Genomic DNA, 57671 nt, shown 5'->3' on the forward strand with positions numbered 1-57671 from the left:
AATTCCTAAAATTTTGATAAAATCCTTTTGTGGCAGATAAAAGAATTTCAAGCGCGGGCGGCAGGATACCCTCAAGAAACATTGGAGGCGTCGCCGCTGTCCCTGCAAATATCGTCGGGCCTTTGAGGCGGTTCTGGGATTTTACGAAAAAGACCGCAAAGAGTTTCGCAAAAAATCTTAACAACACAGAACAAAAAGAAGACGAATTCACAAAAGCAGTCGAAAAAGACTCCCGCGGATGGTAAATAATGAGCCTAAAAGAACAAATTGAAGACAGGATAGTCAGGGTCATACGCGAAAGGTTCCTAAAATACGCGGATGAGGTTGTCGTAAAGTACAAGGAACAGATAGACAAGACGGTGAATTGGTATATTTCAACGCTTCCCTCGCATATAAGAAAGTCCGAATCGGACGACCTGGCGCAGGAAGCAAGGATTGCATTTATCGACGCCCTAAAGACATGGGACCCGCGCAAAGGCGAGCTTTGGCCGTATGTCTCGATCAGGCTTAAAGGCTCCATGCAGGATTACTTGAGAAAAAAGAAAATGGACCAGGTTTCTGGAATGTACGAGTGGATAAATTCCGCTGCCCATGTTTATATGGCATTCAACAGGGAGGCGGTCGTTTCCGACCAGGTTGACGATATCATACATGTGGATGTCGCGCTAAAAGAGCTGGACAAAAAAGAATCCCAAGTTGTCGAAGAATATTACAAAAAAGACAAGACATTCAAAGAGATTGGCGAAGAGATAGGGCTTTCGGAATCGCAGGTTTCCCGCATCTGCAACGAAGCCACCCGCAAGATGAAAAAGGCCATCAAATCCTCTGAACCGAAATAATCCCTAGAAATTATCGCCAAGTTCCATAACGGCTTTGTCCGCGGCCATTTTGCTTGCGGCAACATATTGGCCTAATGGAATAATTTGCGCGTTTGCCTTGCTGCCGGGCATCATTGAAGAAAAAATATCCGAGGGATTGTTTTTATTCTTATCGTCGTCAGATGAAGAAATGAAATTGTTTAGTATCTGGTTGAAATTCTGCTGCATGCTTAGCAAGAATTCATCTGGATTTAAGCCGCCTTCGCTCGTCGCGCCTGCCTGGCCGGAGGATTTGTTTTTTAACGCGTTAATTTGAGCAGTAAGCGCATAAGCATCTGAAAATCCACTTGGAATGTTCACCATAAATCATCCCTCCTCAATATTGTGGTTTGAGTTTAGCATAAAAATAGACTGCGCGCTACTGGGATTCCCGATGTCGTATTATGGATTATTCAGAATATCATGTGGCCCTGCATTCCTTATTCTTATCAAACCTGCTTTAAGTTCCATGGTTATACGATAGCCCCCATTAAGTCTTGCCTCATAGATATGTGGTCTTCTGCGCATTTTTTTCAGGTTCAACGAATGACTATGTGGGTTCTCACAAATCTTCTTAATCTGCTCATTAAATGCTTCCTGTTTATGTTTAGGGAGTTTTGGGTATATTTTCTTCCGAAATGTTTCTGGAATATCTATGAAAAAAGGAGGATTCATCCACGCAGAAAAGCAATAGCATCTTGTGAGTTAGAAAATCTTTTAAATTCTCCTTTTTTGTAATCTTCATCAATTGCTTGCTCATCCTTCTGCCAGTCATCAGCCCAAAAATAAGACTGATCAACATCTAAAATAGGCGTCCGTACCATTTCTACTTCTATCACTTTAAAGCCGCCAGTATATAACCCTGACAAATCATTCAAAGAAGAAATAGTCTTTTTTTCTTCTAAAGAAAGATGTTTAAACGTATCAAAGTTATTTTCAACTACTTGTGGTGTCATTTTTTACCTTCTTCAATCAATTTTTTTATCTTTTCAGTGTGTTCTTTAATTGACTTGCCTAAAACATTGACAAGCGAGGCCGCAATACCTGGATTTAAAACTACCGAGACCACCTTTTCAGCATCTTTTGGTTCACGGTGTTCTTTTGTCAACATTTCGAAATCAAGGACAACTTCTGTGGGAGTAGTTGTAATGCTTACCAAATTTGAATAATACCTTTTAACATCACCCATATATGCTCCTAAGTATAAATTCCTCATTCGTTAATGTCAAGCTATTAATCTTGTCAATAATATATCGATCAGAAATACAAATGATTTCACTACTCGCTAAAGTCCTGAAGCCATTCAGATATATAGTTTATAAACTTCATATTATTTCAAAAGTTCTTCCATTTGAATCTTGAGTGCTTTTGCAATAGCGCTAATGGTTAACAACCGAAATCTTCAGTTAACACCATTTCGGTAAAAACAATGCGCGCTACAGGGTTCGAACCTGTGACCCCTTGCCTGTCAAGCAAGTACTCTAACCAGCTGAGCTAAGCGCGCTCGCCATATAATAATTTTCAAAGGCGCGGGGCGGATTTGAACCGCCGCATAACTGTTTTGCAGACAGCTCCCTTACCACTTGGGTACCGCGCCGTACAAAAAGCGGGAGACGGGGTTCGAACCCGCGACCTTCTGCTTGGGAAGCAGAAGCTCTACCAACTGAGCTACTCCCGCATAAAAATATATACATCATCAAAAAGCTCTACCAATCCCGATGTTCCGCCAAAGGCGGAAATCGGGATCCCGACCACATCTAATAGTAAACATTTTCAATATCAGCTCATCTTTGTGCGTCGGGACTGAGCTACTCCCGTTTACGTCCTTCGGACTCCAGCGGGCAAGCCCGCATAAGCCTTAAGATTTTAAAATTATATCACAAAAATGATATAATCAAAATTATGATTATAGTGATCGGCGGAGGCATTGTTGGCACAGGAATTGCTTATTTCCTCGCAAAATCAGGTTTAAAAGATATTTTACTCATCGAAAAAGAGAAATTCCTTGGCACTCAAGTAACCCAATTCTGCTCAGGCGGCGTCAGACACCAATTCACAACAGAAATTAACTGCAAATTCTCCATTCAATCAATGCCTATTTTGAATATCCTAGCCCATGAGATAGATTATAAAAAATATGGATACTTGATACTCGATATATGCAAAGGCATTACCGAGCCAAGAGTCAAAATGCAGAACAAGCTAGGGATCGATACCGAAATTCTTTCAAAAGAAGAGATCAAGAAGAGATTTCCATTTCTAAACGATGATGGCATTATTTCAGGAAGCTTCTTTAAAGAAGACGGCGTCGCCGACCCTGCATCCCTCCTAGCCTACTACGAAAAAGGATCAAAAAAGATGGGCGTGAAATATCTCATGGACACGGAAGTGAAAAGAGTAACGCGTGACGCGCAACGCGGAACGGGTGTTATTACAAATTCAGAGGAGATCGCAGCCGATTGGGTCATTATAGCGGCAGGTATCGGATCGAAGGATCTTGGGAAAACTGTCGGGCTTGATATTCCGATCGTACATAGAAGAAAATATATCCTAGTCATCGAAAGCTTTAAATACGACTACCCTCTTGTCATGGAGATCCCGACCGGCTGGTATATCAAAAAAGAAGGCGATGATGCATTGGTTGGCATGTCGGGAAAAGTAGAAGACAAGGATTTTGACAAACAACCGGAAGCGGAAGATGGAACAATTGAGGCAACCATTAACAGAATTCCAGAGCTTGAAAAATCTGGGATCAAGAAAGTATTAACGAGCTTAAGCGACGAAACACCGGATAAGCATGCAATTATCGATATCCCAATCCCGGGATTAATTATAGCAACAGGGTTTTCGGGGCATGGGTTCATGCACTCGCCTGCTACAGGCCAAATTGTCGCGCAAATAATCAAAGGCGAAAAGACATCTATTGATATTTCGGAACTTAAACTCAAGCGCGCGCATATTAAAGAGACGATCGCAATCTAGCCAAAATCATGTTAAAATATCAACAATGATCCAAGAAGACGCCATAATTCTAGACCACAAGCAAGTTGCCCCGCTATTCTTTAAATTAACCCTACAATCAAAATATATTTCGTCACACGCAGTTCCCGGCCAATTTGTTGAAGTAAAAGTATCAGAAGAAACAAATCCTCTGCTTAGAAGGCCATTCTCAATTCATCGCATTGACCCCGCAAAGCAGATAATAGATATCTTGTATGAAATAAAGGGCATCGGCACAAAAGCGCTCAAAGAATTAAAGATCGGGCAAGTATTGAATATATTAGGGCCTTTGGGGAATGGGTTTACTATAAATAAAGAAAAAAAGATAGCGATCCTCGGCGGCGGCGGGATGGGCGTCGCTCCCCTACTTGCTCTTGCAGACGCGTTACGCGCCGTGCCTGCCGGCAGGCAGGTCTCGTATCCCGCATTACGCACGATCGTATTCATCGGCGCCCGCAACGCGGAATTAGTAACTTGCGAGAACGATTTCAAAAAGCTTGATGCAGAAGTTTTTATTACAACAGATGATGGCTCTTCGGGGCGCAAAGGATTTGTTTCCGATTCCCTATTAGATATTCTTGCAAAAGAGCTAACAGCTTCCAGCTTACACCAAACGGCTATTTATTCTTGTGGACCGTTCCCAATGCTCAGATCGATCGCACAAATAGCTCACGAGAAACAAATAGACTGCCAAGTATCAATGGAGGCTTTTATGGCGTGCGGTATCGGCGTATGTTATGGATGCGCGATAGAAACCCAAAATGGGTATAAAATGGTATGCAAAGACGGACCCATATTTAACACAAAGGATATAAAATGGAATTAGCGGGAATTAAACTTAATAATCCGGTAATGGTCGCGTCAGGAACTTTTGGGAACGGAAAAGAATATGCCGACCTCATAGACATAGAAAAGCTTGGTGCAATTATAACCAAGTCGATAAGCCTGAACCCAAGAGAAGGCAATCCCCCTCCCCGCATTTGTGAAACACCGTCGGGAATGCTCAATTCGATCGGGCTTCAAAACGACGGGCTTAAAGTATTTATCGATGAACATTTAAAATTCCTTTCAAAATATAAAGTTCCGGTCATTGTAAACATAGCAGGCGAAACAGATCAAGAATGTGTTGAACTAGCAAAAGCCCTTTCAAAAGAACCGACAGTCAAAGGCTTGGAACTAAATATTTCATGCCCCAATGTCAAACAAGGCGGTATGCAATTCGGATGTTCGCCAACTGGGACCGAAGAGATAGTTAAAGCCGTGCGTAAGGCAACGGATCTGCCGCTAATAGTAAAATTATCGCCAAATGTAACAGATATCGTTCAGATAGCAGAAGCGGCAGTATCTGCAGGAGCTGACGCCCTATCGCTAATAAATACACTTCTCGGAATGGCAGTAGATGTAAAGGAAAGAAAATTTAAGATCGCAAGGAAAGTTGGAGGGTTATCAGGCCCTGCAATCCGCCCGGTCGCCGTCAGAATGGTTTATCAGGTTGCATCAGCGGTCAAAGTCCCCGTGATCGGAATTGGCGGTATATTAACATTAGATGATGCTTTAGAATTCTTCATGGTCGGAGCTTCGGCAGTTCAGGTTGGAACAGGGAACTTTGTAGATAGTAAAACAGCCCTTAATATCATCGAAGGCTTAAAATCTTATGACCTCAACGACATCAAGGGCTGCCTGCTTTAACCCCCTCTTCCGCTTCGCTCCATCTCCCCCTTATCAAGGGGGAGATTATAGAGGGGGTGAAATTACATCTTGAACAGGTCGTCCGATATATCTTCGTTAACTTTGATATCCTTGAAACTCATTTCTGTCGCGATCTTTTTACCGAAAAGATTTACTTCCATGCCCATTTTTGATACAACATCTATCCCGGCGACTTTTGAATAGGTAAGCTGTGTCCCGCTTATCACTTTGCCGTCGGTCCCGATGACCACCAATTTTGTCGGCAAATACGCATCCTTTTTGACGACAACTTCAACTTTCGAAACAAGAGGATTTTCTTTCTTGGGGATCGCTGTGATCACATATGAATCCGATTGCTCTTTGATGGAGAGATTATTTTTTTCCAGCCCTGCCAGAACATCCAATGGATTTTTCCCGATATCTTCTCTTCCCGATTTTTTCCTAAGATCGTCTATTTTATCTACTTTTGTCTGTCCATGGGCCGTAAGTTTAATCCTATTCCCGTTAACAATCGTTACTTTATCCTTATCCGACTCAATCCTCATTTTATCTTTCCCTTTGAACATCATTTTAGCCAACTGCGAGGATTTTTTTGACTTTTCGCCAAGCATCTTGACCGAAATCGTAGCCGAAAACGTTTTTATTTTTTCATAATTGGCCTTTGCTTTTGAAAGCACGTCATTCGCGCTAATTGCGAAAGCACCTGTTGAAAACGCGAACAACAGGACGAAACCCAATAATACCGATAACTTTTTACCCATAATTCAACTCCTTATTTTATTTCGAACAATTTATCCGACAAACCTTCGTTCACCTTAACATTGTCAAATCTCATCTCGATCTCCATCTTGCCTCCCGGGACCACAATCGATGATGTGTTTTTTGATATGACCCAGATATCTTTGACTTTCGTATAATCGATATCGGATGCGCTCACCAATTTGTCCGATGTGTTGTATATCTCGATCTTGACCGGAAGATTCCTCGACCCGTCGATATAGAACTTCATCATTCCCATAAATTTGTTCTTTTCCTTTGGGACTCCGGTTATGATGTAAGATTTTGATATAACTCCCTTTTCTTCCAATTTGAGGTCAAAATAATCAAGAACTTTTGTTTGGTCGATCGGGCTCGAACCAACACTTGATTGCCCCAATTTACCCTTTAATTTCTTGAGGTCTTGGACGAACTTTTGGCCAGTTGCGGGGTTTAGCACCTCCATTTTATCTTTGTTGGTTATCGTTACCTGGTTCAAAGGAGATGTCATTTCCATCCTGCTCGCATCAGAGCCTTTTACCATGATGGAACCCTTCTGCTCCATTGCTTTTTTATCTTTCATATCGGATTTAATGACCGTCGTTATATCGGCGGACATGTCTTCTATTTTATTCTGGTTCGCCCTAACCTTATTCAACAAGTCTTCGATTTTTTGGTCCATGGCGAACGATGAAACAGAGAACGCTAAAAAGAATACAAATCCTAAAATAAATTTCTTATTCATGGTTTCTCCTTTCCTCATCCACTCGACCCCCTCTCATTCTCCCCCTTACTAAGGGGGAGATGTCCCGAATGGACAGTGGGGGTCAATGGCTAATGGGTGGTGAGGTTATTATCACATATTGGGCCTTAGTTTTCAATGCAACATACGCAAACTTAAGCTTTTTGACCTCGTCTTCCGGAACATAAGCTGCCGAGCCTTTTTGGGATAAAAACTTCCTCAACTCCTTTTCATCCTGTATATCCAGAGAAACCGTAGGGTACGATTGCCTGTTCAGGTAGAAAACTAAGCTTGGAGGAAGCCAGGTCCTGTAAAAAGCTATATGCATCTTTCCTCTTAGCGCTAGAGCTAAAGTTGGCGTTGGCTTATGATCCTCGGCATACGGCATTAGCCAAACAATTATCCCGATAAAAAGGATCACAATTGAAATTGCAAACCCGGCTATTGTCCAATTCGGCTGGGGTTTGAAGAACGAGAACAGAAAAGACAAAAAGAAACCTGCAAGGGTTATCAACAATAATATTTGCAAATAAATGACGGCTTGCGTGTATTGCGGCGGGACAGGTATGCGCATATTCATATAAATTGTCGTCGCAAGAATTAAGATCGGGAATATTACCGCAGAATAAAATGAAAGTTTGTCTTCTTTCGAAAATATTTTATCAAGACAACTTCCTGTCATTATAGCCATTGCAGGGAAAGCCGGAAGAAAATATCCTGGGACTTTTGTGGAGGCTGTCGAGAACAGAGCGAGCATCACCAGGAATAGGCTCAACAGAAGCGCGTGCGGCTTTTTGAAAAGCGATACAAAGAAAAACCCGCTCCAAGGGAGAAAGCCAACCAACGCTACTATTATATAGTAATACACCGGCCCGGGATGCTGCTGAAGCGGCGACATATAGATAGTGAAAAGAAATTGCCCAAAGATTATTTTTAAAAAGTAACTGCCATGACGGATCGTCTCGATAATAAACCAAGGCGACGCAACCAATAAATACAGCAAGAGCCCCTTAACTATAGCAAGTTCTTTGAGGAAAGAAAATTTCTTGTCGATTGCCAAATATATTATTATAGAAGCCAACGGGACCAAAATACCCAAAGGCCCTTTTGTCATTGTGGCCATTCCCATCGCAAGCCACATCAAATAGAACCATTTTTTTTCGGCGGGAGCTTGATATCCTTTGTAGAAAAACAATAGCGCCATAGTAACAAAGAAACAAAGCACCATATCCACTAGCCCCATTTTAGATAGAACTATATAGAGAGGACTTGTTGCGATAATAATGGCTGAAAGAAGCCCTGCCCTTTCATTAAATAGCGTTTTTGCAAAAGCATATGTGAGATATACGCCTAGAATTCCGAATATTGCCGCCCAAAACCTTACTGCAAATTCCGTGAATCCAAATATACGGAAAGCGATGGTTGTGAGCCAGGCATACAAAGGAGGTTTATGGAAATATACAGCAGAATTGAGATGCGGAGTTAGATAATCCCCTGATTTTACCATTTCAAAGGAAGCGGCAGCCATCTGGCCCTCATCCTGGTCCCAGATCGAAGATGCTCCAAGTTGGAAAAAGTAAATAACAGCCGATATAACAAGGACAATAACAAAGGCCCAATTGAGTTTTTTCAACATCAGGGTAATTTTAGCATAAAATCAGGTAACCAAGCACAATAAATTCTTCAATCTCGCGACCGGCAGCCCAACTACATTATCGTAATTCCCTTCTATCCTTTCAATAAAAGGATCTTCTATTTCTTGGATGCCGTAACCGCCGGCTTTATCCAACGGGCTTCCAGACTTTACATAATCCAATATAGCTTTTTCTTTAAGTTTTCTGACTCTGATCTTTGTAATATCATAGTCGGAATATATTTTCCCATCCTTCGGGTTATACACCGCTATGCCCGTTATAACTTTGTGGGTTGAGCCCGATAGTGCTTTAAGCATGGCTACCGCATGTTTATTATCTTTTGGCTTGCCTAGGATCTTTTCACCCAATACAACGATAGTATCCGCGCCTATAACTATTGAATCGGTATTTCTTGAAGCTACATCTTTCGCTTTAGTAATGGCGGCCTTTATCGCGAACCGTAACGGAGTTGAAGCTTTTATTTTTGATTCGTCAATCCGGCTGACCGATATTTTGAAGTTTTTAACTATTTTCTTTAACAGCTCTTTGCGCCTGGGAGATGCGGACGCAAGAATAATTTTATCCTTCGACATGTTCAATACAAGCGGATAGTAATGCGGGCGTCATCATCCAAAGAATCGTCCAACCCGTTTCTATCTTTTCAAGGCAGATCACCCCGCCCTGGCTAAAATTCACAAAATTAAAATTCTCGTTCTTACTTAATAGATATGTCGCAAGATGTTCGAGAAAAGGCAGATGGCCAACAATTACTATATCTTCATGGATCGCGGTTATTTCACCGGCGATATTGCGGACAGTATCATTGGGTAATAAATTATCGCGCTCGATCAGCTTTTTATGCGGAACTCCCTCGGCAATTATTTTTGCAGTCTGTTTCGCCCTAAGCTTTGTGCTGTGCCAGATCTCATTGACTTTGACCTCGGCAGCATTTAAGAAGGCGGTTATCTCTGAGATATCAAGAATGCCTTTTTCGGTTAACGGCCTTGATGTATCCATTGTTTCGGGAACCGCTTCACCATGTCTAATTAAATAAAGGCTCATTTCGCTCCTAATTTTAAGATATCCATAAAATATTTGGACAATCCGAAACCCAGGAACACAAATAAGATCCCGACTAAATTGTTGAAAAGAACATTTAAGATCGCTAAATTCATTTTACCGTCCCTGATCAGATTAAATGTTTCAAGCCCAAATGTTGAAAAAGTTGTATATGTTCCTACGACCCCGACCAGAAGAAAAATGTTCATTTCGGGTGAAACGGCTGTTTTCTCGAATATTTCGGCAAGAAACCCAATCGTTAAACATCCGGATAGATTAATAAAAAGGGTTCCCCACGGGAACACGGGACCGAACGCATCTCGAAAAAGAGCCGATAGCACATACCTTAGAATAGCGCCAAGCGCTCCGCCGACAGCAACATAAGAGAGTTTAATCATCATTATTTCTTATGGATCTTCAGCCTATAATGCTTTTTCAGATGAAGTTTTCCTTTAAATTTTTTATGTTTCGCTTCGGCGGCAATTATAAACGCATTTCCGAAGAACATAACCATGACCAACAAAGCCAATATCCTTTTCATAGAAACCTCCTTAAGGTCTTTGCAATTCAAGATAGATAATTTTTAATATTGCGACAATAGGCGCCGCAAAGAACAAACCCCATAGTCCGAAAAGTTCCCCCAATATCAACACAGACATAACAACCGTCAACGGATGCAGGTTGAGTTTATCGCCAAGTACTTTCGGGATAAAGATGGCAATCATTAAGATATTAAGCGCTACAAAAAATATAAGAACATACAAGGCCAAGACGGGGGAACCGATAAGCGCGACAATTATCGCTGGAGCGGCGCCTATGAACGGTCCGATGTTTGGGATCACTTGCGAAATCGCCGCGATCAAACCTAGGATCAAAAAGAAATTTACACCCATAAAACAAAGCGCAAGTCCCGTTGCAACCCCTACCACCGCGCAAAGGATAAGCTGGCCTGTCACATAATTTTTTAGGACATCGTCTATCTGCCTTAATATCTTGAGAGCGGCTTCCCTATGGTCTTCCGGTATGAACTTCACGATTCCTTTTGCAAGGTCTTTTTCGTCTTTCAATAAAAAGAAAATAATTATCGGCATGATTATTATATAAATAAACCTTGAAAATAATGCGATGAGGCTATTAGCCGATCGCTCCAAGAACAATGTGAAATAGGAAAATGTCCCTTGGAGCGCGTTTGAAAGCGCCAAATTGACCTCTTGAGGCATTCTAACGCCACGATACCACCTCTGGATATCGGATGCCGCGGATTTTGCCTGCGCGATATATTTGGGGGCGTTCGAAACAAATATCCCCGACTCTTCGATAAACGGCGGGAGAATGAACTGAAGGAGGACGCCGACAATTATAATAAATAGCATAAATGAGATGAATATTGAAATTATCCGGTTAAGCCCCAACCCTTTTGGCCTCTTATGCGATAAAAAATTAACGATCGGGTCCAAAAGATAGAAAATCGCTATCGAAATAATGATCGGAAAAAGGACATTTCTTATAAAAAACAAGAAAACGCAGAATAAAACAAGGAAAACGATCCTAGTGATTTGATTTTTACTCATGGGAGAATTATACATTATTCAATGAAAGAAGAAAAGGCAATTAGAAAAGCTTCGCCTGTTCCGCGCATCCGAGCCTCTTGTCGCGTAGCCGAGCCTCTTAGGCTCGGCCGTATCGACTATGATTGCAGAGGCTAAGAGCCCCTGCTACGCGTTTTTGAACACTTTGCCTTTTCCCGATTAAATATCTAATTCCAATGCTTCGTCTTTTTCTTTAAAAGCTTTCTCTCTAGGATTTGTCTTGTACAAATAAAAGAACATTTTTACGGTCGTATCGATCACGACGAAGAAAACAAGCGCCATCATGATGAACGAAAGAAGCGCGTTCAGGTTCCCGTTGAATGAATGTTGTGGAATATAATTGTCCAAAATATTTATTACGCCGGCTGAAATTGTCGTCGCCAGCATAAAAAGCATCGGAAAAAAAGTTATCAAGCCGTACCATTTATTCTTGATTATTATCGTTGTTCCTATTGCCAAAGCGGTCGTTGCAAGAAGCTGGTTTGCCACGCCAAACATAGGCCAGATGATAGAGATATCGCCGTTAAACACCAAATATCCCCAAGAAAGCACAACGATAGCGCTCGTAAATATGATGCCGGGAATTCCCGAAAATATTTGCGCCATAGCCTATCATCCTGATATCTTTTTCGTTAGAGACCATCTTTGGCGTTGTTCCCGAAGATATAAGCGCATGGAATCCGGATATCGCGCCGAGAAAGTCATATATAGGAAGCATAATAGAAAGCTGATGTTTTGAAAAAGTGAACATCGGGGCTAATCCCGAATTTTGTACAAAATACCCGAAGAACACGCCTGATAAAAGCAACAAAGCACCAATTAAGTGCGCCGGGAAGAAATCCGAATTGCGCCGCAAGAACAGGACCGATCAATGGCCCGGCGCCGGCGATCGCCGCGAAATGATGCCCAAAAAGGATCCATTTGTTGGTCGGATGATAATCATGCCCGTCGTTTAATTTTTCCGCTGGGGTCTTATTGGTTTGGGAAAGAACTAATACTTTCGCGGCAAGAAATGCGGAATAATACCTATACGCCAGAACAAAAACACATAAAGCGATAATCAATAGACTAAAGAATTAATTGTATCCCTCCAGTTAGGATCCTGCGACTAAATTCACCCTTCGCAGTAGCACTGCTACGGAGAACGGGCGTCGCGGATCCTAAAGTCTAAAAACTATTTCTTGCAATTCTTTGATCAACTCATTCCAATATCGCTTAGTGCCTGCTTCAGGAAAATGCGTTTTAAAATCGGATTCCGGGCTTTGCACCGCAAGCCAAGACGCGAAATGGATAATCCTCATCCCTCTTAAAAGAGGAACAAGCTCTAAAGATCGTCTATCGAAATGCCTAAAGGTTTCATATCCTTTAGTGAACCATTCCAATTCATTATCGCATTTTTCGGGCACATCGGGCAATAACATCCAAACATCTTGTATCGCAGGACCAAAGCTCATATCGTCAAAATCGACAATGAATATGCCCTCCCCCGGCCTGAAGATCAAATTCCCGCGATGGAGATCCCCGTGCAACAAAATAAATCCTTCTTCGGAAAATTTTGGATCTGCGATCGAAATAAATTGTTCAACGACATCAACAAATGCCTTTTGAAAATCGGGAAGTAAAAAATCGGTTTTTAACATCGAATCCAAATGATGTCTCGTTGCGGTTGATGGTCGCCAAGTAATGCGGCTGCTCGATTTATGCATCTCGCCTATTAAATGGATCCTTGCTATTGACCGTCCAAGCTCTTCCCAAACCTCTTTATCGAACTCATCAAGAGCGCGGCCGCCTTTTTTGGGGAAGACAGCATAAGGTATCGAATCGAATACGAAAAGGGTTTTGTTATTAATGATCTGCGGTGGAATAACAGGGATCTCTTTTGCCGATAGTTCTAAGAGGAACTTATGCTCTTCTTCGATCATGTTATATGCCCATCGCCCCTGGCGATAGAACTTTACGATGAATCTTTCTTGGGAGTCATACTTTTCAAGTTCATAAACACGATTGATATAGCTGTTGCGCTGTCGAAGGAGGTTGCTTAATTTTATCCCAAGAGTTTTTTCGACCTCGGTTAAAATGGTGTCGTGGTTAAGAGACTGCCAGACTGATGTTCCCATAGACCAATAATAACAGATTTATTATATTTATTGAAATTGGACAAATATTATTGCGATATTTGCATATGGATATAGGATATCTACGTGGAGTAATTACCCGCACTGGCATGCGGCCGGCACGGATGCGCACTATTCCACAGCACACTTATGGCGGGAGAAATTCACAGGCACATAATATGCTTCTTCAAGATTATATTCGTGAAGGCCATGGGAGAAAGAGAATATTGGATATTGGCATCGGCGCGTCTAATTTCACTCCAGAACTTCGAGCAGTTACAACAAGAGAACTTGCCCAAAAATTCTTGCCATACCCCGATGTGGAAATAATAGGTATAGACCGGGATCTCGGCCTCCTAGAAGTTATGCTATCGAATGGATCCAAAGATTTCCAACCAAGAGGTTTGCCGCCTTTTGTAATGCCGAATCTAAGATATATAGAAGCTGACGCGGCTCAAAACTTGGGAGTGGAGCCTAATTCAGCTGATACCGCGCTATGCTTCAATGTATTCCAACATCTTTCTACAGGTGAAATCGCAGGACTAACCCAACAAGTTTTTTTAGCCTTAAAAATTGGCGGAAAGTTCTATTTTTCCCGCGTGCCGCTTGAGGCATTTCCAGCCTCGCCATCTTGTTTAATTAAAACTGAAAATGACACCTTAACGAGATGGCTTGAAATAATTGTCCCGTCCATCGAATTGAATGCATATCTTTCTTTGGCGCGTTTGTTCTAGGGGGATATTATATTTTATTCTCGCGCTTTTCTCTCTTTAAAGCTCTTTTTTCTTTAAGGGACATTTTTGCGACTTTCTTAATATTTTTGCTGCTGCCTTGTTCTTTGTTTGCCATTGTTGCACCTCCCGAACTATTCATTTTCCGAAGCCACGAACGAAGTGAGGGCGTAGGAGAATGGCTCGTCCAATTCCTTCCCGAACCACCTGTCTGCCGAAGCTTCAGCGAAGGCATATCCCTCTGATTATACCCAACACAATTCATGGGTGCAAGAAGAAGGATTTGGGTAGAATGTAGGCCTAAGAAAAACCGCTCTTTGCCTCCCCCACACCCCCGGCGAAGAGCGGTTTTTATTCTCCTTTCGGTCACTATATTCACTGAACTTTCTAAGAACTATATTAAAGTAGTGAAATTATTGAAGAAAACGCGCGATATATATGTGGGACCGATGATGAGGGTTAATTAATCAGAGGTCTCAATAGTAATAACTAGATATCTTAAAAAGGCAAGCCAAAAAGCTGGTCGAAGTCTAGTGATAAAGTAAAAAAGGAGGGAAAATAATGGTAGCGAGAATAGGTAGTGTGCATCCATCAAATGGTGTGGGCGGAGGGGGAACAGTAAGAACAGCAGAGGCTGGTTGGAGGCGGGCATTTCGTCTTAGGACTGACTTGCAGGACCAAGGATCGCGGGAAAGATTGACGGCAGCTTTAAAACCGGCTTTTACCGCAGCAATAGAGGCCTTTAGGCGTCTCCCTTTAGCCACTAGAATTTCATTTGCTGCAGTATCCCATGATGAAGCATATTTTAAGCCGAGCGTTCTGTCTCAGCTTGGGGCAGATGGGATATATGTTGCTCCCGCGGTTGAAACTGCAGGGAGAGAGATCAAATTCCTTCTGACCAAAGATAATGCCGAACAACTAAAAGCTTGCCTGACAAAAGAGGGTCAGGAGCAAATTGATAATATGGTGAACAGGCAATTTGTCGGCAAAGCCTTTGTCACCCCGACCCAGATCATTCCCGGGAAAGTTGCGGATTTCTTTGCTTTCTTTGGGAAAACCGATTCCGCAGTTATTGCTAAGGTTGAAGACCTGGCAGCTAAAGGTAAGGCCACCAAGATCCTCAACAACCTCTACATGTCTTCTCGTGTGATGGCGGCTTATATTGATCGTTTTTATGCCGATCCTGAAAAAAACGCGGGAATGAGGGAAATGACCGTAAAACTGCAGGAAGAGGGTGTGGCTGATTCAGTGCTGGTGATAGCGGCACTGGATTTGGGCTTAATTTCGCAGGACACGAGGTATGTCAGTATGCACGAGGCCTGGGCCACCCATAATGGCTGGGATTCTCAAGCCGCGATAAATTTTGCCGATCTGCCACGGGATTCCCAATCAAAAGATGAAACCATCTTGGATACCCATATGGGCATACGCGGGCAACTTTTGCCGTTGATTGATGCGGTTAAGGTGGTAATAACAGAAGAAGCTTAATAGTTACTATTCAAATTTAGGGGGATCATTTTCTTGATCCCCTTATTTTTTAATTTGGATTCGATTTATTTTTCAGAAAAAGGGTGAAATTAAGGTTAGCGGGCGCATTCATTGCCCCCCCCCCCCACTATAATTGCGCCCGCTATAAATATTATAAATGGCAAGAAATATCGGCATTTTTAGTGAAATCTTTCAAAATAAATGCGGATAATAATTTGAGAGAACATAGCATAGCCCGAAGCCTATATTAAGACAAAAAAATAAGGAAAAGGATCATGGTTAATCAAATTAATAATAACGACCGGCCAGTAATGATAGCCCAAGAAGGGTTGCCTGGAGCAAATCAGCGATCCTTAACAATCAGCGAACGATTAAATTTAATTGAGAATGATCTGTTAAAATCTTACGAATCTTCCCCGACTGAAGCTGAAGCTCTTTTAAATAAATCAGCTAAAGCGGCAATGCAAGTTCTTATGATTTTCTATAATAAGGAAACCGAAGATATCCCTGCTCAAGCATTAAAAGCAGTCATTTTATTGGTAAAATGTTTGAATGCTCTTGCCCAATTAACCGATGCTTCGCAAGACAGAGAATCCGCGTTGGCCGTTATTCTAACCATAATTAATGGCGACTACGATCGATCGCAAATAAAAACCACTGATTCCTCGGCTATTTTGATTATTACCCTTTTTCGAATTCTTCAATTCACGAAAGCCCATAGAAATAATCTTATTGGCTCTGATTTTTTCAAATCCATGGGTAAATATCAGCTCTGGTTAGAGCAAATTGACTCTTTAACCGGGCTCAAAAAGAATGCTGCGGCCGAAATTCTTTATTCCACGATCCAAAAGGAAACTGGCGAAATAAAGCTTGATGAATTTCAAAGTAAATTAATGGCGTGCATTCATTCAAAAATGGGATCCCATTATTTATGGGAAAAGAAAGATGACAACAAGGCCGAAATAGCTTTTAAAAAATCATTTAAGCTCACAGGCCCTTTTAAGCGCGATTCTTGGATGGCAGGAGTGGATCGAGAGAACCATTTTGGCCTGGCTCAAATTTATTTGAATAAGGGCCAAGATGGTCTTGCTTTAAAAGAATATCAACTAATTATTGATTCGATCTCTAGCGCCCATTCTTCCAATTAGGGAATACGCGTTCATCTTGCGAAAGTTTATTTCGAGTTGATAAAATTTTATGCGGCCAAGGGAAAACCCTTCAAAGAAATATCCGATAATTACAAAAAAGCGATGCAAGCTCTCCAGTTAAGCGGGAATACTGCTCAAGCCCGCATCTTAAGGGCTCAAATATTTTTTGAAATTGGAAATCATTTCAACTATCTCAAGCAAGAACCGGAGAGAGCGATTTTCTTTTACCAACAAGGGCTAACATCCCTAGATGGTTTAAAAGATGAATTCAGCAAGAAGCTGGCAATTTGGTTCAAGATAGGAATTGCTCGTGGCCAATTATCCCAAGGAAAATTTGAGAAGGGCAAAACATCACTCGACAATATTAAAAAAGAAGCCGGCGCAACCGAACTCTCTTCCACAGAAATTTCCGATCAGATTGATGATCTCTATGTTCAAGTGAGAGATACGGAAAATTCAAGCCAACTTAGTTTTGAAAATCGATTCGTTCGGGCACAATATCTAAATTATCCGGTTAATCGCGGCTATGAGCAAATCTTTGGATTTAAGCTCAATCGAATTCCTTATTTTGAACTTTTCGGCGAATATACTCACAGCGCTTTATCACGAACTGTAAATGTCGATAAATATCAAGGCGAAGATTTGCCAGGAATGGAAAGCTCTGCAGGACATTTTATTAATTTAGGTGCTAAATTTTCCGTCGGCTCAAGTGGATTTAATTTCCACATAAGCCCGGCTTTATTAGCTAACATTTTCTCCTGTAACCAATGGGATTATTCGTTCAGCAAAGATCATTCCTCTCTTTACAACCGCCGCTCTCAAGCTTTCAGTTTTGTTTCTATTAACATAGGAGGGGAAAGCGGCTTGAGTTATACCTGGCAAGTTGGAAAAGGAAGCGGTTTCTCACTAGGAGTAAATGGAGGAGTTCATGGCCTTTCTAGAAATGATCCAAATGCTTTAGTAGAAGGCAACCGATTATCGCTTGCGTCACGTTTAAAAACTGCTGGGACTGAGGCTAATCGAACCGCCCTACAGACCCAGATCAAGGATCTTGATTCAATCAGTTCTAAACCGCTTTTTTCTTGGTTCGTTCAGCCGAATTTGGGTTTTTCCTTTGCTCCAGTTCATGCCAATAATTTTTCCTTAAGTAATATATCCCTTAATATCGGGGGGGAAGTGGGGAATGACCCTATTGGGGGCACAGTCCAAGGCTTCTGGCCTGAATACAAAGACGATAATGGAAAGAGAACTGCAATCGATTTTTCGCGCCATGCTTTCACTTTTAATCTCTCCTCAACCTTAAACTTTGGAGAAACCAGGGGGATTAGAATTCCGATTTCTTTATATGGCGAGATAGGGAATTACAGATTTCTGGGGGCGCAGGCAGGTTTACAGTTTTTTCTTGGGCCAATTGACCTGAAGCTATTATACAAATTCGGCAAATACTCTGATTCTGTAGTTAATGCTGATAATCACTCAGCGGTATTAGAATTTAACTTTTAATTTAATTCGGACACCTAATTCTTGCTTCGTTTCCCCGGCCGATAAACCACCAGTGGATTTGTTTTATAAATGGATATTCCGAAACCAACCGATAAGTTTCCCGAATAAAGCCAATTTTTTCGCCCTCCGACCAATCAATCAGTTTATTATTGACATAGTCGTAATTGCCGATGGAATATTCAAAAAAAGCAAACGGTTTATTCCCGCCTACAGCTGTCCAAAGTTTATTCGCATCATCAAACGCCGCCTTGGGACCTTTGTCCTTAGTTGGATAGTAATTCATGCCGATGATATCGCATTGCCGCAAGCCTTCGATATAGTCCGCTCCGGTTTTACATTGCTTATTTAGGTGTCGATCGTCAAATCCGGCAGCCAGAGCAATCCCAAGCAAAATATTTTTCGCCCCGGCCTTATCACAGCTTTTCTTAATAATCTTCATCTGCCGGTTAAATATTCCTGGATCAATGAAACAATCTCGGGTCGCCCCGTCCTCCCATGCCGGCCAATCACCCTGAATATCCCAGGCCAATATCAATATCGCTTGTTTGATTTTCATTTTTTTTAAGTCATTATTGAATTTGCGGAAAAATTTCTCTATCCCATCAGGTTTAACGGTCTCAAAATTATGGAGAAAGAGTCCGATTGTGGGTGCCAATTTAAGATCGGCTATTTCTTTGGTAACCCTCAACAGTTCCGGATAATCAATTGAATATTTACCTCGATGTTTTTCGTCAACATAGCAGGGTTTAACCAGTTTGCCTTTCTTGTTAATCGTCGCATAAAATTCAGGATGGGCCGTTTTAAGCTTAAGTCCCCAGGCTAAAAAATCCGCTGGTCTTCCCGGAGAACCGGAACCATTCCAATAAGTGGTATCCTAACTTCCGACAATGAAATCAGCGGGCATATTTACGGTTTCCTTAGACAAAACGCTCCAAGCATCAGAAGTTGCGGAAGAAGCTAAAGCCGGAATAGCTAAAAAATATATGACAATCGACCAGAGAATAAAATAATACATTCTTTTCATTTTGTTAATTTTATCATAATTAAACAAACTTTAAAAAAGGTTTCTCAGATTAAAAGCGATATTTCTTAAAAAGTTTTTAAACCCAACAAACCGGTGAATTCCCCAGAGGATGCTAAAAAGCTGGTACTCTGGATAAAAATCCATATAAAACCCGGATGAAATATTTTCGGTCATTTTCACTCCCATAAATGCCATTAAGGCCAAGGTTCCGACAATCTCAAAATTTCCAAAGTCACCCACTGCTGCATGCTTTTTTCTTGGCGTTGCTTTATACAGCTGATCAGATTCTCTTTTAAATAAGACTTTTGCTGAGTGAAAAAGACCTCTTAAATAGTAGAAATTCATGAAAAAACTTATCGACAATCCATCAATCAGGTTCTTGAAGGAATATTTTGTTGAAGAAGTAATAACATGAAAATATGTTGTTAAATAAAGAAAAAATGGAATCGTTTCAATCTCGAAATATTCATGATGAAGGGGCGATTCCAAAAGAAAGGTTGCCGTAACCGCGACCGGCAGAATATTTAATCCCAATACATAATTAAATCTTAATGCGACTTCTTTCGCGTCTATAGCTGAATAAACCCCATTTGCAATATCCCGATACAATATTCTTGCGATTCTTAATCCTCCCGAAGCCCACCGGGTTCTCTGAACCTCCAGAGCTTTCATGTTCATCGGACTAAAGGTTTGGCATTGATCTTCCGGTGAAGTAATAATTTCGTAGCCGTTTCTCCTTAGTTTGAGACTGTTTTCCACGTCTTCAATAAGGGTTTCAGCTAGAAAATCACCTTTCTTTTTCATCGCTTCATAGCGCCAAGTCCCGTTGAATCCAAGCCAAAAACCGCTGGAATAAGCCGTCATACCGATTGAGACTGGCAGGAACCAGAACGAATGGATTGCAGACGCAGACGCAATATTGGTTGGCTCCGGCGATGGCAGTAAATACGGCGACTGAATTAGGCCTACAGATTGATTTTCCTCTTTTTCCATATAGACTATTTTTCTTACTAAATAATCCGGTTTTGCAATTGTATCGGAATCAAAAGTTGAGACATATTGCGGCGCCGGGGTATGCTCCCCAATTGGTGAGGACACCAGAATTGTTCTCCCTTCTTCGTCTGTTGCCATTGCCCATGTTCCACCCAAAAGCGAAGTATAGGCGGTAAGATTCCTAGCTTTTGTTTTTTCCTGTTCCAGATTTGCGTATTTTGTCCTAAGAAAGATGTCCAAATCGGCATTAAATATTCGGGAGCACTCAAGATACATTTCTTCAATCTCTGAATTACTGTTTACCCCGCGCATTGCCATGTAACACTCCTGTGCCCTGGAAGCATAATATTCGGACTGCCTTTGGAAAGTATGTTCAATCAAGTACTGATCAGTCGGATAAGATGAAGTAGAATTCTGAATTTCTATAGCTTTTCTCGAAAACCATTTGCTAACTGATAGGTAAACGGCGCTCAGCACCCGGAATTCTTCGCCCAGATCAACATGATCAAATGTTTTTCTTCGATTAAAGCCATCGACCGCTTTCATTGTTTCATCATGGCAAACGGCTAATTCTCTTTTTATTTCTCTAATCAGTTCTAATGTTTGTTCTGTGTTATCCAGAACCTCGGGATTACTTCTGTGGACATCGTTTCCCAGAAGAAGCACAACTTTTTTATTTCCGTAAGTCTGTAAGCAATGACTGTAAAGAGAGCGTCTTAATAATTCAGGGTCTTCCATATGAGAAGGTATTATCGTCAGTGACATTGGTTGGTTTTCAGCAGATTTCAACCTATGCACTTCAGTCGCGGTAGCTTCGGTAAAATTACTTTCCAAAGCATAACTTTTTAGTCTTGAAGTGTGGAAAACGAAAATTTGCGATAAAAAATAAAAGTTTGGCATACACCATGCCATTTCCAACAATGACCGCAGGAGACTAACATCCCCGAAGTTACTAACCATTTCAAACGCGATAAAAGCATTGCTGAAAAGAGACGCTGTCGCAGTTGCCCAAAAAAGTCCGCGAGCCCGAAAGTATTCCTTGCCTAAATAGGGATTTTTCTCTTTTATTTTACCATCTAATACTGCGCTTATTTCACCTAAGTTTTTCGAGGCAACTTTTATACCTTCCCTGGGAATAAACTCCATCACCGGCAATGGACCACAATCTATTATGCCTTTATCTACGGCTATGCCATTGGGCATAATGGTAATCGGCTTATCTGAATACCTTGCGACTTCAAAGACATTATGTGCCAACCGCGAAGTGCCTACCAATCTTGGATTTCCGCCCAAGCAGGCTCTCATAATATTTACCGCTCCAACCGCGGTATTTGTCAGCCTAGAAACGACCGTGTTTCGGCTGAAACCTGATGTTGCGATATTATGATAAGTCCCGCTTACATTTGATAATCCATTAAACATGATTTTCCCTCATCTTAATCTCACTTGCGGTTCTAGTATTTCCAACGACCGATCGGCTATGATTTGAAAAACATGATCAACAGACTTAAGCTGAGTATGTCTTTGACTTTTTGGAACTACTAAGTATGTTGGATCAAGTAGGCTGATTAGGTCCCCGTAGGATTTTTCGAATTGGATCACTGGAACACTTTGCGTTGTTCCATCACCAAGAGATTCCTGAACATACTTCAAAACAACGTTGATTGGTATTTTTTCAGCCAAAGCTGCCACTGCTTCATTTATTCTAGTTTGTTCAGTTTGATTGCTATGCGAGGCAGAAACCATCTCTGATTCAGTGATTCCAACTAAACTTAAAAGCACCCTAATTTCCATCCAGGTGGTAATTGGATTGAAGTACGGATTTTGGAGTGGAATGGCCCTTTCTCGAAAACTGAAGTCTTCCAAAATAGCAACCATGTCATGTATTCTATAAGGGCCGCCTCCGCGATCAAAAAGCCTGGGAACAACTTCAGCGGTACTTCCCCGGTCATATTGAGCGTGGAGAGCTAGGATTGCCGGATCAATAGTGGCTAATAGATTATCATTGCAAGAAACCATCATTCTTCCCACCCCGCGCTCAATCAATCTGCCTAAAGTGAAATTGGATATAATTGAAAGGAACGAAAAGAGATGACCAGGTGAAGCCAGCTCAACAGATTTTTCCACTCCTTGCGATAAATAAATACTTCCTTCTCCTTGTTCCTTTGACTGACCCTTTAAAGCTTCTCTTTTCCTTCTGATAGCTTCCTCTCCCAGCACAGAAATATTTCCTTCTCTGAGATATTCAAACCAGTAATCCAGATCTCCGACTGTTGGGACAAGCTTGTGAGTAACCGCATGGGTGCAACAATAAACGTCTTTCGGTGGAAATCCAAAATAACCTTCTCTTTGTAGTATTTTTTCAGTTCTTTCGTGAGTAAAAAAGCCATTCAAAAAAATGGGTAGAATAAGGCTCCCGTAAGCTTCCCGCGCATAAGCCGCATTTCCCAATTTTAATTCAATTGGAGACCGATATTTGCCATGCAGATCAAACAAAGGACTAAACCCTTTTGCTACATTACCGCCGAAACGCGAGCTTTCACCACCGTTGAGAATAACAAAAGCAAGGGGATTCCTTAAAAGAGCAAGTCCTGCCATGAATTGAGCTGCATATTCCTCCGACCCAATTAATGGAGCAAGCTTAACTTGTCCCCCCTCATCTGGGTCAACTGCTTGCACTTCTGCCGACTCAATTCTGACATTTGTTTTTAGTGATAATTCTCTGGCTTGATACATCCTTTGGAGTTGTCTAAATGTGGCCTCGTCATATCCATATCTAACTTTTAGGTCTTCTACCATTTGAGCACCAGAATCTTCTGAAAGAGGAAGGGCAACGACCTTGTGCCATGAACCAACTATTCTTTCAACATCTACTCTGTTATGAACTTGGACTTGCGCGCCCTCTTTATTAACCGTGAAGCAATAAACCCGAGGACCGGAAGGGAAGGACATTTGACCCGATAGATCATGTTGAGCTTGTTCAGATATCCCCAAAAAAGATTCCTCAAACTCCGCTTTCCTTTTCGGATTAACAAAAAAAATTCCTCCCGCTCCAGCCCTTCCGCCAGTCGAATCATATCCCCAGAGATCTACCCTAAATATTGCTTTTAGCCGCTGATAAACTAATTGGTGATACGCGTTATTTGAGAGAGGGCTGATTATTGTGCGGTCAACAAAATCGGCCGCTTCCAATTCACCAAGTTTTTCCGCGTCTCCTTTTAATAAGGCCAAATATATCTCATCAAATCTTGCTTCTGTTCTTAATCGGGCATCCCATGCCGGTTCAGCCCTTAAGAAATATTGCTCCGAAATCAACCTCAACACCGGACCGACATCTACCCCTGTTCCGCCGTTTACCAAAACCAAGGAATCTATAATTCTTTTAATAACACTATCTTCTAAATTAAGCGGTTCATACCTTGGCAGTAAGGATCCTTTACTGTCAGGGTCAAGTATTGGATCCGCCGATTGTCCAAGAATTCGTTTGAAGCCCCCCCACATTCCTCCGTAATCTTGCCATCCGCCTCCGCTGCCACCCACCCATTCCGCATAAATGCAGCGGGAAGCCGCTTCCACTTTTTCTTTTTCACTGACCGTTGGAATACCCGGATCGCTTTGTCCTGAAAAGCGGAGGAGTCCAATAATTAGCGCCGCCAATAAATTAGTGCTAACCGCGAGTCCGGATCCCCGAGGAATATCTGTGACTGATGAAACAACTTCAAACCCCTTATAACTAACGTTTTGCGACATAAACGTTTTAAGCAAAGTAAGAAGCGGCACCTCGCTTTCCTTGTTTTTTAGCGCGGGCGGAACAATTCCACTGGCAACAATTGCCGCTTTCAATAATGACAGCTCATCGTTTTGCATATCAAACAAATCGTTTAAATCTGTTACCAATTTTGTCCGTCCAAGGTCAAGAGAAGTAATACGAATTCCTTCTTCTTTAATTGGTTTCACTATTACTTTGATTGGTGGTGCGCTTGATACGCTATTGTCACTACGCATATTTATAGAAATATTAATACACCGGGCTTTCGAAGGCCGATCCATTGCCAGGAAAAATATGTCCGAACCGACAGAGCTAGTGAGTTCGATTCTAACGGGCATGTTAATTTCTTCCGCATGCTCAGCATAAAAATCTGGGTTGCGCAAACGATATCTTCCCAATTCTTGAAAATCACGGAATTGGGGCGTTCTAGCTGCGATACTTTTTAATACCAGATCTTTCGCTAGTTGATATGCAATCCCGAAATAAGCCATACCAACTGCTCTTAGCGTTGCTTCCGGATATTGGCTTGAAAGAATTTCGTTTTTTTCGTGCCAATTGATAATTACACGAAAGTTTCGCTGCTCAATTGCTTTAGATATTTCGAACGGAACCGTTCCGACGCTTAATAATCCAGATTGATCCGGCAAGTAATGATCAAACAATCTCCCCAATAACATTGCCGCGCGAATTCGATGGAAATTATTATCAGTTGTTCTGAAGAAGCCCGAAAGATCTCTCGCTTGATCCATAAGCTCTGGCCGATTTAATCTCTTAAATAATCTTTGTTCTGTGGTATCTGCCAATCCGGACGCTCCTCTAACAACCGCAACCGAATTAATCGCTCCTCTGCGGTAAGCAATATCAGCCGGTGCGACACCCACTCCTCCATGCAGCCTGGCCAGCTCGTTTACTACTAAAGAAATTCTACTCGGCATTCGCTTCTTCCCCTTGTGCTAATGCAGTCAAAATTAAGCTAAGTGCAATTCTTTGACCGTCTTCCGCTCTGGTATAACTCCTAAAGCATCCTTCATCGGGAACAAGGAAAGCAAGTTCTTTCATTGGTTCTCTTCCAATAACTCCTCCATCGCCAAAACCCAGCAGCCCAATTCGTCTCGCTTGTGGAAAACTTCGGAACGCGTGTGCGATGTTTTCAGAATTTCCGCTCGCGCTCATACCAAAGAGAACATCTCCCTTGGCAACCCCCAGTTTAGAGAGCATGTTCGCAAATCCTTCTTTTTTGTATCTGCCCTGACTGATGCTGAGCGTGATTGCTTCTACGAATGCAGTTAGATCAACGATATTCCGATATGCTTTTGGCCGATCCCGAAAAGCATGCCTAAGACCTTCGGTTAAATAGGAAGAAAACGTGGTGCAAGCGCCGTTTCCAAAAGAAAACAACGAATGGCCGGAAAATACTTGTGCCCTAATTAGGGAAGCTATTTGAGACAATATATCCAAACTAAACTGATCCTGCTCAAGCGACCGAAGCAACAATTCCCAGTACCCAGATAACGATCTGGCACCCAAATCATGGAAAGTTGAATCTAATTCAAAAGCCTGATTCACCCCTAAGTAATGCATAATCACTTGAGCCACATCCCTGGCAGTCGATGAACTTTCAGAATCAATACGGACAAAACAATGCGTCCGTTCAATCGGTTGCGCGCTCCTACCAATAAGCAGATTTATTCCATTGTGATCATAATTGTACGCAAAAGCTTCTTCCAATACCGGGTTAGGACCATCCAAGTGGAATCCAACGAGCAAATCATGATTTCCAAAACCCCTGAGATGCAAAAATCGGGACAAAAGATCTTCGCTCGGATAATCATTTCCAAATGCCGTAATCGTCGAGCTTCCTAGGCTGACTATTTTGAGTTGTGCGGATTTTATCCAATCAACTTGCGCGTGAGAAGCTAGTGAAAAATCGGCTCCCGTTCCGAAAACAACGACATCATTCCCTTGTCTCCTTGAAGTTCTCATTAAACTTGAACAAGCATGCACGTCTTGTTTGCCCGCAAGTACCACTCTTCCCGCGGTCTGGGTAACAGACTTTAGATACCTGTCCATTTTCCCAACCATCATTCCATTCATTCTAACCGCCTCCTTGAGCAAGTGAAAACATCAAACTTATTTCTCCAAGAGAAATTACTGAAAAATCCGGAATATATTTCACGTATTTGAATGGAGTTGTGTCTAACCTTGTTTGCTCCAACATTGTTCCGACTACGATACACTTAAGGCCGGCTCGGTTTTGTGCTTCAATTCCAATTAATGAATCTTCAAATCCGAAACAATCGTATGAAAAAAGCCCGATTGCGCCGCAAGCTTTTGCATATATTTCCGGATCCGGCTTAGGTTTAGCCACCTGCGAAACATCAATTACCGCGGTAAAGCCTGCGCGGATGCCTAATGACCCTAACACAAATTCTGCTTCATTTTTCGAAGAAGATGTAGCTAATGCGATCGGCACTCCGCTACTTCTGATTGATTCAAAAAAATTATGAAATCCGGGAACAACAATTTTTAATATTTGAGATCGAAGTAGTTCTTCATAAATTCGATTTTTTTCCTGGCAGATTGCCGCCATTTTGTGATCAGGTATCTGGGATTGAAAAAGGAGCCTGGCCGAATCAGGACTGGCTGTACCGAAAACATCCCGCGTATAATCTAATTGCCAATTCCATTGTAATGAATGGACAGTTGCAATTCCTCTCCATGCGGCTTCATGAACCGGACAGGTGTGGATGATTACTCCGTCCATATCAAAGACAATGCCGAAACGATGGCCTGCTCTGCTTACTAAATGATTTTTTTAGGATGTGGCATCCTTCCCGATTTTGTTAAAACGATAGAAGATAAAAATTAAAAATCGCTCTTCGCAGGGGGTGTGGGGGAGGCGAAGAGCGATTTTCGGAAGCCCTACATTCTACCGAGATTCTTCTTCTTGCACCCATGAATAGTGTTGGGTATAATCAGAGGAATGGTTCGGGAAGGAATTGGACGAGCCATTTTAATTGCGCAGCGAACCATCGCTGGCGGGGTTGGGCGGCTTGTCGCTGCGCAATTAAAATGGAGAGGGAAGGATTTGAACCTTCGAACCCGTTAGGGACCTGATTTACAGTCAGGGGCATTTGGCCACTTTGCTACCTCTCCTCGCTATGCTCGGAATGACCAAATCCCAATTTCCAAATCCCAACAATGAATTAATTATATCTATAATTATCGCGAAGCGAAACAATGTTGGTCATTGGTCATTGGTCATTGATGATTATACCAGAGATTTCCGCTGGCGCACAACCTCGTACATCGCGATAGCAGAGGAGACTGAAACATTCAACGACCCGATCTTGCCATGCATCGGGATCTTGACCAAGAAATCACAATTCTCTTTGACTAATCTTGAAAGCCCGTTCCCTTCACTGCCTAGAACTAAACCAACTGCCGTTTTGAAATCGGCTTTTGTGATCTCTGTCGTTGCCTCTCCGTCCAACCCGAACATCCAAACCCTGTTGTCTTTCAGATTTTTCATGGCATCATTCAAATTTGTAACCCTCGCGATCGGAACATGCTCGACCGCGCCCGCGGATGTCTTCGCAACCGTTTCGTTTGGAGATGCCGCCCGATGTTTTGAGATAACAACACCATGCGCACCCGCCGCGTCAACTGTCCTTAATATAGCGCCCAAATTCTGTGGATCCTCTACCCCATCAAGTAAAACAATAAAAGGAAGTTCATTTTTTGATTTGGCAATTTCAAGTAGATCTTCGACTTCGACGAATTTTGCGGCAGAAACAAAAGCGACAACACCTTGATGCTTGGTATCTTTTGCACCTCTATCTAAAACGCTTCTGTCAACAAATTCGTAAAGAACACCTTTGCTTTTTGCGAGGTCAATTATTTCTTCGGTTCCGTGTGAAGTCTTTGAAAGCAGTATTTTATTGATCGATCGCCCTGACTTTAACGCCTCAAGCACGGGATTGCGGCCCGCGATGAAATCGGCCATTACAAAATTTCGCCTAAAGCTTTTTCGAAAATAAATAGCGCATGGTCGATCTCGTCTTTCTTGATGATAAGCGGCGGGATAAAACGAATTACAGTTCCATCCCCACCCGTCGATATGAGAATTAGTCCTTCCCTTAAACAAATGTTCAATATTTTTTTGACAATCTCATTGTCTTGAAAATCAACGCCTATCATAAGCCCCATTCCACGGACTTCCTTTATCCTTGAATAACTCTTCTGCATGGCTTTTAGCCGTTTTATAATATATTTCCCGAGCTTATCGGCCTTCGCAACTAGCCCTTTTTCTTGAATAACCGTTAATGTAGCAATAGCAGCGGCACAGCTTACGGGATTCCCTCCGAATGTCGAACCATGCGCTCCAGGCGTCCACTTTGCCATAATTTCTTTTTTTGCGGCACAAACTCCAAGCGGAAATCCGGATGCAATGCCTTTGGCCAATGCCATAATATCAGGGGCCACTTCAAAATAATTCGCGGCAAACCAATGCCCTGTCCGCCCAATTCCAGTTTGAACTTCATCAAAGATCAATAAACAATTATATTTATTGCATAAAGCCCGCAATCCCTTCATAAATTGTTTTTCTACGACAATATATCCGCCTTCGCCCAAGATCGGTTCAATTATTACTCCTCCGATCTGGTGGTTTTTCATGATCTCTTCAACAGCGTTCAGGTCAAAAGCGGAAATATAAACCTCCGGAAGCAATGGCTCGTAGCCCTCGCGATATTTTATTTTAGAAGTTGTAACAGATAATGCGCCAAGCGTCCTCCCATGGAAAGCGCCTTGAAAAGCAATGATGCCCTGCTTTTTCGCTGCGTATTTTGCGAGTTTGATAGCAGCCTCCACGGCTTCAGATCCGCTTTGGCAGCAAAATATTTGCGAATCGGTTATCGGCAATATTTTCCGTAACTCTTCGCCCAATTTAATGTATGGCTCATACAGGGCAACGCCGATGCAAATATGGATCAGTTTTTTTGTCTGTTCAACTGCCGCTCGAACAACTTTTGGGTGGCAGTGTCCGGTCGAACAAGTTGCGATACCCGATGAAAAATCGAGATATTCTTTGCCATTCATATCGTAAAGATTACAGCCCTTGCCGGATACGATCTCCAGATCTTCAAAATATCGCCCTAAGACTGGTGAAACATACTCTTTGAAACCATCTAGCAATGTCATAAAAAATATTATACATCAAGTTGAAGCACTGTTAAATAGCTGATAAAATGACCAATAACCAATGACAAATACCCTCACCCATCTTTTCCATTTTTGGACGCATAAATCCATTCCACCCTCTCCCTATGGGAGAGGGGTTAGCTACTTTAAGTTTTCACGGCTGAAAAAACCGGGTGAGGGAAGAAATAACTGGGTGAGAGTTGTTGCTATTTTCGGATTTTGGATTTTGTTTTTGGGATTTTCTGCATCATACGCAGAGTACGTTCCAGGCGAGATAATTGTTAAATTCAAAAGCGCTTCGGCATCAAAGGCGATTTCGATCAAATCATCGGCTGTTTCAGAAAAACTGGCAAAGATAAAAGCGATCAGGATCGAAAGGGCCTTTCCCAGAGAAAGACAGCCGCGCGCGCCCATTAAAATGATGTCTGGAAAACAAGTTAGGATCCCGGACTTGACTTTGATCAACAGGATCTTTATCCCAAAAGATGCGGATATTTCTACAGCGATCAAAGAATTAAGAGCCTTGCCCGAAATCGAATACGCTGAACCAAACTATATTTATCATGCTTTTTTAACTCCTAACGACCAGTATTTTTCGCTCCAGTACGGATTGGCAAAAATAAGCTGTGAAGCCGGATGGGACGCAACCACAGGCACATCGGAAGTTATAGTCGGCATTGTAGACACAGGCGTTAATTACAACCATGCCGATCTTGCGGGAAAAATAATATTAGGGTACGATTACTCAAATTCCGACAGTGACCCCATGGATGATAACGGCCACGGCACCCATTTGGCTGGGATCATTGGCGCATCAACGAATAATTCGGTCGGCATCGCAGGAGTTAATTGGAATGTAAAAATATTGGCGGTGAAATCTTTGGATTCCGGGGGATCTGGAACATCGCTTGGCGTCGCCCGCGGCATTAACTATGCGGCCAATAATTCAGCGGAAGTCGTTAATATGAGCTTTGGCCAGCCTGTCGACGACGCAACTATCAAAGACTCGATAATCTCGGCGTACGGGAAAGGATGCGTACTTGTTGCCGCCGCCGGGAATGATGACGTGAACACTCCCGAATATCCCGCGGCCTATAATGATTATGTGATCGCAGTTGGATCAACTGACCAAAATGACGCAAAATCCGAATGGGGAACAAATCCTAATACTGGCGCTCTTCAAGGATCAAACTACGGGACATGGGTTGATGTTTGTGCTCCAGGCACACTTATCTGGAGCACTTGGCATACGGGATCATATCTGCAAAAGAACGGCACTTCGATGGCAACCCCGCATGTAGCGGCGCTCGCTTCCCTAATATTATCGCAAGACCAGACGTTCACCCAATCTGAAGTGAGAAGCAGGATCGAAAATTCCTGCGATAATATTGATTCGGCTAATCCAAGCTACGTCGGCCTTTTGGGCCGCGGAAGGATAAACGTCGCTAAAGCTTTGGGGCTTCCGATCGCGAAAATAACATCTCCTTCCAGCGCATCTTATGTCAGCGGCACGATAGAGGTCAGCGGAAGCGCCACAAGCGCCATCCTCTTGAATTATGAGGTGCAGGTAGGAACCGGGTATCCCGCAACTTTGTACCAGACATTGGCTGCCGGGACTTCGGCCATAAGCCAAGGGACCCTTTGCTCGTTTAATACAAAGATCAAAAGCGACGGGATCCATACCTTAAAACTGATCTGCAGAAGCACAAACGCTCTTACGTCAGAAACAACAACAAAAATCACAATAGATAATACTGGCCCAATTGCTGTGATAACTTCCCCCGCCGATTCGGCTGTAGTAAGCGGAACAGTTGAAATAATCGGAACCGCATCAGACACAAACCTCGCATACTATGCTCTATCCTATGCAAAAGATTCCGATTATACCCAAATAACAAGCTCCGCAACGTCTGTTGCAAGCTCAACACTCGGGCTTTGGAACACTAAAGGGCTAAGCGGCCCATATAAATTAAAACTGGCGGCGGAAGACGCGGCCGGCCATCAAACGACCAAGGTCATAAACCTCGAGATATCGGCGCAGGACAGCTCCGAGCAAAAAGCGGCTCCCGGCCTTATTAAATCAACGCCAAACCCGTTCAATCCGGTTTCGCAATCGACAACATATTTTTCATATACGCTTTCGAGCAATTCGCCGATAATTATTTACCTTTTCAACATGAATGGAGAATTAATATGCACAAAAAGTTATGCCAGCGGCGACAATGGCGGGAAAGCCGGGAACAATTTGGCGCCATGGAACGGGCGCGATTCTTACGGCCAGATAGTATCAACCGGAGTTTACTTCTACAAAATACTCGATGCCACAGGCGGTAGAAAAACCCCCATAGGATCAGGGCGCGTTATAGTCATCAGATGATCAGAAATTAAGGGTCCCTTCAAAAGTCAAAAGGTACGCTGAAAGGTTGTCCATAGGATTTACCCTGTTCTCAAACTTTACAAGCTTATAGGCCGCAGTAAGCAATAGTGAATTGAGAACAGGATTTTCCTGGGGAACATTAAAGTTCAAGCTGAAGGTATTCGTGGTTTTCAGGTAATCAATATTTGGAAGCACGCCGCCAGCCTGCACCTCCCCTTGATTATGCTCGTCATCAAGATTGTGCACGATCTCGCCCCAAGTGAATACTTTGCAGCCGGTCCTGACCGATACCAAGCTCTTATGCCTGTCAATGTTATCATTAAGGCTTGTTGTAACCTTTAAGTTATAATTAAAATCCATGCCCAACCTGTCTATCGGCTTGAAATTTATTTTGCATTTGACGGTTTGGTTCCGGGTTTTAAGTTCGGCAGATGTGGTTGATGTCAAATAATAATATTCCTCCTGGGCAAATCCCGGTGAAAAAGTCAATATTTGCAGGGGAGTCCAGGCTAGAGTATAGTCCTGAACAAACGATCTGGTGTCGGTTTTAACTTCTATCGATCCCTGGGGAGTCCTTGCGGACCTGTCGAACAATTGGAAGTTCGAGCCTAATTTTATCTTTTCATGCGAAATCGGGGTCCAGACCGATGAATAAGTATTCGACAAACCGCTGCTTTCAAGCGCCGCTTCGCTTACGGTAAAATCCTCTGCCCTCGAATAATTTGCAGAAAAAGCTGGATTTGGAGTTAAGCTCAAGCCTGTTACGGTCCTTTCAGTTTTCGGGTTTTTCCCATTTACGACCACCGTCGGGGTTTCCTGCCTGTTGTAGTCGTAATTTGTAGATATGGCGTCGAGCGGACTGAAATCGACATGGTATGTCGTGTTTTTTGTCGTAAGCTTTGTTTCAGGCAAAGGCTTAAAATTTATCGCCTGATGGTAAAGTTGTTTTGCATAAGTTGAAAGCTTTTTGATCCTGGGGACCGTCAGGTCAAGCGAGGCATCATAAGAATAATCCCGTGAAAGCGAATGCGCGGTCTTAACTTCGCCCGTCATTGTGTTAATGGTTATAGGCTCCGACAATTGTATATCCCCGCCCAATTTTATCCTGTCTGTAAATTGAAGGGTATAATTTGCATGCCCGGATTTGATATTCCCTTTTGTTTTGCCCAACAGATCCTGGGATAGAGTTCGGGCGGCATCATATCTTTGGTTTAATGCGAACGGCCCAAAACCTAAAGCCCTGGGAGCAACGCCAGCCGTAAAAGTGTTCTGCGAATTATCAGAAGATGGGACGGCCGATCCGGAAACCGGATCCCCTGCAACGATAAGATGCCTATAAGCAAAATTCATATTGCCAAGCCCCAAAGGATTCAACGCCGCAGTATAATTCCTGTCGTAATTTCTAGTGTATGCCGTCCTGCTTGCGCCTATAGGGTTGTTTGTTTCGCGATAAGTATAGGTTGTCGAAAAATCCTGCACAGTCGGCGCAAGTCCTACTGAAAAATCCATGTAATCCGAACCAACCCCGATAGCGGTCCCGCCCAGCGGATTAAAATTAAAACCGATCTTTTTGTTATTATACGAGGCCGAGATCTTCCCGAGCGTGCTCTTAACTCCGTATTTATAAGAGCTGTCGGATTTGACGCTTGAAGAGACAACGGAGCCTCCTGTCGCCTGATAAGCATAGTCGACCGACACGACATCGCTTGTTGTTAGAGTAACATAAAAGAAAGTCAAGCTTCCGGTCGTATAATCGACGAAGTAGTCAATGTCCTTATTCCGCAGATAAGTATTTACATAAACTTTTTCGCTATTTTCAACAACCGGCAAATTTTTGAGAGTTATCTTATTTGTCGGCGACGCAAATCCCGTAAAAGCATCAGTTGTTGTAACTGATGCTACAACCTGGTCGGTATTCGACCTTGCAAAATCCCCTTCGAATTGGATAAGGTCCCCAAGCCTTGCATGCGCATCAATGCCTGTCAGGTCCTGCGAAATATCCCCGCCTACCGTCGCCTGGGGGGCAATATACTGGAAATAGATCGAAAAATTTTGGGTCGGCGCAAGCTCATTATTAAAAGTGATATAGGGATTGTCTTTAGAGTAATTGATCGCATACCCCTTGGCCCCTGCGTCCCCTTCAAAACTGCTGTTCCGCGCATAGATTATTGAGATAAGCGATCCCGAATTCAACACTTCGATCCGTTCGGTGCCTGGCACAATGTTCCTGAAGTTGCGGATATAATACGGCCCCCTGCTCCCGTTGCCGGCCCCCGAATACCTGCCCACAATGCTGCGCTTATAACTGTAAAGCACCGTTACTTCAGATGTTGCTTCAAGAGTTGAAAGCATTTTAATGGCGCCTGTTGCAAATCCGTTTGAAATATCGAACCTGTCATTTATGAAAGGCAATTTTGTTTTTGGGATAATGTTTGCATATCCCGTCAAGGCATTTGCTTCAGCAGTTGGGACCGTATAGTCGATTTCAGCGGTAGCCGCTTTTCCATTTATCGTAACGACCAGAGAGCCTCCTTCTGCCGAGGTAAGCACAGGGAATTTTGACAAATAGATCGTATTATCATTTGCAATGATGCTTTGGCCGGTTTTGCTTTCGATAAAAGAAGCTGTAGCCTCGCCAACGCTTTTTTTGGAAGATTCTTTTAAATACGTCATGCCTATTGTTAGAGATTTCGGATATTTCGGAGGAGGCGGAGGAGGAGGCGTTTCAAACACTTGATATCTGTAATTTACATCGATAATCGAAGTATTTGAAATATTATAGTTAAATGTAACCCTTCCTGCATCATAATCCATTGTGTAGTCAAAATCACGGACAATAAATCTCTTGTCAACATATATTTTTTCGCTATTAATAACAATCTTTTCTTTCGAAAATTTATACGGCCCTCGCGCCCCCGTGCCGGGAACGCTGTCTACAAGCGGGGCTGTATCAAAATACTTATATGAAACCTTTAATTGGTCCAAACTGTCAGGCAAAATAGGCGTCAAAAGCGTCAACATGCCATCCTCATATCTTATGGTATAATCTTCGTTCTTTTTTAGCTGCGTCCCTTTAAATATGGCCAATTCCGAGAATGGAACGACAGGCAGGTTTTTCATCTTATATCGGCCGGACGCTTCCTCCGTTAATTGGGAAATACTGGCCGCTTCAATGCTTGCTTGCGATTCTCCGGTCATGATCCCGATTTCAGGCCCTGTTTCAAGATTTATAACTTGATTTTTTATTAGATCAAACCTAACCCTGTTTTTCTCGAGAACTAATTTTAGCTTTTTGCTTTTTTTCCAGTCTTTTTTCTTCAAAGCAATATCGAGCGCAATCGTAACTTTTTCCATATAATCAGTTATTTTCTCAAGCTTTTCCCGGAAGAAAGCGATCTCAAGCAAAGTCTTTTGGTCGGCTTGCCTGCTTTGGTATTTTGATATTTTACTTCCCGATTCCAAGGCCGCAGGAAAAACCTCGTTCCATTCTTTCGTGATAGGATAAAGTACAGGTGTTTTGGTTCCCCAGGTTGCCTGATCGAACGTGAACCGGCCCTGCACCCCGAAGAAATCCTTCTTTGAAAGCGATGGGAAAAATATATCGATCAAATTGGTGAACTCAAAACTATATTTAAATTCATCGGCCGCAGTTAAGATCCTGTTAAATGTGATCTTGCCTTCAAAATAATCGATCAAATAATCCGTTCCCCTCTGAATGACCGCTCCGTTCAACTGGATGCTTTCTGATCCTTCAACGATAGACCCGTGGCCTAAGCTGTAGGGACCTTTTGAATTATTTCCTCTCTGCGATGTGATCCCTTGGATCTGGCTTTTTAGCTTGGCTGATGGCACGGCTAAAAAATCATAATTTGTATCTTTTGACGAAAGCATGACGCCGTTCAAGAATTTTGTCGTTGTGGCAAACTCATTGCCGGTAAAAGTTGACGTAAAATCCCCGAATGTCAGCTGGTGCTTGTTGTCATAGTTAACTTTTACATCGTATTTATCGGGGGCTTCGGGCTGCTGCTCGACATCGTAGACGACCGAAAGCTTTTCATTCAATTGGCCCATTATCCCAAGCTGAAGGCGCTCTTGCCAAGGGCCTCCAGTCACTGTCGGCGAATACCCGCCTAAATGGGTGAGCCCTAGAAAATAATTTGTTTGTGGATTAACCTTGACTTCGCGGTATTCCCATTTTTTAAACCCTGTGACATCGATCTTTGGGTATTCTGCGCAAAAACTTTTCCCGCCGCATAAAAGCAGGATAAAAATAAGCGCAGCGAACTTGATTTTCATGATTAGGACTTATATTTTTTAACCGCTAATACCGCATTATGACCGCCAAACCCAAGTGAATTGGAGATCGCAGCATTAATTTCAATTTTTTGCGCGTGATGAGGAACATAATTCAGATCGCAATCCGGGTCAGGATTTTCATAATTGATTGTTGGCGGGGCGATATTGTTATTAACTGAAAGAGTCGTAGCAATAAATTCAACAGCGCCCGCCGCGCCAAGCAAATGCCCGATCATTGATTTGTTTGAACTTATTGCTAGCTTTTTTGCATGCGTTGAAAATGCGGACTTTATCGCCATTGTCTCGAATTTATCGTTTAATTCAGTTGATGTCCCATGGGCATTGACATAATCGATATCTTCGGGTTTAAGGTTTGCATCGTGAAGCGCCGAAAGCATCGCCCGCGATGCCCCGTCGCCGTCAGGAGAAGGGGCTGTAATATGGTGCGCGTCGCCTGACATCCCGTATCCTGCAACTTCAGCGTATATTTTTGCATTTCTAGCTTTTGCATGGTCTAGCGTTTCAAGTATAACGATCCCCGACCCTTCGCCCATTACAAAGCCGTCGCGTTTTAGGTCAAATGGGCGGGATGCGATCTCGGGATTGTCGTTATTGGATGTTGAAAGCGCGCGCGCCGCACAGAAACTTGCGATCCCAAGAGGGCTAATAGCGGCTTCTGTGCCTCCCGCAACCATAACTTTAGCATCGCCGCGCTGTAAAATCCTGAATGCATCGCCGATATTATTCGTGCCTGTCGCACATGCAGTAACAACACAACTGTTCGGGCCTTTTGCCCCAAGATGGATCGATACGATGCCCGCGGCCATATTTGTGATCATGTATGGGACGGTAAAAGGAGAAAGCCTATCAGGGCCTTTTTGTTGGAGATTTATTGCCTGCTCTTCTAAAAAATCGATCCCTCCGATGCCCGATCCTATCATTACGCCGACGTTTGCCGCGTTTGCGCTTGAAATTTGAAGCCCCGAGTCATCAAGCGCGAGCTTAGACGCCGCAACCGCAAGTTGGATGAACCGCACCAGCTTTCGGGCTTCTTTCTTGTCCAAAAACTGCGATGGGTCAAAATCCTTGATCTCCGCGGCGATCTTGCAAGGGAAGGCCACCGCATCAAAATGAGTTATGCGTGATATCCCGTTTTTCCCCGAGACCAGGTTTTTCCAAAATTCCTGGAAGCCGATCCCTATAGGAGTTACAGCCCCAAGCCCTGTAATAACAACGCGATTCATCAATCCGGCTCCTTTTCGGCCTCGGCCGCAAGTTCTTCGATTATTTTTGCTGCAGGCTTGATCGCGCGATCCTTTATCTTCCAAACATTTTCTCCCGAAAACACAATTCCCTGCTCGATATCGCCTTTTTGCGAGTTCACCAGCGCTTTCATGATGCAATATTGGAGCGAACAGCTTTTTAGGCAAAAATCGCAGCCGATAGGTTTTGGAGCGTTTTTATTTAGTATCTTATTTACGAATTCCGTCTTAATGGCGCGGCCAGGCATGCCGACTGGAGATGAAATGATCGCTATATCCTCTTGTTTTGCCGTTTGGTATCTTTGTTTATATTGGATTGCCGCATTGCACTCTTCAGACAGGACAAAACGAGTCGCTATTTGAACGCCGCGCGCCCCAAGCTTCAACATTTTTACAATAGAAGCTCCGTTAATTATTCCTCCGGCGCCGATCACGGGAAGGCGAACTGCCTCCAAAACTTCGGGTACGATGTCCCATACGGAACGGTCAGTCCCCAAATGCCCGCCGGCTTCTTTTCCTTCGACAACAACTGCCGCGGCTCCGCATTTTTCCGCGGTTTTTGCAAGCCGCGCCGAGGAAACAATCGATATTATCGGGGTCTTGCTTTCATGTCCGACCTTAAAAATGTCCCTTGAGAACCCGGCGCCTGTAAAAACAACATCTATCTTTTCTCTGATGGCGGTATTTACGATCCCCAAGAATTCACGGGCGGCAAACATGATGTTTATCCCGACAATGCCGCCTAAAGCTTTATCCCGCGCGATCCTAATTTCGCGCGCAAGCTCCTCAAAAGTCATGCCGGAGGCGCCAATGACCCCTATCCCTCCGGCCGCGGCAACGGCTCCAGCAAGATTTCCCGTCGAGATCCTGACAGCCATGCCGCCTTGTATTATCGGCACCCTGGCGGCCAGGCCGCCGATCTGTAATTCAGGAAGTTTCACTTATGACCTACTTTGCGTGGGACAAAATATATGATACTGTATCGCCCACGGTTTTAATTTTTTCAGCGTCCTCATCGGGGATCTCCGTGCTGAAAGCTTCCTCAAGAGCCATAACGAGTTCCACCGTATCCAATGAATCCGCGCCCAAATCGTCAACATATGAAGATTCTCTTTTGACTTCAGCGTCAGAAACGCCCAATTGCTCGACAACGACTTTCTTAACCTTTTCCAGAACTTCTGATTCGTTCATTCTTTCACCTCCTATTATGTGTTCATGAGCATTCCGCCGTTAACGTTGATAACTTGTCCTGTAATGTAATCCGATTCGGGACTAGCTAAAAACAAAACGGCAGCTGCTACGTCTTCAGGCGTACCCATCTTATTCATAGGAACTTGGGCCAACATCGCTTTTTTTACATCTTCAGTCAACTTGTCCGTCATCGCGGTCTGGATAAATCCTGGAGCCACGGCGTTTGCGCATACTCCGCGGCTTGCCAGCTCGCGAGCAACTGTTTTTGTGAAACCAATGACTCCCGCTTTTGACGCCGCATAATTTGCCTGGCCAAAATTCCCCATCTCGCCAACAATCGATGCGATGCTTATTATTTTACCAGACCTTTGCCTGGCCATCAAAGTTGAAATGATTTTTGTACAATTAAATACGCCTGTAAGGTTGACCGAGATCACAGAGCTCCAATCTTCCGGCTTCATTCTCATTAGCAAGCCATCTTTTGTGATCCCAGCATTGTTGACCAAGATATCAATTTTGCCCATTTGGGCGACCGCTTGCTTGACGCCCTCTTCCACATCGCAAAAATCAGATACATTGGATTTAAGCGCCATTGTTTTGACCCCAAGAGATCGGATCTCTTCCGATGTCTTTGCCGCTAATTCCAAATTGATGTCTGATACTATTATATCCGCACCTTCTTTGGCCAGCGAAAACGCGATCGCGCGGCCAATCCCTTGGGCGGCGCCAGTTATAAAAGCGACTTTACCTTCAAGCTTCGACATAAGTTTTAACCTCCGCTTCTGGATCTATTTTTTTGATCAAATCGCTCAACACTTTTCCGGGACCTACTTCTATATATGTTGTCACACCAAGAGATCTCATTTTCAGGATCGAATTAACCCACAAAACCGAACCGGTCACTTGATTATACAAGTTTTTCCTGATTTCTTCAGCCGATTTTTCCACATCGGCATTTATATTAGCAATAACAGGCACTAAAGATTCTTTTATATCAGCTTGATCCAGTTTCATTTTTAATTTATCGGCCGCAGGTTTCATCAGAGAGCAATGGAAAGGAGCCGATACCGCAAGAGAAATCACTCTTTTAGCGCCTGCCTCTTTGCACAACCTGCCGGCTTCTTTGACCGAAATCTTATTTCCCGAAATTACTATTTGGTCCGGGGAATTAAAATTGGCAAGTTCAACTACTCCAAGATGCGAAGCTTTTTTACAGCAATCGATAACTTTATCTTTAGATAAGTTCAAAACGGCGGACATAGCGCCGACGCCCAAAGCCACCGCCTCCTGCATGAACTTGCCCCTAAAATGCACAAGTCTTAGTGCATCTTTAAATGAAAAAGAACCAGCCGCAACTAAAGCTGAATATTCACCAAGCGAATGCCCGGCAACATAATCTGGCTTGAGCCCTCTATTTTTCAGGATGTCGTTTGCCGCAACACTAACTGCCAGTATCGCCGGCTGGCTTAATTCTGTTCTCTTAAGCTCATCTTCGGGGCCCTCAAAACAAATTTTCAAAAGATCTAAGCCAAGTATTTCATTGGCTTCGGCTAAATAATCCTCTGCGAAACCCTTCCCCATTCCGACAAATTGCGCCCCCTGCCCCGGAAATATGAAAGCTGTTTTCACCTGTACCCCCTCTCATTCTCCCCCTTATCAAGGGGGAGATGTCCCGAGCGCAGTCGAGGGACAGAGGGGGTCACCCCCTGATCTCCTTGATCTTTTTTATCAAAGCAGGTATCACTTCCAAACAATCTCCAACTATCCCATATGCCGCGACTTTGAATATCGGGGCATCCGGGTCTTTATTGATGGCAATGATCGTATCGGATCCCTGCATGCCGACTAAATGCTGAATTTTGCCTGATATGCCGCAAGCAATATATAATTTCGGGGCAACGGTCTTTCCTGTTTGCCCTACCTGATGGTGGGCCGATATCCAGCCAGCGTCAACTGTAGCGCGAGACGCGCCAACTGCTCCCGACAATACCGATGCCAGCTCTTCGATCAATTTAAAATTCTTCGGATCGCCGATCCCGCGTCCGCCCGAAACAATTATTTCCGCTTCCTGCAAATTAACTTTTGCTGATTCGTCTTTGATCGATTGCAATATCTTAACGAGAAGATCGGCATCATCAATGATCGGATCAAAATTTATAATATTACCTTGTTGGGATTTGGGAGTTGGAAGTTGGGATTTTTTGAATACTTTTGGTCTTACGGTTGACATTTGCGGACGGTGATTCGGAGCAATGATCGTCGCCATGATATTCCCGCCGAATGCCGGACGCGTCTGCTGTAATATCTTTTTTTCAGGATCGATCGACAATGCAGTGCAATCGGCCGTAAGCCCGGCATTGACCCTGATCGCAAGCCTAGCGGCAAGATCGCGGCCTAAAGTCGTAGCGCCCATTAAAAAGATCTCAGGTTTAAATTTGCGGATCATTTCGGTTATTGTTCTAGAGTATGGGGCGGTTCTATAGCTTCTAAATTCATCGTGTACTGATAAATAAACCTTGTCGGCGCCGTAAGAAAATATTTCGGACAGGTTTTTTTCGATATTTTTATCCCCAAGAAGTACTGCAGCTACTTCGCATTTAAGGTCCGCCGCCAATTTCTTTGCTTCGGTCAAGAGTTCAAAAGTTACGAGGTGCATTTCGCCGTCCCTGTGCTCGGCAAAAACCCAGATATTTTTATAAGATGAAAGATCGGCTGTACCTGATCTTGATTCTTCTTTTTTTAGGTCGATCGCCAATAATTTACAGGCTGTGACGCATGCTCCGCAAAGTGTGCACTTAAGCATATCAATTACTGCAAGCTTCTTTTGTGTTCCTTCACGCGCATTCATTGAAATAGCGCCAAAAGGACAAGCCTTAACGCACAGCGTGCATCCGGTGCATAAATTATCTAATATTTTAATGCCCATATTTTCCCTCAACTCACCCACTCCCCTCCGCCTTCGGCGGTTTCCCCTCTCCCTCACTTAATAAGAGAGGGAGAGGGGATAAAGGGGTGAGGGTGAGTTAAATGATCTTCCTCTCTTTTAATTTTGAGACAAGCTTGCTCACGACTTCATCCGTTGATCCAGACATTATTTCCCCTGCCCCTTTTGGCTGCGGTGAAAATATCTTGACCACTCTTGTTGGAGATCCGTTGAGCCCTATCTTCATAGAGTCGGCCTCGATATCAGCGGCGCTCATGACTTTTGCTTCCGTCTTCTTTGCTTTCATCATGCCTTTTAGAGAGGGGATCCTTGGTTCGTTTATTTGTTTTACGACAGTTAACACGCAAGGGAGTGGAATTGATACGACTTCGTTTGCTTCTTCCAGCAATCTTTCGACTTTTGCGGTATTCCCGTCAACTTCAACTTTTACGGCAAATGTCGCTTGAGGGATATTGAGCCATTCCGCGATCCCAGGCCCTACTTGCGCCGTATCCCCGTCGATTGCTTGTTTGCCGCAAAATATCACATCGAACTTGCCAAGCTTCTTGATCGTCTGGGCTAGAGTATACGATGTTGCCCAGGTATCGGATCCGGCAAATGCACGGTCAGAAACAAGAACGATTTCGTCCGCGCCCATTGCAACAGCTTGTTTCAAAGCTTCTTTTGCTTGTGGAGGGCCCATTGTGACGACGGTGACGCGGCCTCCGTGTTTTTCGCGAAGCCTAAGAGCTTCTTCAATTGCGCATTCATCGAATGGATTTACGATGGAAGGCACACCCTCGCGAATGAGCGTATTCGTTTCGGGGTTTATCTTAACTTCCGTAGTGTCCGGAACTTGTTTGATACAAACAACTATTTCCATTAGCCGTGTTTAACGCTTTCCTTAATTAAGGACAATCCGATCTGGTTTCGCTGTATCTGGTTTGTCCCTTCATAGATTTGTGTTATTTTTGCATCTCTTGCCATTTTTTCCACCGGATATTCTTTCATGTATCCATATCCGCCAAGAACTTGGATCGCATCGATTGTAACTTTCATCGCAGTATCAGATGCGAAAAGTTTTGCTTCTGATGCCGGGAGAGTATAATCTTTCGCCCCGTTGTCGATCATCCTGGCGCAAGCGTAAACTAGCGCGCGGGCCGCTTCGATCCCAGTTGCCATATCGGCCAATATATGCTGGATCGCTTGGATCGCGATAATAGGTTTGCCGAATTGAACTCTTTGTTTGGCATATTTGATCGATTCATCAAGCGCGCCTTGCGCGATGCCTACAGCTTGAGCTCCAATGCCCGGCCTTGTAAGATCGAGCGTTTTCATGGCAACGATAAATCCCATGCCCTCGCGGCCTAAAAGCTGGCTCTTATGAACCTTGCATTCCTGGAATACAAGTTCTCGAGTAGCGGAACAGCGGATGCCCATTTTATTTTCTTTTTTCCCGAAGGTGAATCCCGGCGCGCCCTTTTCTACGATAAATGCAGAAGCTCCTCTCGGCCCTTTGCTTTTATCGGTGATAGCTATTACAGAATAAGTTTCGGCTTCGCCGCCGTTTGTTATCCATTGCTTTGTTCCGTTTAAAACATAATAGTCGCCTTCTTTTCTGGCCGTTGTCTCAAGACCTGCCGCGTCTGACCCTGCGCTTGCTTCGGTCAAGCCAAATGCCGCGAGTTTTTTCCCTGCAGCGATCTCCGGCATGTATTTTTTCTTTTGTTCTTCGGTGCCGAATAACAGTATCGGGGTCGAGCCTAACGCCGACGCGGCAAAAGTGACTCCTACTCCGCCGCAAACGCGGCTTATCTCTTCTGTCACAAGGCAGAAATTAAATACGCTCTGCCCCATGCCGCCAAGCTCTTCGGGGATATATAGCCCGCATAGGTCGGCATCCGAGAACGCTTTCATTGCTTCCCAGGGGAATTCGCCTTTTTCATCCCATTCCGCCCTTTTAGGCAGAACTTTTTCTACCGCTACTTTTCGCGCCAAGTCCCTGATCATCTGCTGTTCTTCGGTCAACCCATAATTAAGCATTTATTTTACCCCCATCTTATTACATTGGCGCCATATGTCAGCCCCGCACCGAAACCCGCAAGCACTACAATGCCGCCTTTATGGACTTTTTTATCGGCAACCGCCTCATCCAATGCGATCGGGATCGATGCTGCGGACGTATTGCCATATTTTTGCAAATTAACATATACTTTATCTTTTGGCAAGTTGAATTTTTTGATAACGTGGTCGATTATCCTGATATTTGCCTGGTGCGGTATCAAAAGACCGATATTAGACATTGATAGATTTGTTAATCTTAATACTTCCAGTACCGACTCCTCGAGCGCGCGCACTGCGAATTTAAAAACCTCTTTGCCGTCCATGCAAATAAATCCTTTTTGCGGCATTACAAGAAATTTCCCACCCTCGCCTTTAACTTTAAGATAACTTCCGAGGATCCCACAATCCTCGTTCGTGGCTTGAAGGACAACAGCTCCTGCCCCATCGCCAAAAAGTATGCATATGTTCCGGTCCTTCCAGTCAACATATTTAGTTAAAGTATCCGCGCCAACAACCAGGATATTCTTATAAGTCCCGGTTTCTATATACTTGGAAGCGACAGACATCGCGAAATTAAAACCGGAACATGCCGCAGACACATCAAATCCCGCCGCATTTGTTGCCCCAAGCTTATCCTGGATGACGCAGGCTACAGACGGGAATAAGACGTCAGGCGTGCACGTGGCGACTATAATGAGTTCAATGTCTTTTTTGGATAATTTTGCGGATTCGATGGCTCTTTTTGAAGCCTCGTAGGCGAGATCGGATGTCGCAGTCTTTTCGTCGGACACCCTGCGCTCTATGATCCCAGTCCTTGCGCGTATCCATTCGTCGGACGTTTCCACTTTCTTTTCAAGGTCTAAATTCGTTACAACGCCTTGCGGAACAAAAGATCCGGTCCCCAAAATTCTAGCTCTCACTTGCTTTCCTCTTGTTTAATGCATTCGACTATATTTTCTTTGACCGATTCGTTCGCGACCCTTATCGCGTTCATAATCGCGCGGGCTTTTGCCCTGCCGTGCGCCTTGACGCACACGCCATTAACGCCCAATAGCTGGGCGCCGCCGTATTCATCATAATCGATCTTCTTTTTTAAACCGTTAAAAGCCGGCATCATGAACAAGGCGCCGATCTTGGCAAGGGCGCTTTTCGATATCTCTTTTTTTAGCAGGTCGATTATCCGGTACGAGATGCTTTCGGCCAATTTAAGGACTAAATTCCCGACAAAGCCGTCGCAGACCACAACGTCGACATTGCCCGAAAGTATTTCCTTGCTTTCAACGTTGCCGATAAAATTAATGTTCGATTGTGACAACAATTCCCACGCCGCCTGCGTCAATTCGTTGCCTTTTTCTTTTTCTTCGCCGATATTGAGCAATCCGACCCTTGGCCGATATATATGCATTACATGTTCGGCATAAAGGCTCCCCATCTCGCCGAATTGCTGGAGGTGCTTCGGCTTGTTGTCGACATTCGCCCCCATATCAAGAAGCAGGACCCTCGAATTTTCAGTGGGAAAAACAGTAGCTATTGCCGGCCTCTCAACCCCTGAAATCCGCCCCAGCTTGAACAAGGATCCGGCCATAAAAGCGCCCGTATTCCCGGCCGACACTACAGCCGATACAGTCCCGCTTTTCAACAAGTCGAGCGCAACATTGATCGATGCGTCTTTTTTTTCGCGGATGGCGGATACAGGCGATTCGTTCATCCCGATATTCTGCGTTGCATTGTGTATATCTATATGGCCAATAAACTTTTGCTTTTGTATGATATTCGCGAGCCGATCCGTTTCCCCAATAAGCGTTATATCAAGCCCCGGAGTATTAGACAACGCAAGAATTGCGCCTTTGATAGTTTCTTCGGGCGCGAAATCCCCGCCCATTGCATCTACGGCGATCCTTCCCACTATATGTTATTTCTCCTTGGCTTTATTCTTTTTTTGCTTGACCCTGATTACCGCGCGGCCCTTATACGTTCCGCAAGCGGCGCACGCATAATGCGGGCGCTTTGGGGCCCCGCATGATGGACATGCTCCAACCCCCGGCAGGTGGGCCCTAAAACTTTCGGCTCTTCTTTTTCCCTGCCTTGATCTGCTGTGTCGCTTCTTTGGTACTGGCATGTAATTTTCCCCCCTTATTTGGCCGAATACTTTTCATCGCATAACAAATTTTAATTATACGGGTTTAGATTTTCTTTGTCAATTTAGGCCGCCGAGGAATTAACAGCAACACAAGCGCCGCCGATATTCCCGCGATCAAAGCCCCATATAAAAATGGGATCTCTGCGCCAAATCGATCCCACAAAAGCCCGGCGATCGCAGAAGTGGGCAAGGCAATAAGACCGATCACCATATAATATATGCCGTACGCTGTTCCTCGAAGTTCGGAACTTATATAATCGGCGACCATGGCTCTCGGTGTCATATTTGTTACTGCGCTAACCACTCCATATATTGCAAAAAGAAGCCATGCATATATCGGATGATTTAGGACTGCGAAACCAAAAGACATAATAGACGACAATGCAAAGCCGAGGAACAATATGTTTCTTTTGCCTATTTTATCGGCAAGGACGCCTAGCGGCTGGGACAGAGAGCTATATATAATGTTATATACCAAGTAAATGATAGGTATAAGCGCAGCTATCACTCCCATATTGTTAGCCCTCAAAATAAAGAGAGCATAACTAAAGTTTGAGAACTGGAATATTGCTGAAACCAAAAGGAACGAACGAAAACCGGAATCCAGATTTTTCCAATTGGTCGGTGTTTCGCTTTTTACAAATTCTTTCGCCTTAACATCTTTAACCATGAAAGAAACGATCAATACGGTAAAGATGCTTGGAATAAGCGATAGCCAGAATATTGTCCTATATTGGAAAACTATTGATAAGTTGGTATATCTTCCTAATATATATAGAAGGAACGATGCGAGGAGAGTGCCAATAACCGCCCCTGTCGTATCCATTCCCTGCTGGAATCCAAACGCGCGCCCTCTTTCGTTTTCTTGCACCGAATCGGCGATCAAGGCATCGCGCGGAGGATTTCGAAGGCCTTTGCCCACCCTATCGGCAAACCTGACAGCAACAACTTGGTACCAAGTATTGGCGAGCGCAATCAGAGGCTTAACAATTGCCGAGATGGAATATCCTACAACAACCAAACCCTTTCTAGCTTGAAGCTTATCGGAAACCCAGCCGGAAACAACTTTCAATATGCTCGCTGTCGATTCGGCGATCCCTTCGATCAAACCGATCATCGCACGGGAAATACCGATTGCGGAAAGAAATAGCGGGAGCAAAGAAAATATCATTTCAGATGAGATATCGGAAAATAAGCTGGTCATTCCGATCCAAAATACGTTCTTCTTTTTTTCCATATAGAAAAGGCCTTTCTTATTTGATCCTAAAAATTTGCACCCTGAATCCCAATTTGGGAAAATATTTTTCGCTTACCATGTCAAGATGGCTTGCGTTTTTCTTTATAAAAAGGTTCCAAGGCCCCTCCGCATGCCCTTCAGGATCGTATTTAATATCTTTGCCGTCAATAAAAGGCGATCCTTTTAACATTTTGATATCGGCTAGATACATGCCGCTTTGAAGTTTTATCTGGCCCAATGAAAATTCGTTAACGACCGGGCCGGGTCTTAAAGGGGACAGATGCAAATAAAATGCATATGGGCTCAACTCTACAAACGATGTCCCAAAAATAAGAGCTGAATGTGGCGGTGTATTTTTATGAAAAAAGTCAAGCACTTCGCTCATCCTCTCGCCCTGCACTCTCCTTCCCCCTTCCACCTGCGGCGTAGTTTTGCCCAAATAAAAATCCAGCATAGGCTTCCCATTCGCAATAAATGAAATAACAAGGATCATAGTCCCTAAAAATATTATTTGCCGTTTTTTAGCTGGTCCAAATGATGAGGAGAACTGGCCCCATAAGAACACCCAAAAATACGCGCTCGATAATAATATTATCGGCACGAACGGCAAAATAAAACGGGGCGTTTTTGACCAAATAATAAAAATAGAGATCATTAACGGGACCCATGAAAAAATTCCCAGCAAAACGGCATTTTTGTCTTTCTTTATCAATAAAAATATGCCAAATATCGCGATCACAGTCATTATCCCGAACAAAGGGAACCAAGTATAATTAATGGCCAAAACCTTGAAATAATAGGTAATATTATTGATAAGACCATCGATAGGGAATGCCCCATCTGCGGAATATTTTTTATTCCAATAGATCAATCCCCATTTCCGTTCACTTTCGGGCCCGAACAACCACCAGATAGAAATGAGCAATGATGGGATGAAAACAAGCAGGTACTTCATAGCCCAGGCGGAAATAGGAAGAGGCTCGCGCTTTTGCGCATCAATGATCGCGGATATAAGATCGTAAACCGACCAACAAATGATGCTTGCTATTATGAACATTGCATAATTATATTTTGTCACTATACAGATGCCGGTTAAAATGCCTAGCGGCGCGATCCATGCCCATTTCTTTGTATTTTCAAGTTTCAAGAGACAATAAAAAGCGCCTACCGTCAAGAAAGCCCCAAGAATCTCGATCATATTGCTCGTTCCAAAAAAGACGATCAAATTTGACGTGACCATCAAGAACCAAGCTAATGCTCCGATCAATTTGCCTCGGTCAAGGCTTAGCTCCCTCCCTGTCAAATAGACCAGGATCAATATAAGAAAATAGATCGCCAAATTGGCCGCTCCTGCCGTTGCGTAACTCGCGCCGAAAAAGACAAAAAATATTGCAACTACCCAAGAATGAAAGAATGGCCAATGAGCCTGGTGGTGCGTATCGCGCCAAAAGCCGTCCCAATCGCCGGTCTCAACATCCCGAGCTATCATTGTGCTAAAAAGCGCATGGTGGGATTGGTCCCAGCTATAAACATCTGCCGGCATCACGACAAAATAAAAAAGAACAAGGCAGAGAACAAGTGAAAATAGAAAGACCATGATGATATCAATATTTTGTTTAAAGGATCGCTTCAGGCAATCAAGCATATTTATTCCTCCTCCGTTTTTTCCATTGCGAGTCGACCGCGCTTTTTTTGCGAAATAAAGGCTTAAGGTCGGGATCCATAAGATAGCCGATAAGCAGCATCACTTGAGGAATAAATTGTAAAATATTCCTTACGGCCGGAGTTACAAAGAAAAGCATATCGTATATTGGTTGTGCGATGACGAAGTAATAGGACATATAGCCGAAAAGGTTGAGCAATATGAGCGATAAAAGGCTCATATTAAAGTTCTGCGCGAGCTTTTTATAATTGAAGATAATAAGGAGCAGCAGGATGACCCAGATTATATTCCAATTGCTTCGGGAAAACAGGTAGTCCCCGAATACAACAACCAAAGCGGGAACCCTTGAAAAATCCATTTGGGCATTAAGCGAGAGCGAGTGGACGGAAGACGCGCCATGGCGAGAAAAAAATACTGCGTAAAACAAGTAAAACGCGCCGATCAAAACCGTTATCATGCTGATTTTTTTCAACAGCTTGAGCTTCCCAAAAGAAGCCATCCTGCCGCTGAAAAGAGCTGCAATAAAAACAATAAAAGTCGTAGCAATAAAGAAAATGCCTTCGCTCTTTATTGCTATAAGCGACAGAAGAAAAAACATCGACAGCAAAAGGAAGCGTAATTGCAATCGGTTGAACCACAATAAAAGCAAGGATATCGCCGCAAAATAATATACGGCCATTGGAAAATCCGAATAAGCGGTCGTCGCATGATATGCTAAAAATGGAAGGCTGCCCAACGCGAAAGTTGCGAACAATGAAAGCGGCCTATTTTGCGCGCGGCGGAGCGCGAAGTAAAACAAGATCAATAAGCAAACAAAATAGATCGGATACAATACTTTTCCTAGAATTTCATTCCAATTGTTAATGGAAATAAACACCCATGTTTGGTTGAGGCAATTATAAAGCGGATGGTCTGTCTGGCTGGCGCTAGCTACAATAGCGGTTTTTTCAAGGAAAAACATTTTTGCCCGCCAGGAATAAATGGCAAAAGCGTCGCAGGCGACTACGGGTTTTATCAAAGTTGAAACAAAAACAAAGATAATTTGAATAAAAATGAAGCCGACCAATGTTTTTTCGATATTGTTGAACTTTTCACATGAGAAATTAAGCGATAAGACCTTGTTCTTATAAAGAATATATAATCCGTAAACGATCAACGGCAGCCATGGCAGAGAAAGGCCGACAATAGAAAATTTTATATTCAATCTTGAAAATAATAACATCTCCAAGACCAAAAGCATCATCCCTGATAAAAAACCAAATGCGCATATTTCAAGCATTTGCATATCGTCTTTTTTCTTCAGGAACAAGCCCGCAAAACATGCCCCCAATATAAGAGGGAAAAGAACAGCGTATGCAAACATTAACCAAGCAATCATTGTTCTATTATCACTTTCTCCTTAAAATATAGGCTTGATCCGACTGCTTCTTGAACAGATAGTAATCCTTGAGATAATTGAGCACTTGGCCCAAATCTTTTTGATAATGAAAAACTAATATGTAATCGGCCGGCTTTAAATAAAAATTCAAGGGATAAAGATAATAACTGGCGATTTCACTGCCGTAAGCTTGGCTTGATTGCAGCATTTCAACTTTTGCCCTTTGCGGAACGTTTGCTTTTATAAATGACAAAAAGCCATAAAATTCTTTGCCGACAAAAGCCGCTTGCTTCTCCTCAAGGGATCTGAAGCCAAAGATCCTGAAATCGCCTTTAAGCTGAAGCCATTGGTTGTTTAGGCTCCAAATGGAGATGAGACCCAAGAAACCAACGCAAGCAAAAATGGCCGCTTGCCTGAAAATTTTCAACGAATATGCCAGATCTTTGCTAATGATAAAATGGCAAAGAAAAGCTGAAAAGCCGACCAATAAGATCGAAAAATAGATATAATAATTGATCGGTATCCCAAAAATATAATTTGCCTGCATATTATTGATCGAAGGCCCCTCGATCAAGCGTCCCCGCGGTCCCCACAATTCCCGCCAGCCCGAACTGATATTTGAACTTATGCTCGCGGCTGCGGCATTTGATTGCGCAACCGTAAATCCGTCCAACCCATTTTCGGGAAAGACTACAAGTTGGCCAACCAAACCCGCCCAATATTTATTTTGGGAACGCAAATTGAATGTATATTCCTTAAAAGCAACTGACCTGTCTATAAAGAACCAAATGCTTTTTTGCTGGTTGAAATTCGGATCGAAGTCCGTGGCCCAGAAAAGCCGGGCCGTCCCGCTTTTTTCCGACTTTATCCGCAAATTTACTGTATCATATTCCCCTGCATATATTGAAATCTCCGGCTGACCGGCAAAATATGGCGTATTCGGCTGTTGGATGAATTTGATCTGGATCTGATCCTGTCCAAATACGGGGCATACGGCACAAACCAAAGCCGTAAGAAGTAAAAGACCGCGCTTGAGCATAATTGTGCCAATTATAGCATACGATAATAATTACATCCTAAAATCTGTTATAATACATAATGAAAAATGGAGAGGAATAATGGAAATATCTGTAGTCATGCCATGTTTGAACGAAGAAAAAACGATCGGCGAATGTATTGATAAGGCTATGGTCGCATTGAATAGATTAGGCGTTCCATCCGAAATAGTTATCTCGGATAATGGATCAACGGACAGGTCTGCACAGATCGCGTTGAAAAAGGGAGCCCGCGTCGTAAGAAGCGAACAAAAAGGATATGGATCGGCATATCTAACAGGTTTCGAAAATGCGAAAGGCAATATCATGATTATGGGCGACTCTGATAACACCTATGATTTTACCCAAATAGGCCAGCTGATCGCTCCCCTAAAAAATGGTTATGACTTTGTGATCGGTTCAAGATTAAGAGGGAATATTAAAAAGGGAGCAATGCCTTGGCTTCATCGCTATTTTGGAACGCCCCTGCTCTCTTGGATGCTGAACCTTGTCGCAGGGACAAAAATATCCGACGTCAATTGCGGCATGCGCGCTTTTACAAAAGAAGCATATAAGAAAATGCATTTAAGGGCTGCGGGAATGGAATTTGCGTCCGAAATGGTCATCAACGCGGCCCGCGCAAAGCTGAAATTCGCGGAAGTCCCTATTTCTTACGATCGAAGAGAAGGGGAATCAAAGTTGAGAACCTTCTCCGATGGCTGGAGGCATCTTCGCTTCATGCTGATCTATAGCCCGAATTATTTATTTCTGGGGCCAGGTCTTTTCATTTTTATCTTAGGCCTTGCCCTATTGCTGTCATTGCTTCAGGGGCCAATAAATATCCTTGGATATTCGTTTGATTACCATTTTTCAATATTAGGCGCAATGCTTGCTATCCTTGGATACCAAATAATCAGCTTGGGTATGTACGCGAAGATCTATGCGCTTTCCGAGCAATTTGAAGAAAATGACCTTATGTTGGCATCATTTTTAAGGTTTTTTAACTTGGAAAAGGGGTTGGCTATAGGCGCAATTGTTTTATTGATAGGTCTTGGCATGAACTTTTATTTGGTTTACGAATGGTTATCGGGACGCTTAATACAAGAGGTCCGTTTTGCTTTAGTTGCCCTGACTTTTACAGTGATCGGAGTACAAACGATATTTTCATCTTTTTTCTTCAGCATATTAGGGATCAAGAAAAAATAAGCCCGATGGACACAACCCCATTTATTTCCATAATCATCCCTGTAAGAAATGGAGAGAGATTATTGGCAAATTGCCTTGAAAGCCTAAAACTGCAAAGTTATCCCCATGATCGATTCGAAATCATAATATCCGATGGAATGTCATCGGATGACACGATAAAAATCGCTGAAAAATATGGCGCGAAAGTTGTTAGAAATCCCAAACTTACGGTTGGGCCGGGACGAAACGAGGGATATAAATTATCTCGCGGGGATCTTATCGCTTTTTCCGATGATGATTGCGTAATGGATAAAGATTGGCTGTTAAATAGCGTAAAATATTTTAAAGATGAACGGGTCGGCGGTTTGAGCGGGCCAACTATTACACAAAATGACGGTTCGCCTTTAGGAGAAGCTATTGGGCTCATATATGATCTGGCGGCATCATCAGGAAAGTCAGCTCATCGAAGTGAAAACAATAAGGTTTCCGAAGTTGCGGATATCCCCGGTTGTAATGCCATATACCGGAGGACAGTAATTGAAGAAGTTTTTCCGATAGATGAAACCCTCATCACCGCGGAGGACGTCGAAATGAACAGGCTTATTAGGCTTGAAGGACATAAATTACTCTATGTTCCTGATGTAAAACTTTGGCACAATCGTCGGCAAAATCTAATGGGATTTTATAAACAAATGTACCGTTTTGCGATCGGGAGGCTCCAGGTCGGCCGAAAAGACCTCAAAATGCTGACTCCTACGCATATATTGGCCGGAATAACACTGCCAGTTATCATCTTGTTATTACTTGCATTATATTTCTCGAATAATATTAGGACTATTTATTATTTTTCATGGGGGATCCCCTTTCTAGCCATAATTGCGGCAGTTTTCGCTTTTTTCAAAACCGGGGCAATTAAGCCGGCGATAGTCTTTCCGTTTGTTGTAATAACTTTTATCGTAGCTTGGTCGCTTGGTTTTATGAGGGAGTTGTTTTTTCCTATATGAACAAACAAAAAGTATTGCTTGTTCAGCCTAATTATCAACTGAAGAAAGATGCAGTGATCTGGGGAATGAATCCTCCCCTCAATTTGGCGTACATTGCCGCTGTTCTTGAAAGATCCGGCGTTCAAGTCGAGATATTGGACGCAAATGTCTTAAGGTTGTCGCCCAAGCAGGTAGCCGATTATGCATCGGACAAGAAATTCAATATTTTAGGGATAAGCATTTTAACCCCGGCGCACACCTATTGTATTCAAGTCGCAAAGCTTTTGCCAAAAGATATTATTTCCGTAGCTGGAGGGCCTCATTCGGCAGGGATGTCAGAAGAACTCCTAAAAGAAGGGTTCGACCTCGTTGTTAGGGGCGAAGGCGAATATACGATGCTGGATATCGCATTGGGAAAAGATGTAAAAGAGATCAAAGGCTTATCTTACATAAAAGATAATATTGTAATACACAACGAGAAAAGGCCTCCGCTTAACCCCGACGACCTGCCCTTTCCGGCTCGCCACCTTCTGATAAATAATGGGGTCGACAGGCCATACGCTTCTGAAGGGACCCGCTTCTTTCCATGGTCTCCTATCTTTACTGCGCGAGGCTGTCCCTACAATTGTTATTATTGCAATAAACTGACGTATGGCGCTTGTTTTGCCGCAAGGACGCCCGAAAACGTTGTAGCGGAAATGATCGAATTGGTTTCAAAATATAATGTAAAAGAGATCGATTTCTACGACGACTGTTTCAATTTTGACATGAAACGCGCCGAAAATATCCTCGACCTGATCATTTCGAAGAAAATTAAAATATACCTTAGATTTTCCAACGGGCTGCGAGCGGATAAAATAAGCGAAAATCTACTGGTAAAAATGAAAAAGGCCGGCTGTGATTATCTTGCCTACGGAATCGAATCCGGAAGCCAAGAAGTTCTAGATAAAATACCAAAAGCCATAAAGCTTGATACGATAAGAAAAGCCGTTGCCCTCACAAAAAAACAGGGAATAACAACCATTGGGTTCTTCATGCTGGGGCTTATTGGCGATACCGAAGAAACAATGCAAAAAACAATAGATTTCGCAAAGGAACTTGATCTTGACGGAGCATTGTTTAATATAGCCGTCCCATATCCCGTGACAAAAATGTGGGATATGATCGAGAAAAACGGCAGACTATTGATATCAGGCTATGAAGATTATTGCCACACCAGTGGTAAAATGGTTTACGAATATCCAGGGACTGCAACGCCTGATGTCGTTGAAAGAATGTTTAAAAAGGCAAATAGGGAATTTTATTTTAGGCCTAAATATATATTAAAGCAGCTTCCAAAATTATTAAGGCCCAGCCAAATACCGATGCTGCTCAAGGGATTAAAAAGGATCATGTTCTTGCAAAGACAGGAGAAATGCGAAAAAAACGGCGCAATGAAAAATGAAACCAAAAAGTTATATGAAAACTGGGATAATTTCTGGTCAAAAAAAGAAGGGCCCACCCGTATAGGGCAATTTTTGATGAACCTCTCAATTGACGCCGTAAAAAAGACTTTGGACCGGAATTCGGACAATATCAAACATGATGCCAAGATCCTGGATATCGGATGCGGAAGCGGAAGGACGCTTAATATTTTCAGAAGATGGGGATATTCAAATATTATCGGCATCGACAACTCGGTAGAGAGCGTCAAGCGCTGCATTGACTATGGATTTGAAAAAGACAAAGATGTATTTGTTATGGATGGCACGCACACTTCATTCAAAGACAATGAGTTTGAAGTGGTATTCTCCGAAGGGATCTTGGAGCATTTTCTTGACTTTTCTGGTTTTGCAAAAGAAATGGCGAGGATCAGCTCAAAATACATATTGCTTATCCAGCCGAACCATTTTTCTTTTTTTGGCAAGACCATCAATTTCCTGTCCGACCATTTAAGGCAGAATGTTAAAGAATATAGTTATAAGATCGATGATTTCATCTTGGCCTTCCAAAAGAACGGATACAAATTAAAAGAAAAACGAGACACTCCTCTTGCGGACTTTTGGATCTTATTATTCGAAAAAGAAAAGGGGAAATAGAATGAAGGTCTTGCTGCTCAACCCTCCATATGAAAAACATTTTATACGCTCCGCACGTTGGGCGGCAAAAAGCATTTCCGGCAGCAACTGGTACCCGATATGGCTTGCCTATTGCACTGGGCTTTTGGGAAAGCAAGGGCATGAAGCGAAATTAGTTGACGCTTTGGTTGAAAGTTATTCTATTGAGAAGACTGTTCAAATAGCTAACAAATTCTCGCCAGGCCTTACGGTCATTTATATTTCAACAGCCAGTCTAGCAAGCGATGTAAAAGTTGCTGAATTGATAAAAGAAAAAACAGGGTCAAAGATCGTCCTTGTCGGCCCTTGGTGCGCGGTTGAGCCAAGCGATATCATTAACAGCTCAAACGCGGTCGATGCAATAGCGCTTTATGAATTTGATTATACTATTTTAGAAATAGCCCAAGAGAAGGAATTAAAAGACATTAAGGGCCTATGGTGGAAGAGAGGCGGCGAGATCATACGGAATCCGCTAAGGGAACCCGTCACATCAGAAGAGCTGAATGGATTTCCATTTGTTACAGACGTATACAAACGGCACCTTGATATAAGGAAGTATTTCCAGGCTCCCCAGCTCCACCCTTTTGTCGACCTTTTCACAGGGCGGGGCTGTGCTTGGGGAAAATGTGTTTTTTGCCTTTGGCCATATGCCATGACTAAGGGCGCGCCTTATCGAATGCGAAAGATTGAGAATGTAATCGATGAAATAAAATATATCAAAAAAGAATTGTCCTATGTCAAAGAGATCTTTTTGCAGGACGATACTTTGCAGGCCGACCGAGCGCGCGAATTCTCAAAAGAATTGCTCCGAAACAATATCAAGACCACATGGTCATGTTATTCTAGGGCGAACCTGGATTTTGATACGCTAAAGATCATGAAAGAAAGCGGATGCAGAGGACTTCATGTCGGATATGAGTCGGCTGATCCAAAGATATTAAGATCGATCAATAAGGGCGTTACAGTGGAAGAAATGGAGAAGTTCACAAATACCGCATACGATCTAGGATTTATAATTCATGCCGATTTTATTATTGGATTGCCTGGAGAGACGACTGAAACGATCAAAACAACCATTAGATGGGCAAAAAGATTGAAAGCCCATTCTTATCAATTTGTTACCCCCAAAGCATATAGAAATACGCCATTATATACTTGGGCGGAAAATCATCATATAATAAAAAATGGCGAAGCTGTTATTTCTGAATTAAGTTCAAATGAATTGGATCAGTGGGTAAATCGTGCTATTAAGGAATGCCACCTGAACATTTATTATTTATACAGGATGATGCGGCGCCCTTACGAATTGGGAAGAATGATAAAGAGCGCTTGGTTTGTAATATTTAGCATCTTAAGCGGATCGAAACATTAAGAAAATAGATCAAGTCCGCCCGAACATTTTTTCGAAGTTTTCTTTTGTAAGCCTGACCATCGTCGGTCGGCCATGAGGACAAGTCAAAGGGTTCGAGGTTAAATAAAGGTCGCGGATAAGCCCTTGTATCTCTCCAATTTCTAATTTATCCCCCGCTTTTACGGCTCCGCGGCAAGCCAAATACTTGTTCATCCTCTCTTTTCTTTTTTCGGGCTGGTTCTTGTATTCTTTATCCTTGAATTCGGAGATCAAGTCGGTAAATATTTCTTTCGGCGATTCAAGGCTAATAAAAGATGGGACGGATCGCAAAATAAAAGAATCCTTGCCGAATATTTCGATATCAAAGCCCATTTCTTTTATTGTTTCAAGATTTTCTTCAACTATAATCGAGTCTAAGTGATTAAATCCTAAAGTTTCCGGGATCAATAAACTCTGGAAGCTTGAAGCCTTCCCCCTATTTGTAAGCTGATCAAAAAGTACTCTCTCGTGCGCGGCATGCTGGTCGATCAAAACAAGGTCCACACCATCTGTACATATTATAATGTAAGTGTCTATGAGTTGATATAGTGGAATTAATGGGGAGATGCCGGTTACTTCCATTGTAAGAGGAGTTGGGGTGAGGGTGATGATGCCAGTTTGGTTGTTGGTCATAGGGAATTGGTCTTGCTCAATTCTATCCAAACTACCTAGCCCAATATCCATACTGGCCTCTGGCCCCTCACCTACCCTCATTTTACCCATTGCAGCAGAAACAGCCTCTCTTACTTGACCCATCACTATTTTATTATTAAGAAACTTAACTTCCCTCTTGGAGGGATGGACATTAACATCGACTTCATTGGGTTTAATATTTATGAATAGCACGGCTATCGGATAACGGTTTGATGGGATCAAAGTTCGATATGCGTCCTCAAGAGCTCTGGACAAAAGAAAATTATTGATCGATCGATTATTTACAAAAAAGCTTTCATATCCGCGATCAATGCGGCTGATCGTTGGTTTTGAAACATATCCCGACACGTTGTCACTTTTAACTTCGATCAGATCTTTTGCGATATCGAGTCCATAAACAGAATATATTGCATCAAATAATTTCCCATTTCCCGCCGACATAAGAACTTCTTTGCCATCGACAACCAACTTAAAGGATATTTCCGGGTTCGAAAGAATAA

53 protein-coding genes, 4 tRNA genes and 1 pseudogene (2 of these 58 running past the window's edge) are annotated in these 57671 nt (G+C 43.1%); 15 read left to right on the forward strand and 43 right to left on the reverse strand.

From position 1 onward, the window contains the following. The 3 genes in view from HZC34_05150 to HZC34_05160 are tightly spaced (at most 27 nt apart) and all read left to right on the forward strand, a layout consistent with a single transcriptional unit that may run on beyond the window. Positions 1–2, forward strand: partial view of an FHIPEP family type III secretion protein gene (locus HZC34_05150; protein ID MBI5701213.1) — a 2-nt sliver only. Its footprint begins 2083 nt before the window's first position; just 2 of its 2085 coding nucleotides fall inside the window; its start codon lies off the left edge, out of view; the stop codon is cut by the window's left edge — 2 of its three bases fall inside, at positions 1–2. 27 nt (positions 3–29) lie between these two features. Next, a complete protein-coding gene (locus tag HZC34_05155; protein ID MBI5701214.1) occupies positions 30–245 on the forward strand; it encodes a hypothetical protein in 216 nt (71 codons plus the stop codon). Between the two features lie 3 nt (positions 246–248). After that, the gene (locus HZC34_05160; GenBank protein MBI5701215.1) at positions 249–839 is read left to right on the forward strand and encodes a sigma-70 family RNA polymerase sigma factor; all 591 of its coding nucleotides are present in this window, start codon (positions 249–251) and stop codon (positions 837–839) included. Positions 840–842: 3 nt separating this feature from the next. Here HZC34_05160 and HZC34_05165 read toward each other — a convergent pair whose 3' ends face one another. The 6 genes from HZC34_05165 to HZC34_05190 form a co-directional block, all read right to left on the reverse strand. Beyond that, the gene (locus tag HZC34_05165) at positions 843–1181 is read right to left on the reverse strand and encodes a hypothetical protein (GenBank protein MBI5701216.1); all 339 of its coding nucleotides are present in this window, start codon (positions 1179–1181) and stop codon (positions 843–845) included. Positions 1182–1528: 347 nt separating this feature from the next. Then, positions 1529–1813 carry a hypothetical protein gene (locus HZC34_05170; GenBank protein ID MBI5701217.1) on the reverse strand — a complete coding sequence of 95 codons (285 nt, stop codon included), beginning with the start codon at positions 1811–1813 and terminating at the stop codon, positions 1529–1531. After that, positions 1810–2046 (reverse strand): DUF3467 domain-containing protein, encoded by a 237-nt coding sequence (locus tag HZC34_05175; GenBank protein ID MBI5701218.1) that lies wholly within the window; start codon positions 2044–2046, stop codon positions 1810–1812. The genes HZC34_05170 and HZC34_05175 overlap by 4 nt, the downstream gene beginning before the upstream one ends. 241 nt (positions 2047–2287) lie before the next feature. Beyond that, a tRNA-Val gene (locus HZC34_05180) sits at positions 2288–2361 on the reverse strand. A 21-nt stretch (positions 2362–2382) separates the two neighbouring features. Beyond that, positions 2383–2454: transfer RNA gene (locus HZC34_05185), tRNA-Cys, on the reverse strand. An 8-nt stretch (positions 2455–2462) separates the two neighbouring features. Next, positions 2463–2535: transfer RNA gene (locus tag HZC34_05190), tRNA-Gly, on the reverse strand. Positions 2536–2759: 224 nt separating this feature from the next. Here HZC34_05190 and HZC34_05195 point away from each other — a divergent pair. From HZC34_05195 to HZC34_05205, 3 genes are read left to right on the forward strand one after another with little or no spacing between them, the layout of a single operon-like run. After that, positions 2760–3839 (forward strand): FAD-binding oxidoreductase, encoded by a 1080-nt coding sequence (locus tag HZC34_05195; protein MBI5701219.1) that lies wholly within the window; start codon positions 2760–2762, stop codon positions 3837–3839. A gap of 25 nt (positions 3840–3864) precedes the next feature. After that, entirely contained in the window at positions 3865–4683 is an 819-nt protein-coding gene (locus HZC34_05200; protein ID MBI5701220.1) for a dihydroorotate dehydrogenase electron transfer subunit, read from the forward strand. Continuing rightward, entirely contained in the window at positions 4674–5546 is an 873-nt protein-coding gene (locus HZC34_05205; GenBank protein ID MBI5701221.1) for a dihydroorotate dehydrogenase, read from the forward strand. The genes HZC34_05200 and HZC34_05205 overlap by 10 nt, the downstream gene beginning before the upstream one ends. A 62-nt stretch (positions 5547–5608) precedes the next feature. Here HZC34_05205 and HZC34_05210 read toward each other — a convergent pair whose 3' ends face one another. The 12 genes and pseudogenes from HZC34_05210 to HZC34_05265 form a co-directional block, all read right to left on the reverse strand. Beyond that, positions 5609–6307 (reverse strand): outer membrane lipoprotein-sorting protein, encoded by a 699-nt coding sequence (locus HZC34_05210; GenBank protein MBI5701222.1) that lies wholly within the window; start codon positions 6305–6307, stop codon positions 5609–5611. Between the two features lie 11 nt (positions 6308–6318). Then, positions 6319–7047: an outer membrane lipoprotein carrier protein LolA gene (locus HZC34_05215; protein MBI5701223.1), complete on the reverse strand. Its 729-nt coding sequence runs from the start codon at positions 7045–7047 to the stop codon at positions 6319–6321. A gap of 82 nt (positions 7048–7129) precedes the next feature. Continuing rightward, a complete protein-coding gene (locus tag HZC34_05220; protein MBI5701224.1) occupies positions 7130–8680 on the reverse strand; it encodes a glycosyltransferase family 39 protein in 1551 nt (516 codons plus the stop codon). Between the two features lie 21 nt (positions 8681–8701). Then, a complete protein-coding gene (gene maf, locus HZC34_05225) occupies positions 8702–9271 on the reverse strand; it encodes a septum formation protein Maf (protein ID MBI5701225.1) in 570 nt (189 codons plus the stop codon). Further along, positions 9258–9740 (reverse strand): phosphohistidine phosphatase SixA, encoded by a 483-nt coding sequence (gene sixA / locus HZC34_05230; protein MBI5701226.1) that lies wholly within the window; start codon positions 9738–9740, stop codon positions 9258–9260. Before sixA ends, maf begins: the two co-directional genes overlap by 14 nt. Next, complete coding sequence (gene crcB / locus HZC34_05235) at positions 9737–10132, reverse strand: fluoride efflux transporter CrcB (GenBank protein ID MBI5701227.1); 396 nt, start codon at positions 10130–10132, stop codon at positions 9737–9739. Before crcB ends, sixA begins: the two co-directional genes overlap by 4 nt. A gap of 5 nt (positions 10133–10137) precedes the next feature. Next, positions 10138–10278 carry a hypothetical protein gene (locus HZC34_05240; protein ID MBI5701228.1) on the reverse strand — a complete coding sequence of 47 codons (141 nt, stop codon included), beginning with the start codon at positions 10276–10278 and terminating at the stop codon, positions 10138–10140. Positions 10279–10288: 10 nt separating this feature from the next. Next, complete coding sequence (locus tag HZC34_05245) at positions 10289–11308, reverse strand: AI-2E family transporter (protein ID MBI5701229.1); 1020 nt, start codon at positions 11306–11308, stop codon at positions 10289–10291. Between the two features lie 177 nt (positions 11309–11485). Then, positions 11486–11932, reverse strand: coding sequence for a hypothetical protein (locus HZC34_05250; GenBank protein MBI5701230.1), 447 nt, complete (start codon positions 11930–11932; stop codon positions 11486–11488). Then, positions 11928–12020 (reverse strand): annotated as a pseudogene (locus tag HZC34_05255) (hypothetical protein). Before HZC34_05255 ends, HZC34_05250 begins: the two are co-directional and overlap by 5 nt. A gap of 7 nt (positions 12021–12027) precedes the next feature. After that, positions 12028–12390: a hypothetical protein gene (locus HZC34_05260; protein MBI5701231.1), complete on the reverse strand. Its 363-nt coding sequence runs from the start codon at positions 12388–12390 to the stop codon at positions 12028–12030. Positions 12391–12486: 96 nt separating this feature from the next. After that, entirely contained in the window at positions 12487–13443 is a 957-nt protein-coding gene (locus HZC34_05265) for a serine/threonine protein kinase (protein MBI5701232.1), read from the reverse strand. Positions 13444–13508: 65 nt separating this feature from the next. Between HZC34_05265 and HZC34_05270 the strand changes: the two genes are divergently transcribed. From HZC34_05270 to HZC34_05285, 4 genes are all read left to right on the forward strand, one after another. Further along, positions 13509–14174 carry a class I SAM-dependent methyltransferase gene (locus HZC34_05270; GenBank protein MBI5701233.1) on the forward strand — a complete coding sequence of 222 codons (666 nt, stop codon included), beginning with the start codon at positions 13509–13511 and terminating at the stop codon, positions 14172–14174. 558 nt (positions 14175–14732) lie between these two features. Next, positions 14733–15659 (forward strand): hypothetical protein, encoded by a 927-nt coding sequence (locus HZC34_05275; GenBank protein ID MBI5701234.1) that lies wholly within the window; start codon positions 14733–14735, stop codon positions 15657–15659. Positions 15660–15934: 275 nt separating this feature from the next. Beyond that, entirely contained in the window at positions 15935–16807 is an 873-nt protein-coding gene (locus HZC34_05280) for a hypothetical protein (GenBank protein ID MBI5701235.1), read from the forward strand. Positions 16808–16843: 36 nt separating this feature from the next. After that, entirely contained in the window at positions 16844–18310 is a 1467-nt protein-coding gene (locus HZC34_05285; protein MBI5701236.1) for a hypothetical protein, read from the forward strand. Between the two features lies 1 nt (position 18311). On the opposite strand, the gene HZC34_05290 is transcribed toward HZC34_05285, so the two are convergent. The 8 genes from HZC34_05290 to HZC34_05325 all read right to left on the reverse strand — a co-directional run bounded on the left by HZC34_05290 (position 18312) and on the right by HZC34_05325 (position 29298). Next, positions 18312–18866 carry a hypothetical protein gene (locus tag HZC34_05290; protein ID MBI5701237.1) on the reverse strand — a complete coding sequence of 185 codons (555 nt, stop codon included), beginning with the start codon at positions 18864–18866 and terminating at the stop codon, positions 18312–18314. A gap of 498 nt (positions 18867–19364) precedes the next feature. Then, the gene (locus HZC34_05295) at positions 19365–21620 is read right to left on the reverse strand and encodes a glycosyltransferase (protein ID MBI5701238.1); all 2256 of its coding nucleotides are present in this window, start codon (positions 21618–21620) and stop codon (positions 19365–19367) included. A 138-nt stretch (positions 21621–21758) separates the two neighbouring features. Then, positions 21759–25031: a UTP--glucose-1-phosphate uridylyltransferase gene (locus tag HZC34_05300; protein MBI5701239.1), complete on the reverse strand. Its 3273-nt coding sequence runs from the start codon at positions 25029–25031 to the stop codon at positions 21759–21761. Beyond that, a complete protein-coding gene (locus tag HZC34_05305) occupies positions 25021–26190 on the reverse strand; it encodes a hypothetical protein (protein ID MBI5701240.1) in 1170 nt (389 codons plus the stop codon). The genes HZC34_05300 and HZC34_05305 overlap by 11 nt, the downstream gene beginning before the upstream one ends. 1 nt (position 26191) lies before the next feature. After that, complete coding sequence (locus tag HZC34_05310; protein ID MBI5701241.1) at positions 26192–26860, reverse strand: HAD-IA family hydrolase; 669 nt, start codon at positions 26858–26860, stop codon at positions 26192–26194. A 309-nt stretch (positions 26861–27169) separates the two neighbouring features. After that, positions 27170–27252: transfer RNA gene (locus HZC34_05315), tRNA-Tyr, on the reverse strand. A gap of 115 nt (positions 27253–27367) precedes the next feature. Further along, positions 27368–28102 (reverse strand): 23S rRNA (guanosine(2251)-2'-O)-methyltransferase RlmB, encoded by a 735-nt coding sequence (gene rlmB, locus HZC34_05320; protein MBI5701242.1) that lies wholly within the window; start codon positions 28100–28102, stop codon positions 27368–27370. After that, positions 28102–29298, reverse strand: a complete 1197-nt coding sequence (locus tag HZC34_05325) for an aminotransferase class III-fold pyridoxal phosphate-dependent enzyme (GenBank protein ID MBI5701243.1) — start codon at positions 29296–29298, stop codon at positions 28102–28104. Before HZC34_05325 ends, rlmB begins: the two co-directional genes overlap by 1 nt. 61 nt (positions 29299–29359) lie before the next feature. Here HZC34_05325 and HZC34_05330 point away from each other — a divergent pair, with 61 nt between their 5' ends. Continuing rightward, positions 29360–31675, forward strand: coding sequence for a S8 family serine peptidase (locus tag HZC34_05330; GenBank protein MBI5701244.1), 2316 nt, complete (start codon positions 29360–29362; stop codon positions 31673–31675). Here HZC34_05330 and HZC34_05335 read toward each other — a convergent pair whose 3' ends face one another. The 16 genes from HZC34_05335 to HZC34_05410 form a co-directional block, all read right to left on the reverse strand. Next, the gene (locus HZC34_05335) at positions 31676–35971 is read right to left on the reverse strand and encodes a hypothetical protein (protein ID MBI5701245.1); all 4296 of its coding nucleotides are present in this window, start codon (positions 35969–35971) and stop codon (positions 31676–31678) included. Positions 35972–35973: 2 nt separating this feature from the next. Continuing rightward, entirely contained in the window at positions 35974–37215 is a 1242-nt protein-coding gene (gene fabF, locus HZC34_05340) for a beta-ketoacyl-ACP synthase II (GenBank protein ID MBI5701246.1), read from the reverse strand. Further along, positions 37215–38174: a nitronate monooxygenase gene (locus tag HZC34_05345; protein ID MBI5701247.1), complete on the reverse strand. Its 960-nt coding sequence runs from the start codon at positions 38172–38174 to the stop codon at positions 37215–37217. The genes fabF and HZC34_05345 overlap by 1 nt, the downstream gene beginning before the upstream one ends. A gap of 7 nt (positions 38175–38181) precedes the next feature. Further along, the gene (acpP, locus tag HZC34_05350; protein ID MBI5701248.1) at positions 38182–38424 is read right to left on the reverse strand and encodes an acyl carrier protein; all 243 of its coding nucleotides are present in this window, start codon (positions 38422–38424) and stop codon (positions 38182–38184) included. Between the two features lie 14 nt (positions 38425–38438). Continuing rightward, positions 38439–39188, reverse strand: coding sequence for a 3-oxoacyl-[acyl-carrier-protein] reductase (gene fabG, locus HZC34_05355; GenBank protein MBI5701249.1), 750 nt, complete (start codon positions 39186–39188; stop codon positions 38439–38441). Beyond that, positions 39175–40005: an ACP S-malonyltransferase gene (fabD, locus tag HZC34_05360; GenBank protein ID MBI5701250.1), complete on the reverse strand. Its 831-nt coding sequence runs from the start codon at positions 40003–40005 to the stop codon at positions 39175–39177. Before fabD ends, fabG begins: the two co-directional genes overlap by 14 nt. 118 nt (positions 40006–40123) lie before the next feature. Further along, positions 40124–41350, reverse strand: a complete 1227-nt coding sequence (locus HZC34_05365) for an electron transfer flavoprotein subunit alpha (GenBank protein MBI5701251.1) — start codon at positions 41348–41350, stop codon at positions 40124–40126. A gap of 97 nt (positions 41351–41447) precedes the next feature. Further along, entirely contained in the window at positions 41448–42230 is a 783-nt protein-coding gene (locus HZC34_05370) for an electron transfer flavoprotein subunit beta/FixA family protein (GenBank protein ID MBI5701252.1), read from the reverse strand. Further along, positions 42230–43390, reverse strand: a complete 1161-nt coding sequence (locus HZC34_05375; GenBank protein MBI5701253.1) for an acyl-CoA dehydrogenase family protein — start codon at positions 43388–43390, stop codon at positions 42230–42232. Before HZC34_05375 ends, HZC34_05370 begins: the two co-directional genes overlap by 1 nt. 5 nt (positions 43391–43395) lie before the next feature. Further along, positions 43396–44331 carry a ketoacyl-ACP synthase III gene (locus tag HZC34_05380; GenBank protein ID MBI5701254.1) on the reverse strand — a complete coding sequence of 312 codons (936 nt, stop codon included), beginning with the start codon at positions 44329–44331 and terminating at the stop codon, positions 43396–43398. Further along, entirely contained in the window at positions 44328–45293 is a 966-nt protein-coding gene (gene plsX / locus HZC34_05385; protein ID MBI5701255.1) for a phosphate acyltransferase PlsX, read from the reverse strand. The genes HZC34_05380 and plsX overlap by 4 nt, the downstream gene beginning before the upstream one ends. Positions 45294–45323: 30 nt before the next feature. Continuing rightward, positions 45324–45530, reverse strand: coding sequence for a 50S ribosomal protein L32 (gene rpmF / locus HZC34_05390; protein MBI5701256.1), 207 nt, complete (start codon positions 45528–45530; stop codon positions 45324–45326). A gap of 64 nt (positions 45531–45594) precedes the next feature. After that, positions 45595–46788 carry an MFS transporter gene (locus HZC34_05395; GenBank protein MBI5701257.1) on the reverse strand — a complete coding sequence of 398 codons (1194 nt, stop codon included), beginning with the start codon at positions 46786–46788 and terminating at the stop codon, positions 45595–45597. A gap of 16 nt (positions 46789–46804) precedes the next feature. Then, positions 46805–48433: a glycosyltransferase family 39 protein gene (locus HZC34_05400; GenBank protein MBI5701258.1), complete on the reverse strand. Its 1629-nt coding sequence runs from the start codon at positions 48431–48433 to the stop codon at positions 46805–46807. Next, a complete protein-coding gene (locus tag HZC34_05405) occupies positions 48426–49829 on the reverse strand; it encodes a hypothetical protein (protein MBI5701259.1) in 1404 nt (467 codons plus the stop codon). The genes HZC34_05400 and HZC34_05405 overlap by 8 nt, the downstream gene beginning before the upstream one ends. Positions 49830–49839: 10 nt before the next feature. After that, positions 49840–50868 carry a hypothetical protein gene (locus HZC34_05410; GenBank protein MBI5701260.1) on the reverse strand — a complete coding sequence of 343 codons (1029 nt, stop codon included), beginning with the start codon at positions 50866–50868 and terminating at the stop codon, positions 49840–49842. Between the two features lie 79 nt (positions 50869–50947). Here HZC34_05410 and HZC34_05415 point away from each other — a divergent pair, with 79 nt between their 5' ends. The 4 genes from HZC34_05415 to HZC34_05430 are packed head-to-tail and all read left to right on the forward strand — an operon-like array spanning position 50948 to position 56499. After that, positions 50948–52069: a glycosyltransferase family 2 protein gene (locus HZC34_05415; protein MBI5701261.1), complete on the forward strand. Its 1122-nt coding sequence runs from the start codon at positions 50948–50950 to the stop codon at positions 52067–52069. Positions 52070–52074: 5 nt separating this feature from the next. After that, a complete protein-coding gene (locus HZC34_05420; GenBank protein ID MBI5701262.1) occupies positions 52075–53052 on the forward strand; it encodes a glycosyltransferase in 978 nt (325 codons plus the stop codon). Continuing rightward, a complete protein-coding gene (locus HZC34_05425; GenBank protein MBI5701263.1) occupies positions 53049–55109 on the forward strand; it encodes a radical SAM protein in 2061 nt (686 codons plus the stop codon). Before HZC34_05420 ends, HZC34_05425 begins: the two co-directional genes overlap by 4 nt. Before the next feature lies 1 nt (position 55110). Further along, entirely contained in the window at positions 55111–56499 is a 1389-nt protein-coding gene (locus HZC34_05430; GenBank protein ID MBI5701264.1) for a radical SAM protein, read from the forward strand. A gap of 9 nt (positions 56500–56508) precedes the next feature. On the opposite strand, the gene HZC34_05435 is transcribed toward HZC34_05430, so the two are convergent. Then, on the reverse strand, positions 56509–57671 hold the 3' portion of the coding sequence (locus HZC34_05435; protein MBI5701265.1) for a DNA mismatch repair endonuclease MutL. It continues 469 nt past the right edge of the window; 1163 of the gene's 1632 nt are visible here — the last part of the coding sequence; the start codon falls outside the window, past its right edge; its stop codon occupies positions 56509–56511.

Source organism: Candidatus Saganbacteria bacterium (assembly GCA_016223245.1).
Classification (GTDB): domain Bacteria; phylum Margulisbacteria; class WOR-1; order XYC2-FULL-46-14; family XYC2-FULL-37-10; genus JACRPL01.

Coding starts and splice junctions, on each gene's coding strand:
- HZC34_05160 (MBI5701215.1), top strand. CDS start 249: ATGAGCCTAAAAGAACAAATTGAAGACAGGATAGTCAGGGTCATACGC.
- HZC34_05165 (MBI5701216.1), bottom strand. CDS start 1,181: ATGGTGAACATTCCAAGTGGATTTTCAGATGCTTATGCGCTTACTGCT.
- HZC34_05170 (MBI5701217.1), bottom strand. CDS start 1,813: ATGACACCACAAGTAGTTGAAAATAACTTTGATACGTTTAAACATCTT.
- HZC34_05175 (MBI5701218.1), bottom strand. CDS start 2,046: ATGGGTGATGTTAAAAGGTATTATTCAAATTTGGTAAGCATTACAACT.
- HZC34_05195 (MBI5701219.1), top strand. CDS start 2,760: ATGATTATAGTGATCGGCGGAGGCATTGTTGGCACAGGAATTGCTTAT.
- HZC34_05200 (MBI5701220.1), top strand. CDS start 3,865: ATGATCCAAGAAGACGCCATAATTCTAGACCACAAGCAAGTTGCCCCG.
- HZC34_05205 (MBI5701221.1), top strand. CDS start 4,674: ATGGAATTAGCGGGAATTAAACTTAATAATCCGGTAATGGTCGCGTCA.
- HZC34_05210 (MBI5701222.1), bottom strand. CDS start 6,307: ATGGGTAAAAAGTTATCGGTATTATTGGGTTTCGTCCTGTTGTTCGCG.
- HZC34_05215 (MBI5701223.1), bottom strand. CDS start 7,047: ATGAATAAGAAATTTATTTTAGGATTTGTATTCTTTTTAGCGTTCTCT.
- HZC34_05220 (MBI5701224.1), bottom strand. CDS start 8,680: ATGTTGAAAAAACTCAATTGGGCCTTTGTTATTGTCCTTGTTATATCG.
- maf (MBI5701225.1), bottom strand. CDS start 9,271: ATGTCGAAGGATAAAATTATTCTTGCGTCCGCATCTCCCAGGCGCAAA.
- sixA (MBI5701226.1), bottom strand. CDS start 9,740: ATGAGCCTTTATTTAATTAGACATGGTGAAGCGGTTCCCGAAACAATG.
- HZC34_05240 (MBI5701228.1), bottom strand. CDS start 10,278: ATGAAAAGGATATTGGCTTTGTTGGTCATGGTTATGTTCTTCGGAAAT.
- HZC34_05245 (MBI5701229.1), bottom strand. CDS start 11,308: ATGAGTAAAAATCAAATCACTAGGATCGTTTTCCTTGTTTTATTCTGC.
- HZC34_05250 (MBI5701230.1), bottom strand. CDS start 11,932: ATGGCGCAAATATTTTCGGGAATTCCCGGCATCATATTTACGAGCGCT.
- HZC34_05265 (MBI5701232.1), bottom strand. CDS start 13,443: ATGGGAACATCAGTCTGGCAGTCTCTTAACCACGACACCATTTTAACC.
- HZC34_05270 (MBI5701233.1), top strand. CDS start 13,509: ATGGATATAGGATATCTACGTGGAGTAATTACCCGCACTGGCATGCGG.
- HZC34_05275 (MBI5701234.1), top strand. CDS start 14,733: ATGGTAGCGAGAATAGGTAGTGTGCATCCATCAAATGGTGTGGGCGGA.
- HZC34_05280 (MBI5701235.1), top strand. CDS start 15,935: ATGGTTAATCAAATTAATAATAACGACCGGCCAGTAATGATAGCCCAA.
- HZC34_05290 (MBI5701237.1), bottom strand. CDS start 18,866: ATGAAAATCAAACAAGCGATATTGATATTGGCCTGGGATATTCAGGGT.
- HZC34_05300 (MBI5701239.1), bottom strand. CDS start 25,031: ATGCCGAGTAGAATTTCTTTAGTAGTAAACGAGCTGGCCAGGCTGCAT.
- HZC34_05305 (MBI5701240.1), bottom strand. CDS start 26,190: ATGAATGGAATGATGGTTGGGAAAATGGACAGGTATCTAAAGTCTGTT.
- HZC34_05310 (MBI5701241.1), bottom strand. CDS start 26,860: ATGGACGGAGTAATCATCCACACCTGTCCGGTTCATGAAGCCGCATGG.
- rlmB (MBI5701242.1), bottom strand. CDS start 28,102: ATGGCCGATTTCATCGCGGGCCGCAATCCCGTGCTTGAGGCGTTAAAG.
- HZC34_05325 (MBI5701243.1), bottom strand. CDS start 29,298: ATGACATTGCTAGATGGTTTCAAAGAGTATGTTTCACCAGTCTTAGGG.
- HZC34_05330 (MBI5701244.1), top strand. CDS start 29,360: ATGACAAATACCCTCACCCATCTTTTCCATTTTTGGACGCATAAATCC.
- HZC34_05335 (MBI5701245.1), bottom strand. CDS start 35,971: ATGAAAATCAAGTTCGCTGCGCTTATTTTTATCCTGCTTTTATGCGGC.
- fabF (MBI5701246.1), bottom strand. CDS start 37,215: ATGAATCGCGTTGTTATTACAGGGCTTGGGGCTGTAACTCCTATAGGG.
- acpP (MBI5701248.1), bottom strand. CDS start 38,424: ATGAACGAATCAGAAGTTCTGGAAAAGGTTAAGAAAGTCGTTGTCGAG.
- fabG (MBI5701249.1), bottom strand. CDS start 39,188: ATGTCGAAGCTTGAAGGTAAAGTCGCTTTTATAACTGGCGCCGCCCAA.
- fabD (MBI5701250.1), bottom strand. CDS start 40,005: ATGGGGAAGGGTTTCGCAGAGGATTATTTAGCCGAAGCCAATGAAATA.
- HZC34_05365 (MBI5701251.1), bottom strand. CDS start 41,350: ATGGGCATTAAAATATTAGATAATTTATGCACCGGATGCACGCTGTGC.
- HZC34_05370 (MBI5701252.1), bottom strand. CDS start 42,230: ATGGAAATAGTTGTTTGTATCAAACAAGTTCCGGACACTACGGAAGTT.
- HZC34_05375 (MBI5701253.1), bottom strand. CDS start 43,390: ATGCTTAATTATGGGTTGACCGAAGAACAGCAGATGATCAGGGACTTG.
- plsX (MBI5701255.1), bottom strand. CDS start 45,293: ATGGGCGGGGATTTCGCGCCCGAAGAAACTATCAAAGGCGCAATTCTT.
- rpmF (MBI5701256.1), bottom strand. CDS start 45,530: ATGCCAGTACCAAAGAAGCGACACAGCAGATCAAGGCAGGGAAAAAGA.
- HZC34_05395 (MBI5701257.1), bottom strand. CDS start 46,788: ATGGAAAAAAAGAAGAACGTATTTTGGATCGGAATGACCAGCTTATTT.
- HZC34_05400 (MBI5701258.1), bottom strand. CDS start 48,433: ATGCTTGATTGCCTGAAGCGATCCTTTAAACAAAATATTGATATCATC.
- HZC34_05405 (MBI5701259.1), bottom strand. CDS start 49,829: ATGATTGCTTGGTTAATGTTTGCATACGCTGTTCTTTTCCCTCTTATA.
- HZC34_05410 (MBI5701260.1), bottom strand. CDS start 50,868: ATGCTCAAGCGCGGTCTTTTACTTCTTACGGCTTTGGTTTGTGCCGTA.
- HZC34_05415 (MBI5701261.1), top strand. CDS start 50,948: ATGGAAATATCTGTAGTCATGCCATGTTTGAACGAAGAAAAAACGATC.
- HZC34_05420 (MBI5701262.1), top strand. CDS start 52,075: ATGGACACAACCCCATTTATTTCCATAATCATCCCTGTAAGAAATGGA.
- HZC34_05425 (MBI5701263.1), top strand. CDS start 53,049: ATGAACAAACAAAAAGTATTGCTTGTTCAGCCTAATTATCAACTGAAG.
- HZC34_05430 (MBI5701264.1), top strand. CDS start 55,111: ATGAAGGTCTTGCTGCTCAACCCTCCATATGAAAAACATTTTATACGC.